We start from the raw sequence: 57671 nt of genomic DNA, 5'->3' as shown, positions 1-57671 counted from the left end.
CACAGCAGCAGGATTTGTGCGCAGAGGTTTAATCGATGCCGGATTTCGTATTGAAAAGGCCCCCGGATTTGGTCGGAAACGCGAAATGCTTCATGGCCAAATTGAACGCCAATCAACGTACTCAAGCATCCCCCCTTGGTTTTATCGCCATCGCGCCGAACAAATTGATGAAGTTGCGATTATCGGTGCGGGGCTTGCGGGGGCCAGCCTTAGCTATGCGTTAACCAAACGCGGCATAAAACATCACATCTATGAAAGTGAAAATGCAGCGGCAACCGCCGCATCAGGCAATCGTCAAGGAGCTATTTATCCGCTACTTAACGCAGAGCAATCAACTTTAAGTGAATTTTTTATCTCGGCGTTTACTTATCTGAATCAAATTATCCAAAGGCTACGTGCCAAAGGTCATTATATCGCATCCGAACAATGTGGCGTTTTACATCTAGGATATAACGAAAAATCAGCCAAAAAGCTGGCCAAAACGGCCCAAGCGCAATGGCCAGAAGCACTCATCAAACCGATTTCAGCGGAACAAGCAAGTAACATTGCCGGATTGCCACTTGAACACGCAGGATTATTTTACCCTCAAGGATTATGGGCAACTCCCGCTGACGTTGTTCAGGCGATGCTTTATGAGGCCGTCTCTTCTGGCTATGGAAATGTTCATTATCAACACCTCCTCACGCATTGGCAGCCCCTAGCTGATGGCAAAATAGAACTACATTTTGCTAATCAAAGCAGTAAAAAAGTTAGCCAACTGGTTGTGTGTAATGGCTACCAAATTACCCAAATACCTGCGTTTGAAAAGCTACCCATTACACCGGTTCGAGGCCAAGTTACTCATCTGAAAAGCACCGAGCCATTAAACAACTTACAAACCGTATTATGTTATGACGGCTATCTAACGCCAGCGCATCATCAAATCCACTGTATTGGAGCCACATACCAGCGCCTGCAGGTCGAACGACAACTTGCAAATGAAGATTCTCGACAAAACCTTCAGGCTCTGCAAGATTGCATTGACCAATCTTGGACTCATCAAATTGCAATCGATGAATCGCTAGGACGAGCGGCAGTGCGTGCAACAGTACGTGACCATCTGCCATTAATGGGCCCCGTTGCCAATATCGATGCGCTCATCAGAGAGTATCCACCGCTTAATACACACAAAAGCCGAGAATCAGCACCTCAACTGCCTCTACTTAAGAACGTTTACACGCTCTCTGGCCTAGGAGCACGAGGGGTTACCAGTGCGCCACTACTGGGTGAATTATTAGCCTGTGAATTGACTGGAGAAGCCGCCCCGGTCAGCCAAGCAATATTAGATGCATTACATCCTGCTCGGTTCTGGGTACGACGTCTGTTACGAGGACAACCCGCTACACGGAGTTAAAGGTGATAAATAGCTTCATAAACAAGCATTATCTCTGTAAAAATCGCATTTTCTTTTCAATGCCCGTAATTGACAGCTATGCTTGATAAATGAATAAGTTCGCCACAATAACGCTATTTTTAGTTTGGTAATTTAACCGTTCAAAACAAATGAGTCGTAAAGTGAAGACATAGAAACCATGACCATACCAATTTTAATTTGTGATGATTCAAAATTTGCACAAAAACAGATGGTAAGAGCATTACCCGAGAACTGGGATGTGCAAATTAGCTACGCAAGTGACGGGGTTGAAGGATTAGATGTCATCCGCAAGGGGTTAGGCAATATTGTCTTTCTTGATCTTAATATGCCCAATATGGATGGCTATGGCGTACTTGAAGCCATTCAAAGTGAAGACTTGCCCGCATTAGTGATCGTCGTCTCCGGGGATATTCAGCCTCAAGCATATACACGAGTGACCCAAATGGGGGCCCTGGATTTCATTAAAAAACCTTCGAGTCGTGAAGAGATCCGTGACATCTTATTACGTTATGGCGTTGCCACCGAAAAAGAACTCAGCCCCTCAGTTGAACTTCCTAAGGAACAACCCGAATTAAGTGATACACAGCCTAATGAAATCCACACACCCACTCCCCCATTGGTCAGTAAATCTTCTCGCAGCGAAGCAGACGACATTATTGATTATCGCGACCAATATCAGGAAATTGCCAACGTTGCGATGGGACGAGCAGGCGACCTGTTGGCTCGAATGCTTGGCGCGTTTGTGGTTTTGCCAATCCCAAACGTCAACATTCTTGCCATTAGTGAACTTCATATGGCGCTGACAGCGGTAGCTGAGGACGATTCAATTTCGGCTGTCTGTCAAGGGTATATCGGTGCAGGCATCAATGGTGAAGCCCTGCTCCTTTTTCATGACTCCAGTTTCGAAGATCTGGCGCGATTAATGCGGTATGAAGGTGATTTGGATGATGCAGGACAACTCGAAGTACTCATGGATGTCGCCAACATCCTTATTGGAGCTTGTCTTAAAGGCATTGCTGATCAGCTAGACATGAATTTTTCACAAGGTCACCCTGTCGTACTCGGTCAACATACCAACATTAATGAACTCATTGAAGCTAGTACTCGCCAGTGGAAAAGTAAAACGTTAGCTATCGAGATTAATTACGCGATTGAAAACCATAATATTAAGTGTGACTTATTGTTGCTGTTTACCGAAGATTCATTACCGACAATTAACAATAAACTCATTTATATTATTGAAGGGAGTGAAGCATGAGCCGAATTCAGGTTGATCTGAATGACTTTCACTGGATGATCGAGATGATCCAGACCATTGATGTTGGTTTGGTTGTACTAGATCAGAAATACAACATCCAGACCTGGAATACGTTTATGGAAGCACATAGTGGCTTGCGTCCCGACCAAACTCAGGGCAAAAATATTTTTAGCCTGTTCCCTGATCTCCCCGAAACTTGGCTCCGCAATAAAGTTGATGCTGTATTTATGCTCAATAATCGGGCCTTCACAACATGGGAGCAACGCCCACATGTCTTTAAATTCCGCAATTACCGTCCAATTACAGGCATGGCGGATTACATGTACCAAAATATTACGATTATTCCACTGAAGTCGTTAAATGGTGAAATTACCCATGTCAGCTTAATTATTTATGATGTGACGGATGTTGCCATCAATAAAATGCAGCTTGAAAAAGCCAACACTGAATTATCGCAGGTGAGTCGCACTGATGGCCTCACTCAACTCAATAATCGACGCTACTGGGAAGAACGAGCCCAAGAGGAATACAACCGTAACATTCGAACGAAACAGCCCTGCTCTATGGTGATGTTTGATATCGACCATTTTAAACGAATCAATGACAATTATGGTCACTTAGCTGGAGACCAAGTCATTCGCCAAACCGCTAAATTACTCAAAGAAACCATGCGTAACACTGATATTGCTGGGCGTTATGGTGGCGAAGAATTTGTTGTTATTCTAATTGATACAACACAAGAAAATGCTATGACTTTCTGTGAACGCATACGCCGGATGATTGAGCAATCGGTAGTGAAATGGGAAAACGAAACCATCCAATATACGATAAGTTTAGGTGTCAGCGAGCTAAATGCTTCCTTTGCTAACCATCAACAATGGCTCGAACACGCTGACAATGCTCTTTATCATAGTAAGGAAAATGGTCGTAACCAAACAACGATGGCGAAAAAAACAGAACCAAGCAAAGAAAACTAGTAAGCTAGCATTCCACGCGCCACCACATTCATAATCGCATTGGGTTGCTGATCATTATTGCTCAATACATCCATGCAACGTTGTCCACGAGCAAAAAAGCGCGCTTATGATAGCTCACCACTTGGCGCTGAAAAGCTCGTCAATCAACAGGCTTCACACCGAGATTCTCGACACTTGCGACTCATAACATAATGATCAATACACATAGATAACTCTCTAGGGACTGGTGACCTTTGGTGGTTGAATTTTGTTCAAATTAAACGCATTTTGAACGCGGCGCCCCCTACGTCGCTTAATGAGTTAAGCAAGCAGGGGGCAACAAAGTTCAGGATGCGTTTAAATGAACCCCAAGGGCAGTATCTGAGAGGAATTTATCCAGCGTTAAACGTTCTTTGTGGAGAATAACTACACGGCACAACGTTTGCCTTGCCTAAATCCCTCTCAGATTTCTGCAAAACTAATCACCAAAGGTCAACAGTCCCTAGCAAAGACCTTTAATTATGCCGCAATGATAGCGATAACCTTTTGGTTAACATGAAAAAAAGAAACATCGCTTGACTGGTTAAAAAATGACTCCGGCGGGCATGATTATGGTATCATCATGCCTCGTTTATGATGGGGTTAATGGAAGTTGTTGATGAAGCAGTGGTGCAATCATCTAAGCCTATGGACTTGGATGATTTTAGGGATAGGACTCTTTGGGAGTTTGATTCCACGAGCTCAAGCACAACCGCTCACAATCAATCCGCAGCAATCGCAACAATCCCTAGATAGCCATTTTGCGATTTTCAAAGACCCCAGTGCGAAACTCTCACTCCATGATGTAATGGCGCAACCACAGCGTTTTAAACCCTCATCTGGACGTAATTCACTGCATATAGGTTATACCCAAGATACCATATGGTTAAAAATCATATTACAAAGCCGACAATCACTTGAGCATGTATTGATGTTTCAATACCCTTATTTGGATCGCATCGATCTATATGAAGTGGTCAATCATCATCTGGTCAAACATCAATATAGCGGATTTTCGGTCCCACCCGCTCAGCGGGCATTGGATGACATTCACCCGGCTTTTTTATTAAACATTCCGGCGAATCAACCCGTTACTCTGTATTTAAAAGCTCAAGCAACTGGGAGCATGACTTTGGATGCATCGATGTATAGCATTGATGAATTTCATCGTGTCAGTAATCAAACACTGTTCTTTCAGCTTGTATTCATGGGAATGGCCATTGCACTCGCGCTTTATAACTTCTTTCTTGGCACTGTATTACGTCAACGGGTTTTTCTGCTGTATTGCGGTTTTATCAGCTGTTTTGCCATTGCAACGATGACCGCCACCGGCGTTGGAGGCCTGTATGCTTGGCCCTTGTTAGGGCCAGTGATCAATTATGTGGTACCTTGCGGATATAGTATCGCCGTGGTCTGGGCCGTTATTTTTGCACGCTATTTCCTATCACTTACCAACACAGCCCCCCGAGTTGACAAGGTCCACCAAGTGATGATCGTCATCACCGCCATTATGGCAGGTTCAACTTTATTTTTACCTGCTCAATTTGGGGTGAAGATCATGTCATTATTAGGTTGTAGCATGGCCGCTTTTTTAGCCTTTTGTGGCTTCGTTGGTATCCATAACAAGGTTCCTGCGGCGCGTTATTATTTGCTCGCATGGGCCTGCCTACTGCTCGGTTCAGTACTGGTATCGCTACGCAACACCGGGCTCATCGCTTCCAATTTTATCACCGTGTATGGGATGGAAATTGGCTCCGCCATGGAAATGCTCTTACTATCCTTTGCGCTGGCGGCGCGCTTTAATGAGCTAAAACGACAAAAAGAATTTGCCCAAAACAAATTGCTGAAAGCCTTAACAGCGCAAGAGAAATTACTCGAACAGCGGGTCAGTGAACGAACTCATGAACTCAAATTAGCCAAAGAATCCCTCGAATCGATGGCCAGTCATGACTCACTCACACAAATTTTTAATCGCCTCGGTTTATCCAATAGTTATCAACGATTAAAACAGGAGATGCCCGAAGAGACGACTCAAGCCATCTTTTTGATTGACCTAGATGGTTTTAAACCCGTCAATGATCAATATGGTCACGCCGCAGGAGATGTACTCCTGCAAACGATAGCTAAACGACTCAAATCCATCTGTCGTCCAACCGATATTGTGGCCCGACTCGGTGGGGATGAATTTGTGGTCCTTTGTTTAAACATCGATAAGCAAGACATTTTGTTAGAGTTTGCCAAACGATTGCTACGCCAAATCATCGCTCCGATTCATTTAGACTGCAATATTGAAACCAAAGTGGGTGCCAGCATTGGGGTCTGTTTAAGTTCCTTTAAACAGCACTCTTTTGAACAACAACTACATTTAGCCGATCAGGCGATGTACCATATTAAAACTTACCGCAACGTCGATATCGCGCAAAAAATTGCCATTGATGATCAGTTAACACATCGCTTTTTGACGCTCAATCATTTATCCAGAACCCCCGCCGACTTAATCACGGGTTAACCGCAACATCATAGAGATCCCAAAAGTACCAAAATCTATCTATACTAATCATTAATACACTAACTATAAAAGTATATCTATAAACAATATTTGCAATAAAAGACATTGTTTTATATAAAAATAATAATTTTTATATCATTAAAAATGGTTAGAGATGAAAGTATTATTAAAATATGCTAGCATTATTGAGTAATAATTGAATTATGTTTTATGGTTTTGAAGCGGTAGCGTTGCGAAACCATGAAACACTATTTGCTGTTTTTAACCCAAAAATAGTCACAGAAAGGAGCTATTCATGGCGACGATATCATCGCCCGAAACAGACCCATCCCTTTGTAAGCTACCGAGTTTTCCGTTAGCGATTACGCCTATCATCCTGACTCTAATGCTATTAGGATTGCAAATTTTCTACTTCGGTGATTTTACACCGCATATCCCATTAGCATTAGGGTTAGCCATTACATCTCTGGTAGGCCTGAAACAGGGTTTAAAATGGAAAGATATTGAACAAGGGATGCTGCACGTTGTCTCACTGGCACTGCCGTCAATCGCCGTACTAATTTGCGTTGGCATGCTCATCGGCACTTGGATTGCCAGCGGCACCGTACCAACCTTAATCTATTATGGGCTAACCATGCTGTCCCCTCATATCTTTTTAGCAGCAGCCATGTTGCTTTGTTCAGTCGTTTCCTTGGCGCTGGGAACATCTTGGGGAACAGTTGGTACCGTTGGTTTAGCACTGATGGGGATTGGTTCGGGATTTAATATCCCAATGTATTGGACGGCTGGTGCCGTAGTATCAGGGGCCTTCTTTGGCGATAAAATGTCACCGTTGTCAGATACGACTAACTTATCTCCGGCAGTAACTGGCACGGATGTTTTTTCGCATATTCGAAATATGATCCCAACGACCTTGCCGGCCATGATCATTGCATTTTTGATCTACCTCGTGGCTGGGTTTGTCATGATCCATTCAGGTCAGAGTTCTTTTGATAATATCGCCAGTGTCACCCAGTCACTCGAGAGCCACTTTAACTTATCAGTTTGGTTGCTACTCCCGGCTCTATTAGTCATTGCATTAGCAGTCAAACGCATGCCTCCCATTCCATCTCTGTTTGCCGGGGTATTAGCTGGCGGCGCAACGGCGATGATAGCCCAAGGTGCGGGCCTGCACGATGTATTTACTTTTGCCAGCAGTGGCTACAACATTCACACCAATGTCGATGCAGTCAACAGTCTGCTCAACCGTGGTGGGATTCAATCGATGATGTGGACGGTCTCTCTGATTTTAATCGCCTTAAGTTTTGGGGGGGCATTAGAAAAAACACGTTGCTTAGAAGCTATTATTAGAGCAATTGTAAATCGCGTTAGTAAATTTGCCCAGCTGCAAACGGCTGCAGCTTGCGCGTCAATGGCAACCAATTTAGTCGCAGGTGACCCTTACTTGTCGATTGCTCTGCCAGGACGAATGTTTGCACCAGCTTATCGTGGAATCAAATACTCTACACTAAACCTAGCGCGGGCACTTGAAGAAGGAGGGACGCTGATTTCACCATTAGTCCCTTGGAATGCCGGTGGCGCATTTGTCATCTCGGCCTTAGGATTGGGAATATCTCAGGGGAACTTTGAAAACTTGCTATATATTCCACTGGCCTTTGCTTGCTGGCTATCGCCCCTGACAGGGATCTTATTTGCAAACTTAGGGATCTTTTCCCCCAAAGCGACCAAAAAAGAGCGTCAGGAATGGCGAGATAAAAACGAGCTGATTGCTGCCATTGAAGGCATTGATTAACATTTAAACCCGCGGAGCTTGCCGCGGGTTTCCTAGCAAGGGCTGTTGACCTTTCAGGGTTGAATTTTGTTTAATTTGAACAAAATTCAACCACCAAAGGTCAACAGTCCCTAGTTATCTTTGGCAATTGACGAGGTAAAAAGCTGTTTGACGAAAGCATCAATCAGGCTTTGATCATTTAAATTCCTTGTCAGTAGATGAAACCAGCAAAAACCAAATGACATTTTTAACACCAATTCAATATCGGTCATTGCACTAATATCACCTCTAGCTATTCCTTGTTGCAAAATCTCCCGAGGTAATTTAAAACGCCGCGCCATAAAATCGCTCAACATGAAATCAAGATCACTTTGATTGAGCTGCGACTCGGCAATAAAACAACAAAATGCCTCGCCACAAACCGTATTATTCCAAAGTGACCAAAGTTCATGAAGTAACTGAGAAAACTGTTGTTGAGTTGAACCAGTTGGATTCATTGTCAGCGTTTGGGAGCTCTCTATTTCATACAATTCAGCCACCAAGCGAGCCTTATTAGGCCACCAGCGGTAGATCGTTTGTTTGCTCGCTTTCGCTTTTTGAGCGACTTCTTCAATGGTAAATCCTTGATAACCTTTTTCGCTTAAAACATCTTTCGTCGCAGCCATAATGGCGCGGTGTGAACTCTTGCTTCGGGTACGTGGCATCGCTTGATTCCATGACATTTTATTGAAAATTTAATCAATAGCGTTGACTAGGGTGAAATATACTCCTAATATAAAACGGCACGTATCGTACTAATATAAGTTATTCATGTCAAATCCAAAGGACAGATACTATGCACACATCCACAGGGATTGTTAGTTATGGAATCAGCCTGCCGCTATTGAAGTCACCTCTGAGGCGGACATTCCAGCACTCGCAGTGATCGGATATGGCGAAATGATGCCTCGGCATATTGCGATGGTACGACTAACGGATGAGATAGTAATCAAAAGTGAAATTGTTGATGTGATTGACCCTCATCAACTGCAAATAGGCCAACCGGTTGAACTGGTTATTCGCAAACAGGTCCGTGAAAGTAACCTCGCTTGGCAATACAGCTACAAATTTCGCCCCAAACAACAGCAAGCCTAGCTCTGTTTGCAAAGCAACAGATGATCACGCTTTCGAGTGTGATCTTTTTAATAATAAAAATAATGGTGAAATACTATGAAAAAGGTTTTGATTCTATTCGCTATCATTTTTGTTGTGTTAACTGGCGGCTATACCTGGCAAACCCACCGCCCTATAGAAACCGATGATGCTTATGTACGGGGAAATATCACCACCATCTCCCCTAAAGTTTCTGGACAGGTCATTAAAATCTATGTCGATGACAACCAGCAGGTAAAAAAAGGGCAGTTACTGGTACAAATTGATGACCAAGACTACCAAAAACAATACGCACAAGCACAGCATAGCTGGCAAAGCGCTAACGCCAAACTTCGCCAACTCCAATCTAGCTATCGCTATCAACAAACGGTCATTGCCCAAGTACGAGCAACACTTGCTTCAAAACTAGCCAACCTAGATAAAGCGCAACATGACTATCAGCGTTATTTCTCACTGAAAAACTCGGGTGCAGTGTCTCTTGAACAGTTCGATAGCGCCCAAAATAGCTACAAGTCACAACACGCTCTGGTAAAAGCAGAACAATCTAATTTAGCGGGACAAAAAATCCAATTAAAGATCCTCAAAGAACAACTTGCTGGCGCCCAAGCTAACCAACAACAACTCGCCGATGCAGTGGCGCTGGCCAAATTAAAACTTTCTTATACCGCGATTAAAGCCCCTATCGATGGTGTGATTGGCAATCGCTCTGTTCAAACCGGCAGCTACGCATCGATAGGTTCGGCGCTGTTTAGTATCGTTCCATTATCAAATTTGTGGGTTGTTGCCAATTTTAAAGAAAATCAGATCAATCAACTACATCCCCATCAGAGCGTTAAAATATTAGTCGATAGCTTTAACAACACACCGATTATCGGCCATATTGATAGTATTTCGCCTGGCACCAACGCTAGTTTTAGTGCCATTCCAACAAGTAATGGGAGTGGGAACTTTGTAAAAGTTGTACAGCGAATTCCCATTAAAATCGATTTACCCTCGAGCTTATCGCTCAGGCTGGTTCCGGGAATGTCTGCAACAGTCAGAGCAATAACACCATGAATCACTCAGTTAAAAACGGGCGCCACTATTATCGAGCTTGGTTACTCATCAGCCTATTTTTTGCGATCGGTGCTGATGCCTTATGGTGTGCTAGTTTGACCATGCTCAACAATGATCTACAAGGAACATTGCACCTTACCAAAGACCAGCTTGGGCAATTAGAGGTTATCTATACCGCTGGGAAACTATTTGGCTGGTTAGCTATTGGCGCCATTTTACGATTAATCAATCGTAGCCGTTGCTATCGCTCGCTATTAGTGATCTACGCTTTGGCAAGTTTAGCGATGATGGTTACCAATGCTCAGACAATTTTTGGATTACGATTAGTCCAAGGTGTATGTGCCGGAGCGCTACTGAGCTTAGCTCAAGCACAGCTATTTCAGCAGTATCCACGGCGGATTCAACCTATGTTACAGATGGGGTTTGCAATTGTAGCTGTGGCTAGCACAATTAATTTGCAAACTTATTTACAAGCGCTTTTTGTAGAGGCGAATGCATGGCGTGAATTGTTTATTTTCCCCTCAAGCTTTGCCTTGATTGCACTGCTGATTTATCCAGCTCGAACGCATGCCAACCCAAGCTCAGAGCTTAGCAAACAATTCATTAGATTCATCCCTCGCTATAGCCTGTTGGCCGCAGCTATTTATTCACTCAGCTATCTTGTGCAACGCGGTGAACGTTGGGATTGGCTCAACAACTATTGGTTACGCTGGGATATTATCGCAATCTTCACCTTCGCCTTTTCGTTTGCACTGATAGAATACTTTTCCAAAGTAAAATTATTGCGCTGGAAAATCTTCGCCACAACACCATTCGCATTTGGTGTTTTTGTTAGTTTAGTGGCTGGGTTTGCACTATTTGGAAGCACCTATCTGATTGGCATTTACACATTATCAGTGATGCAGATGTCATTTATAGCAGCAGGCAAGGCCATTGTACCGGGTTGTCTCAGTTTTATTCTCTGCCTTTATCTAGCCGCTTATTTTATCCAATATCGGCACATGAATCCGATTATCGCAGTTCCTTTAGGAATTGGGCTCATTATCTTTGCCGTATATCTACACAGCTTGCAGAATAATCAAAGCGGTTGGCTTGATCTGTTATACCCCGTTCTAGTGCGAGGAGCTGGCATGGGGTTTTTACTCATGGCTCTGACGATGATTACCTTTAGCGCTATCAAAAATGCACCGATGGTAGATGCGATAGGTGTTTTTAGCGCTTGCCGACAATTGGGGGGACTCATTGGTATCGCTGTTATCGAAAGTTACGCCAGTCAGTTTAAAATTCAGGCTCAATCAGTGATCAACGGCTATTTAACTAGCGGTTCAGCCCATTTAGAACAACTGCAAACAACGATTGTCACAGCGATACAATCAGCTCATCCCAGCTTCATACAGGCACAGCAATTAAATCAATATCTTTTGAATCAGGCAATTCAAGTTCGAGCATTAACTATCACCTATAACAATGCATTTATGATTATTGCGATGATGTTTGTATTTGCCGTGCCAATGATTATTAGCGTGAAAATAGCTTTGGCTAAATTGATAAAAACTTGAGTGAATGAGCCTCTTTTAAGAGGCTCTTCATCATTAAAGCAGTTTTAACAGTGCATTGGCACATTCAACCGAGGAACTTGGGTTTTGTCCGGTCACTAACAATCCATCGGTCAGGACATAACTGCTCCAGTCATCACCTTTGGAATAATTGCCCCCATTAGCCTTAAGTTCATCTTCGACCAAAAACGGCACAATATCAGTTAGCCCAACCGCGTCTTCTTCACTATTACTAAAACCAGTGACCTTTTTACCTTTAACCAAGGCTGTCCCATCGCTGTTTTTAACATGGCGTAAAACTCCCGGCGCATGACAAACGGCCGCAACCGGGCGATGATCGGCCAGAGTCTGTTCGATGAGCTTAATTGAATCAGCATTTTCAGATAGGTCCCACAATGGTCCATGACCACCAGGATAAAACACCGCATCAAATTCAGAGCCATCGACATCCGCCAAGGCGACAGTATTCGCTAGCACTTGCTGCGCTTGCAAGTCATCCTTAAAGCGCTGTGTAAATTCAGTTTGTGCTTCTGGATCATCACTCTTCGGGTCCAATGGTGGCTGGCCACCAGCAACAGAGGCAACCGTCAATTGCGCGCCCGCATCTAAAAATGTGTAATAAGGTGCTGCAAATTCTTCCAACCAAAAACCCGTTTTGTGGCCTGTATCACCGAGTTTATCGTGTGAGGTTAAAACCATTAATATTTTCATTTCTCTCTCCCTTTTCAAGATTGAGTTAGTAAACCATTGGCCTTAACCGACCATTGACAGTCATTCTAGTATAAAATAGACCGGTCGTCTACAGATGGTGGCATTTAAACGCGCAACGTTCCTTTTAGCTATGCTGTTTGATGCCATAACCCAAGCAACTGACCAACCAACGTAACAGGCCATACACGACAGCACTGACCACTAGCGTCGGTAAGGTCGCCCCCCAATCAGGGTAATAACTGGTCATAACATGATAGGTCACCACACCTAAAAACCAAGCGACCAACGCTGCACAGACCTGAAGTTTTCCAGGAGAACGCAATTGTTTAGATGAAAAATAATCAACCATTAATAGCGCAAATAACGGGGTAAACACTGACCCAATCCACAACAAGAAATCGAGATAGGCAGCCGTTGGAACACACCAGGCAACAATCGTTGAAATCACTCCAAACAACATCGCCAGATAAGAGATAGGCCAACGCACCACTATACTTGCCGATACGGCAGAAGAGTGAATCGGTGCAAAAGCATTCTCCGTTTCATCAAACAGCACCATCAACAAAGGAAGCCCACTAAACGCAACCCCAAGAGATAACATCAGTTGGGTACTAGATGAGCCGGCTGGCAACACCACTTGATAAGCAACACCTAAAGCCATTATCCAGACCGTCCCGACCAGATACCCCAGTGCGGTACCATGAAAAGTATGCCCGGAACTCTTACCGAAACGGCTATAATCGCCCACCAGCGGTAACCAGCTGACAGCCATAGAAATCACAATATCCAACCCCAACGCTTTGGGCATTGAATGATCGCCGGCTTGCTGCCAAAAATGAGCCAGTGAGTAATGGCTAAACCAGTAATAAGTGAGTCCGGCACAGCCGGTGATCACAATCCAAATCCCCACCCGACGCAAAAAAACGCGAACCCAAGAAAGCGGTCCCTTAATCGCCTGCCAGGTTGCCAGAACCCCCAACAATAACGTCCAAACGAGCGGGATAGTTAACCACGTCGAACCAGGCCACCACTGCTCAATCAATTGAATCGCGGCATTGCGCATCAGCACAATTTCAAAAGCCCCCCAACCAATGAGCTGGATAAAGTTCATGCACGCCGGAATGTATGCACCTTTCAATCCCAAAGTCTGCTGCATCAACGCCATTGATGAAAGCCCATGACGCTGACTAAACCAACCCACTGTGGCAATCAGTGCCGAACCGATAACAGTCCCAACCACGATCATCATAATAGACTGTGCCAGTCCTAAACCGGGTCCTAATAATGCGCCGGTTTGTAATACCGCCAGACCGATCCCCAAGGAGGTCCACAACGCGAAAAAATCACCGAATGCCCAGCTTTGACGCTCACTAGAAACGGGCTTAACACCCGTATATTTTTCTGTCGCTTGCATAACTTACAGTATCTTTTTTAATTGAAAGAGTTGAGAGGGATTCAGCATGGCATCCTGCGCATCGATTAACTGTAATTCGCGCTCACCAGACTGAGCCGTTTGTTTTAATAATGCATAAACAGAAGCCGCGACGAACTGCAAAGCTTGTTCTGGCGCGGCTCCTTTAAGCAACTGAGCTAAAAATAGAGCACTCGTAGCGTCTCCGGCACCACTTAAGATTTCTTTAAAATCAAGTTTCGGGGTCACCACTAGATAACAACCATCTTCGTTATCCAACAACATTCCAATCTCGTCCTCAGCTAGTTCTTTGACATCCAAAGATGTCAACAATACCTGCTTAGGACCTCTTTTACGCACCATCTGCGCTGCTTTAATCGCATCATTGAGCGAACTAATATGATGATCGGCTAAAAAACTCAGTTCAAACTGGTTAGGCGTAATCATATCTGCATGCCTAATCGCGTTATCGCGGATCCATTCAGGCAAACCATCCTGAACATAAAAGCCACAGCCCACATCCCCCATAACCGGGTCACAGCAATACAATGCATTCGGCTGGCGAGCACGAATCCGCGCCAACGCATCCAGAACAACTTCCCCGGTATTTTGGTCTCCCAAATATCCCGATAGCAGGGCACTCATATTGTCCAGCGCTCCACACTGCTCAACCCCATCAAGCACCGTGCGTAAATGCGTGGGAGGAAATACATCACCTTTAAATTGCTCGTATCCAGTGTGGTTGGAAAACTGCACGGTATGAATCGCGGTAACTTCAAATCCTTGGCGTTGCAGTGGGAAAACAGCAGCACAATTTCCCACATGTCCAAAGGCGACATGGCTTTGTATAGATAGCAGATGATAAGGCATAAAATTTGATTATTACTTCAACATAGAAGCATTATGCTACGAGTGACTTGCTCACGAAAACCCCATTTCTAATAAAAAATAAATATAAAAAATAAGCAATCTGCCTAATACACTAGCGAATACACAACGTTTGTGTACTTGTGTGTATTTTTGTACTTTGTTGTATTTGAGTAAAAACTCGGCATGATACAGTTTATTGCCAGTAAAAAACTATTATTCAGGGGGTAACCATGGCCACGCGATCCACCATTATGGACACCAACAGTTTTCGAGCTGAACATGCAGCAGGGTTGGACCGTCATACTCGCGAATTAACCGACAAACGCTCGAAAGTACTCGGAGAGTCCTATCGGTTGTTCTATCGTAAACCGGTCCACTTAGTGAAAGGCCAAGGCCAATATCTATGGGATGCCGCCGGAGACAAATATCTAGACGTATACAACAATGTTGCCAGCATTGGCCACTGCCATCCTGCAGTTATTAACGCTGTAAATGAACAGATGCATCAGCTTAATACGCACACCCGTTACCTGCATGAGCGTATTTTGGATTACTCTGAAGACATCCTCTCCACCATGCCCACCGCAATTGATCGCGCCATGTACATGTGTACCGGGTCCGAAGCCAATGATCTAGCCATGCGAGTTGCACGCTCATACAGCTCAGGAACAGGCATTATTGTAACTCAAGAAGCCTACCATGGTACCAGCGCCCTAACCTCTGGCGCATCGCCAGCACTAGGCACAGGTCAGACATTGGATGCTACCACACGTCTTTTGCCGTCTCCGGATCATTACCGACTCAGCGATGTCGATTTAGGCCACTGGTTTGCCCAACAGATGCAAGCGCAGATCGATGACATGGCCGCTCATGGGATTAAATTTGCCGGGTTTTTAGCCGACTCCATCTTTTCATCTGATGGTGTGTTACCCGGTACTGCCGGATTTATGCAAGAGGCGATTGATGTCGTCCATCAAAATGGGGGGATTTTCATCGCCGATGAAGTTCAACCTGGCTTTGCCCGCACCGGCGAAGCATTCTGGGGATTTGCCCGCCATGCTTTAGTGCCCGATATCGTCACAGTGGGGAAACCCATGGGTAATGGCATCCCTGTTTCTGGATTATTTGCTAAAAGCGATGTGCTTGCCTCATTTAGCGACCACATCCCATACTTTAACACCTTCGGAGGCAACCCCGTCGCGATGGCCGCAGCCCAAGCTGTACTGACAGTGATTCGTGATGAAAACTTGCAAGAGCACAGCCTAACCGTCGGTCGCAAACTCTTAACAGAGCTACAAACATTAATGGATAAACACGAGTGCGTCGGTGATGTTCGCGGTGCCGGGCTATTTATCGGCTTTGAACTAGTTAAAGATCGCGCCAGTAAAGAAGCTGACCAACAACTAGCGCTGGATGTGATTGAACGGCTCAGAGAAAAACATGTTTTAACCTCAGTAGCAGGCCCTTATGGTAACGTCCTCAAACTGCGTCCGCCACTGGCATTCCAAGAACAAGATATTGACTGGTTGGTGGGTGCGTTAGATGAATCACTCACTGAGCTCACCGCTTAAGTCAAACTGACTAATTGGCAAGGGAAAAGGGGCCGAAGCTCTAATACCGAACAGTTAAGACAAAATGGATCAGTTGACCACTCCTTTTAAGGCGGCAAAATCCGGTATCAGTTTTCTGATATCGGTTTTTTATATGAATACACGACTTAATTTCATTTTTTCACAATGAATCATGGGAGCAATAAAGGGTTAGTTTCCCTATTTTAAGTGGGTTGACCGACTTTCAAATCCACTGGTTATTCTCTCATCCTGAGACTACCATCCCAAGGAACACCGATCTTCCCGTTAGGGGGCGTTTTAAAACCACCATAAAGAGCCTGATCTGCCGCAGTTTTCCTAAATTCTTCACCAGAATCATAACATCCAGTTCCTGTTTTCAAACCTTTCAGCAGATCCACTTCTGAAGCAGGGGTATTCATATCGTCTTTCCATTTTTGTATCAATTTCTTAAACATATTATTCCCTTCTATGATTCATTTTTTGGCATATCAGATTTAGTGCGACTACCTTCTGGGCTGATGGGCATCGTTTGATGAATATTTGTACTACCTTTCAGTTTAATCCCATGTTGGGAATGATCAACACTCGGAGTTACCTTCGCTATTTGATGTTTAAGATCTCGATGGCTCATGGCACGCACATCCGCTGGATGATAAGAAGCGCCGTCGGGTCAAAGTTAGTCCCTTCGCTCTGCATCATTTTTCCAAGTCCAAAATAGAAATCTTTTTCAAAATGAGCAGCTAAAAAGAAAGCCATCTGCTTATCCAGATGGCTTTCACTTATTGATGATTTTTTCAGTCATAGTTTTGCCAAAAGCCCAACAACTTTAAAAGTACATTACCGCGATTCATCAAAGCGAATGAACCGCCACTATTGCGGCGGCAGAACTAAACCAAAATCACTTTATTTGCCCGCTAACATCGCATCTTCCGGAGCATGCTGACGCTGCGCACCGGTCAGGCGGAAATAGACATAACCGACGATTAGCATTCCGACAAAAATCCCCGCCAGCATCAGGTTAAACCAGATCATTGCAACCAATGCCAAAACTGAGATCAGCAGCGCAATCGCTGGAACCACCGGATAGCCTGGCGCACGGAAACTGCGCGGTAAATTCGGTTCACTGCGACGCAATTTAAACAGACTCAACATACTCATGATATACATCACAATGGCACCAAAAACAGCCATGGTAATCATAGCCGCGGTGAGGCTCATTCCTTCCAAGTTAACGAAACTATCACTGAAGATGGCGATGATACCAATGATGCCACCGGTGATAATGGCTCGGTGCGGCGTTTTAAACACAGATAATTTTGCCAGGCTTTCCGGCAAATACCCGGCCCGGGCCAGCGCAAAAAATTGCCGAGAGTAACCAAGAATAATGCCGTGAAAACTCGCGATTAAGCCAAACAGACCGATCCAAACCAGCATATGCATCCAACCCGAATGGGCCCCAACCACTATTTTCATCGCCTGCGGCAGCGGATCATTAATTCCTGAGAGCTGTTGCCAGTTGCCAGCACCTCCGGCTAACATCATGACCCCAATTGCTAACACGACCAACGTCAAAATGCCGGAAATATAAGCTTTCGGAATGGTGCGTTTTGGATCTTTGGCCTCTTCGGCTGCCATAGCCGCCCCTTCAATGGCGAGAAAAAACCAGATAGCAAATGGAATCGCCGCAAAAATTCCAGCAAGAGAATGTGAACTAAACTGATTACTACCAGCCCAACCATTGATAACAAAATGGCTAAAACTAAATCCCGGCGCCACAACCCCCATAAAGACTAATAACTCGATGACCGCCAACAGGGTGACCAATAACTCAAAGGTTGCAGCTAACTTCACCCCAAGGATATTCAAAGTCATAAACACTAAGTAGGCGCCAACTGCAGCATAACGCGGGTCTAAATGCGGGAACTGAACATTTAAATAAGCACCAATCGCCATTGCAATCGCGGGTGGCGCAAACACAAACTCAATTAAGGTGGCCATCCCTGCAATCAACCCCCCTGTTTCACCAAAAGCGCGACGGCTGTATGCAAAAGGACCACCGGCATGAGGTATCGCAGTGGTTAACTCCGTAAAGCTAAAAATAAAACAGGTATACATCACGGCGATTAGGGCAGTCGTGATCAAAAAGCCCAATGTCCCCGCAACCCCCCAGCCATAACTCCAGCCAAAATATTCCCCCGAAATCACCAGCCCCACTGCAATTCCCCATAAATGCAGTGTGCCCAGCGTCGGTTTAAGTTTTTCTGTCATGCGAAATCTCCATTGATCGACCGAAACAATTCAAATAGCGAATGATCGACGCTTTTTTGAACGTCCCTTTGATAATCAATGATTCAACAAAAGAAAACTTGACCAAAACCAACGCAGTTTGCCACCTAAAGTCAATTTAGCCGCTCAGTTGACTCAATGGAGCATCCCCCAGAGCTGACTGCAATCAAAGGTCAAGCAAAACACAGTAGAAAATTAGAAGCTTTCACTATCGACTAAGAGATGGAGTTTCCAAATGTCCACGCAACAATACGATACCTTAACCGATCAGCAGATTCTGGCATTGGCTTCAACGCTATTAAAGCGCTATGCAGCCCCCTATCAGGGCGATATCAACTTATTATGTCGCTCAGAAAATGCCACTTTAAAAATAACGAGTGCAAATCACCGCTATGCGCTGCGGATTCATCGCCCTGACTACCACAGCTTGAATGCGATTCAAAGTGAACTGTTATGGCTGGATGCCTTAAATGCCAGTGGTATCGAAGTCCCCCAAGCAATCGCAAATAAAGATGGCGAACGAGTTCAGAAAATAACCCTCGCCGATGGCGAACCTCGTTATGCGGTAATGTTCGACTGGATCGAAGGTGATATGCCCACCAGCGAAGTTGACCCTAAAGCTTTTTTTGCGCTGGGAGCTATCAACGCTAAACTCCATCAACATGCGCGAAGCTGGCGACGCCCAGAAAATTTTGAGCGCATCATCTGGAACCATCAAACCATGGTCAGCCAGCATGCTCATTGGGGGCGCTGGCAAAATGCGCCGCATCTAAACGCTGACGATCACCCGATCATCGAACAAGCACTACAAAAAGTCGCACAGCAGATGACCTCATATGGCATGAGTGATGATCGCTACGGCTTAATCCATGCAGATCTACGCTTAACCAATATTCTCTTATTCGATGGTCAAACCCGTGTGATTGATTTTGATGACTGTGGCATGGGTTGGTATATGCACGATTTAGCCGCAGCCATCAGCTTTAATGAACATCTAGCTAATGCACCGCTATGGGTGGATCAATGGCTCAATGGTTACGAAACACACGCGCATTGTGAGGCGGCCGATATTGACATTTTACCAGCCATGATCATTCAGCGCCGAATCCAAATGTTAGCTTGGACAGGCACCCATGCGCAAACCCAGATGACGTTAAGCCTTGGCGATCAATGGGCGAATGAATCGGTACGTTTATGCCGCCAATATTTGGAAACTGACGGGCTGCCGATTGGTCAGTAACATGCACAAACTTCGCACAGCAGCGCAAAAACAGTGCGTGCGGCAGCGCTTACACGCGCCATAAATAAGCTAACTTATTGAAATATAATAAATAAGACATTGGTGTAAAAATTGCTTCATAAATCTTTATGTTCACTCTGACATAGGAGTTTATGATGACTGACCAAATGTTGATTACCCGTCCGCTCATTGGCGCTGCGCTGCGTGAAAATATTTGTGTAAATCAAGGTGTACTGGCCGCTGCGGCCAGTGGTCTGGATCAGTTCATCAGCCAATATGGTGCAGATGTGGACCGAGTTTTAGGTCGCAGCGGCATTAATCCCGAAATTCTCACCTCACCAACGCAATCGCTGCAATTAGTCAACTACTGCAAAGTGCTTGAAGAAGCAGCCAAAGAGAGTCAATTTGATAACTTCGGTCTTTACTATGGCCGTCAATTTCAACCGCAATCGTTAGGGCTCATTGGTTACATTGGTTTGTGTTCAGCCAACCTCGCCCATGCCTTAACCAATGTCGCCAATGCGTTTCATTGGCACCAACATGATACTTTTGTACAGTTTGTCGAACAGGGCGAATGCTATCGCTTTGATTATCAGGTTCGCCACGGTGCCATAGTCTGTCGTCGCCAAGATGCTGAGCTGACAATGGGTATGATCTTCAATCTGATTCGCCAGTGTGCAGGGAAAAATTGGGCACCGCGCGAAGTTCACTTTGAACATCCTCGTCCAGAACTTTGGCATGAACACTGTAAAGTTTTTGATGCACCGGTTTACTTTGAACAGCCATTCAACTCGCTGTTAATTCCCAAAAGCGATCTGAAACGAGCGATGCCAGGGCATGACCCGATTTTACTGAGTGTGATGACTGACGCTCTCAAACGTCTCAACATGCAACCTCCCGCTCAAGATGTGATCAACCAAACCCGTGCGCACATTCAAAGTGCCCTGCTCGACGGTGAACCCGACCTGGACACCATTGCAGAGCAATTGAATTTATCTCGGTGGTCCTTGCAACGGCGCCTTCGTCAGGAAAATTTAAGCTTTAGTGGTCTCGTGGATAAGGTTCGCCAAGAAGTGGCCACTCATTATCTACATCAAAAACAAATGCCAATCTCGGAGATGGGATTGATGCTGGGGTATTCTGAAACAAGTGCATTTTCTCGAGCCTTCCGGCGCTGGTTCGGGATGAGTCCTCGTCAATACCGACAAAACCAAAACCAGCCACATTAACAACCAACAAACCCGTGCGTTCGAACCAGATTTATGCTCTGATAACAACAGCAATTAGTGACTCCTGTGAAACATGCTGCAACAAACGCGACTTTTAAAAATTCAATCACTGCTTGGCCAGTATCGACAACTCAGCAACGACCAGTTAATGGATGCGCTGAATGTTTCCCGTGAAACAATTCGCCGCGATATTATCAAACTGACTCATCAAGGATTAGCACAGCGGGTTCATGGTGGCATTCTCGCTCTGGATACTCCTGCAGAACCCCCTTTAATTATTCGTCAAGGCGCCCGCACCCAAGAAAAAATTCATATTGCTAAACAGTGCGCACAGCTCATCGCCCCAGAACAGACTATTTTTATTGACGCTGGCAGCACGACCTCTCACCTCGCCGAACAGCTTAAAGCACCGATGAATCTGACCATCATCACCAATAGCCTGCAGGTGGCGCTGACACTTAATCATGGTCAAAATCCAACCCACAATGAAGTCATCTTACTGGGGGGGAATATGCTTGCAGGGGCAAACGAAACACGTGGTGGCGAGACGATCAACGCCATTTATCGCTATCAGGCTGATGTGGCGGTTGTGTCACCAGTGGGCATTCATGCCAGCGGAATCAGCAGTTACTATCAGTGGGAAAGTGCCATCGCAGAAGCGATGTTTGCCCAATCGAAACAACACATTGTGCTGGCCGATCATAGTAAAGTTGGCAAAGTCAGCCGCTTTATTTACGCGCCACTGACAGCCGTGGATAAATTAGTGACCAATCAGAATGTTAATAATACGGTGTTCTTAGAACAAATAGCACAGCAAGGGGTCGATGTTTACTGTACTTAACACTTAACCAGCCGGCTTGATCGCTGGGGTTAGGTTGCTAAATCAAAGCATCGTTGATTAATCGTGTTATCACAACAAGGGCTGTGCTAGACTCGCGGCGCTTTTTTTAATCACCATAGGTATCGTTATGCCATTGCTGCATTTTGGATTGGCTCTGGTCGTCATTTTTGCGCTAGCTATTGCGGTTAGCTTTGAACGCAGCCAAATTCGCCCTCGTTATATTATTCAACTACTGGTCATCGAGATTGCACTTGCCTGGGGAATGCTCCATTCTCAAAGCGGCATTGCAATTGTGCATTCCATCGCTGAAGCATTTGATAAATTGATGTTTTTTGCCGGGAAAGGCACAGATTTTGTGTTTAATGGGATGCGCCCCAAAGGGATGGCATACGTCTTCTTAAACGTTCTCTGCCCAATCATCTTTATCTCAGCACTAATCGGTATTTTGCAGCATTTTAGAATTCTGCCGTGGCTGATTCGGATCATTGGTACCGTGTTGTCTAAAGTCAATGGCATGGGGAAACTCGAGTCATTTAATGCCATTAGCTCACTCACCTTAGGCCAGTCAGAAAACTTTATCGCCTATAAAACGATTCTTTCCCAACAATCGCCGCGACGGATGTACACGATGGCGGCAACGGCGATGTCGACCGTTTCGATGTCGATTCTGGGTGCCTACATGCAAATGATTCAACCTCGGTATGTCGTGGTTGCCATCATTTTAAATGTGTTCTCAACGTTTATTATTTTATCGCTGATCAACCCTTACAAGCCAGGTGCAGAACCCGAAGTAAAACTTGAACAGCTCCATGAAAAACAGAGCTTCTTTGAAATGCTCGGAGAATACATTCTGGCAGGCTTTAAAGTCGCGATGATCGTGGCAGCAATGCTCATTGGCTTTATTGCCTTGATCGCGTTACTCAATGCGATTTTTTCAGCCATCTTTGGCCTGTCATTTCAGCAACTACTGGGCTATGTTTTCTATCCACTGGCGTGGGTCATCGGCATTCCATCTGCTGATGCACTGCAAGCCGGCTCCATTATGGCCACCAAATTAATCGCCAATGAATTTGTCGCCATGCAGACATTGCAAAAAATTGCGATGAATTTCACCCCCAGAGGATTGGGGATCTTGTCAGTCTTTCTGGTTTCATTTGCCAACTTTGCCTCTATTGGCATTGTCGCCGGGGCTATTAAAGCGGTCAGCGAAAAACAGGGCAATGTGGTCTCACGCTTTGGTTTTCGTCTCGTCTATGGCGCGACTTTAGTCAGCCTGCTGTCAGCAGCTGTCGTTGGCCTCGTGATCTAAACCAAGTGCCAGCGCACTATATGATATGCTGACTCCGCTACATGATATGCTGACTCCGCTACGTAATAGCGGAGTCAGCCCTCGGGCCAAACTGAAGTCGTTCAGGCCCGTTACAACCAAAAAATCCGATAGCCGTCTTTGCTATCGGATCTTACCTTTTTAGCTAAAACCGCAGTACATCGTTGATGTTTTGGGTTATTCGCAATCAACCACTGAATTGTTTTTCGGCCTAAAAAGACACGCAAGGGGTGCTATCGACACGCATCACCGATTCTTGCTGAAACTGATGCATATAGAGCTGGCGCAATTTTTCAATTTTGGCATTGCTGGCTTTATCCCGGCGCGGATAAATCAACACCAATGCCCGGCTATGTTCTCTGGCAATTTTACCATTAGCGCCCAACCACTGTCCCTGTCCACGAAACACCGTTAACCCATCACGAAATCGTGGGGTCACTTCGCTGTTTACAAAATGCTGCCACTGCGCTTGCGTAATATTCGGACCATCAGCTCGACTCATACCAAAATACAAAGTGGTTTGGGACATGAGATCACCCTGCTCACAAACTGATTGAGCTTGATGATGAGATGTACTGTGCTGTGCACACCCAGCTAACGTGATTAGAGATAAGCATAAAAAGCCAATTTTGAGCGAACGGGAAACCAACAATTTCATCAAAAACTCCGTATCTATGGGGGAACCCAATACTACTAAAAATCGGCGCAAAATGAAGATAAATCAGGAAGTCACTCTTTAATTATAAATACCATTCTATCTGGCTCTGACGCTAAGCATTACTTTGCGTCTGTCATCACAAAATGTTAATTGAATTTTACGGTATATTAATATATGTTAAATTAGAGTTATCTAATATAACAGGTGATCCCATGCTCAATGTTCATTCCATTTTCGACTCGAATACGAATACCATCACGCATATTGCTTACTGTTCACAAACTAACGCTTGCGTGATTATTGATCCGGTATTGGATCTCGATCCGCTCAACTGGCATACCCAAACAAACAGTGCCCAAGAAGTCGTTCATTATGTCCATGAACATCAGTTAAAGGTTCAAGGAATTTTAGAAACTCACGTACATGCCGATCATCTAACCGCAGCGCCCTATTTAAAAGAGCAGTTGGGTGGACAAACTTACATCGGCAATCAGATCACACAGGTCCAGCGCGTGTTTAAAGGACTGTTTAACGCCGAACCGGAATTTGCTACAGATGGACATCAATTCGACCATCTGCTTGCCGATGGCGATACCTTTAATCTCGGCCAATTGACCGGCCATGTGATTCACACCCCCGGACACACCCCCGCTTGCGTCAGCTACCATATTGATGATGCGGTCTTCGTGGGCGACACCCTGTTTATGCCAGATTACGGAACCGCTCGTTGTGATTTTCCCGGTGGGGATTCAGCAACACTGTATCACTCAATCCAAAAACTCTACGCCCTACCCGATGAGACTCGCATGTTCCTCTGTCACGATTACCTCCCCGAAGGGCGCACAGATTATCAATGGCAAACCACTGTCGGTCAGCAAAAAGCCGAAAACATTCATATTCGACCAGAGACAACCGAAGAAGAGTTTGTTCAGTTTAGAAACTCGCGGGATGCCACATTAGCGCTGCCTAAATTAATTGTGCCGTCAGTCCAAATTAATATGCGCGCCGGAGCCTTCCCCCCTGCAGAGCAAAACGGCACACACTATATCAAGTTTCCACTCAACCGGTTGTAATTAGATGCTCACATTTTTGGCATGGCCAGCAGCGGTCGTCACCGGGCTCAGTTTAGGATTACTGGGCTCAGGCGGCTCTATCATTATTATTCCAGTATTACTTTACCTGTGCGGCTTAGGCGAAAAAGAAGCGATCGGCAGCGCATTGCTGATCGTCGGATGCATCAGTAGCATCGGGGCCATTGCCTATATTCGAAAAAAACTTGTGTATTGGGATGCCTTGCTCTGGTTTGGACTTCCGGGAATGGCAGGCACTTATGTCGGAGCCTGGCTGGCCACCTGGATGAGTGGATTACTCCAACTGAGTTTATTTGCGCTCATTATGCTCATTGCCTCTATCTTTATGCTAAGAAAACCCGCGCTCCCCCAACAGAGCACCGATACACTGCAACCCAAACGCCCTTGGTATCAGCTCATTCTAGGTGGCTTCAGCGTTGGGATAATTACCGGAACAGTCGGCGTCGGAGGTGGCTTTCTGATTGTCCCAGCACTGTTATTTTTAGCACGATTTAAGATGCAAAATGCCGTTGCCACCAGCATGGTGATCATTACCTGCAATGCCTTGACTGGCTTTTACAAGTACACCGAAGTCTTTCACCAACACGGCCTCCACTTCAACTGGACATTGATCACCATCATCACCATATTAGGTATTATCGGAAGCTTATTCGGATCAAAATTAGCCATGAAAATTCCACAACAAAAGTTGCGGCAGATTTTCGGCATATTTCTCATCGTGATGGGCGCTTATATGCTTATTCGCTCCATCTTACAAATGCATTTACTGGGATAAGAGAACCATTATGGAAATTCATCAAATCACGAAGCAACTCTCTGTCTGCCCACAGCTGACAGTGGATGAAATAAAGACAATCCATCAATTAGGATACCAAACGATCATCTGCAACCGACCCGATGGTGAACAACCCGAGCAACCTAAGGCAGAAGACTTAAAACAAGCGGCCGAAGAATTAGGGATGACATTTATTTTTCAGCCGATCGTGAACGGTCAGATCGAATTCAGTGATGGAACTGAATTTTTATCCTATCTCGAGTCAAGCAACACGCCTATTCTAGCCTATTGCCGAACCGGAACACGTTCGACGATTCTCTGGGCGCTATCGCAGCACAACCGCTTATCGGCTGAACAAATACGTCAGCAAACACTGGCCGCCGGCTACAAAATTGACGAAAGCTATATCACTGGCCCAAATCAAGCCAATTAATCCTAAAACCACCATGGCCCTGTTGCGTCGTTATATTAACAAGGAACAGTCATGGTGAAATCGTTCGGTGCGGATGATGAGTAAATTAATTGTAAAGGGCCAATCCTATCAATTGATTTTTCACTCAAAAAAGACAAACATAATACTCCTTTGAATTTCGTATTATTTTGATATCAATATGAGCACAAAAATAAAATGGTTTAGCAGTTTAATCGCCATATTGATTATTCTATCTTGTTACTTTAGTCACATAACTGACTTTAGTCTGGATGATCAGAGTCATACATCTCAGGTGTCATTCTCTTCCGGAACAAATAAGCTCAGCGGCACACTGATCGTTCCCAAGGGGGTTACATCGCCACCCATTGCTCTGATTGTCCATGGTGATGGTCCTCAGGACCGCTTTTCTAACTCCGACTATCTGCCATTTATAAATCAGCTTCTGGAAGCAGGGATTGGGGTCTACAGCTGGGACAAGCCCGGAATAGGCAAGAGCAGCGGTCACTGGTTATCCCAATCGATGTCAGATCGCGCCCAAGAAGTCTTAGCGGCACTTAAAAAAATTAGAAGCTTACCTAATATTAATCCGCAAAAAGTGGGTTTGTTGGGCTTTTCACAAGCCGGATGGGTGATTCCACTCGTTGCCGATCAAAGCAAACCGGCTTTTTCAGTCATCATTGGCGGGGCCGTCAATTGGCGACATCAGGGTGCCTACTATACTCGCCGGCGACTGCAACAACAGGGATTACCCAAAGCAACGATCAACCAACGAGTACAGCAAGAACTGCAAGCCGACGATCACATTTTTAATAACCCAGCCACAGCGAACCCCAATCAGCGACCGGATATGACGCCGGAACGTTTCTACTTTGCATTAAAAAATTATCATGAAGACGCCTCATCGGCACTGAAAAGCATGAAAGGACCGCTCCTGGCCCTGTGGGGAAAAGCCGATCGCAATGTTGATCCGATTTGGAATGCCAATCGCTATCGGGCCCTATTGGCAAATCGAGCCAATACTGAGATAAAGATCATTCCCAAAGCGACACATGGCCTATTAAATGCCAATCTATTCAACTACCAACTCCCCAGTGACTGGCCTGTATACAAAGAAGGATTATTCATATACTTGGGTCGAAAGTCATATGTCCCTGGGGTGTGGACATTCATCTCGAACTGGATTAAAAAAGCAACCCGCACGAGCAACAAACAAAGTCATGCACCGACCAGCCAATAACACGCTTATGCGAGATTAATGAGCAATCAGCGAAGTAGATCAGACGAACCTTTGACGCAATCATCGAGGTGCATCGTTTGAAGCATTTGGCATAAATTCTCAAGACGTGGCGAACGTCGACCCGCTCGCACCGCTAGCCAGATCGAGGCCCTTAATGGCACTTGCATATCCAGTGGCCGATAGCTAACGCCTACAGCCGCAATGCGTTTGAGTGACTGAGGCACAATCGAAACGCCCAGACCGGCGGCCACTAAACTCATCATAGTGGTCAAACGCGGTGCTTCTTGGATAATTTCGGGGCTAAATCCAGCCTGATAGCAAGCCGTCAGAATGCTGTCATATAATCCCGGCCCCGATGGACGCCGATATAAAACAAAAGGCTCATGGGCTAATGCACTAAGCGCTATCGGACTATCCTGATGTGCTAACGGATGGTGGGCAGGCAATGCCACCAGCATCGATTCTTGGCTCACAGCAAACAGCTTCAACCGCTCACGATGACTCGTCGAAACACTACGAATAAAGGCTGCATCAAGCTGCTCAGTTAACAAACCTTGAACTAACTCACCACTTCCCGCTTCTTCCAGCCGCATCTGTACATTTTCAAATTGTTCTCGATAGTGATTTAACAACGCCATCACTGGCTCAGCCAACGCGGCTGAACTGGTAAATCCCACGGCCAACTCACCACTTAGCCCTGAAGCGGCATGTTGCACGATACTGGGAAGTCTTTCCACCTTAGCTAAAATAATTTGTGCTTGTTCATACAAGGCAAGCCCGGCAGCAGTCGCCTCAACACCACGCGGCAAGCGCGTTAATAAAGGCGTATCCAAGACCTGTTCCAGGCTTTGCAAGAGCCGTGATAAAGAAGGTTGCTGCATGCACAACTGCTCAGCGGCGCGACTCATATTCCCAGCATCGACGATCGTCACAAACGCGTGGAGATGGCGTAGTTTGAGTTGATTCATAACATTTTTGTTATAGATATGGCCATAAGAATGCATTAGTCAATATAGCACCTTTTGCGCGATGATATCACCACAACGATAAAAGAGAGCAAGTCTTATGAGCACACCGGCATTAGAGCCAATCAACATCACCAAATCCCTCAACTGCCGAGCTCTATTCTGCGGTTTTATGATGCTGGGAATGATGGGCTTCGGCGGAGTATTACCGCTTGCCCATCGCATGTTGGTTGAACGACGGCAATGGTTAACCGATGCCCAATTCACTGAACTATTAGGACTTTGTCAATTCTTACCCGGTGGTAATATCATCAATTTATCCGTCGCTGTCGGGGCGAAGTTTCGGGGGATCCGCGGTGCCATCAGTGCATTATTCGGGTTATTACTGGTACCGACTATCGTCGTTATCGGATTAAGTTATATCTATCAGCATGCTCAAGACAACCTGACCGTCCAGCATCTTTTTCTTGGCTTGATGGCAGCAGCAACCGGGCTCTTAATCACCACCGCGTTAAAAATGATCAAACCCTTTCTCGGCAATCCCCGCGCACTCTTTAGTATCACCCTAACCATTCTATTTATGATATTCATCCACTTACCACTACTGGCAATATTAGTCAGCCTAGTGAGCCTGAATGTATGGATGCAACGAGGAGACTATCGATGACACTGATGATGAGCTTTGCGTTAATCTTTGCCCAACTCTCATTAATGGCATTTGGTGGCGGCAACACCATTTTACCGGAGATGCAACACCAAGTCGTACAGGTACATCATTGGCTTAATGCGCAGCAGTTTTCCACCTTGTTTGCCATGGCTCAGGCGGCTCCCGGCCCAAATATGATGATCGTCCCTTTGATTGGTTGGCAAATCGCTGGAGTTAAAGGACTAATCGTCACTTCTGCAGCAAAATTTATCCCATCCTCGTGTTTAACCCTACTAACGCAACATTTCTGGCAGCGCTTTGAACATGCCACTTGGCGAATACGCATCCAACAAGCCCTCAAGCCAGTGACCATCGGGCTGGTTTTTGCAAGTGCTTTTTTAATCGCTAAACCCAACGCGGGTCACTGGCAACTGATGATGATCATGATGCTCGTCACGGCGCTAAGCTATCGCTATAAAATCCACCCGCTGTGGTTACTCGCCAGTGGTGCAATTGCGGGAATATGGGGCTTGTCATAACCCCAAAAGCGATAGTAGTTAATATCTTTTCTAAAGAAGAAATGGCCGTTTTCCATACTTTAGTTGCAGGATACGTTCCTCAATTCTCTTCAATATTTCCAGTGAAGGTGCTTTGCAGGGCCATGAATGAAAGGTCCACAGCGTGAGTGCAAACATCGCGAACATCTATCTGCATAAAAGTGGTATCTTAATGATTAACCCTATTTTTTAAGTGTTCATTCATTCAATTTTGCTAAACGATGGAGTGTCATTGCAACATGAGCAAATCGGTTCACTATACCCTAGGTCAAATTAGTGACTACGAATTAAAACAGCTAAGGGTATTTAAAACTGTGGTTGAATGTGGTGGTTTTTCCGCATCGGAAACCCAACTTAATATTGGCCGTTCTACGATTAGTTTGCATATATCCAACTTAGAATCACGGCTCAATTTAACCTTGTGTCGACGGGGACGCAGTGGTTTCGCCTTGACCGATGAAGGGACTATCATCTATCAGATGACGCAGAAGTTACTCGATTCATTGGAAGATTTTCGCAATACGGTGAACAACTTAAATAGCAGCCTAACCGGCCGCCTGAGGCTATTACTCTCCGATGGCATTAGTCTTGATCCTCGCTGCCAATTCAGCGAAATAATCGACCACTACTGCAGCCAAGCTCCCGAGGTCAAATTACTCACTGACATGGCCCCAATGGCTGAAATTGAGCGAAAAATTCTCAATGACGATGCGGATATCGGCTTTATTCCCTATCATCGTGAGCTTGAAGGGCTCAATTATCTGCAGCTTTATCATGATCGCTGTTATCTCTATTGCGCCGCTAACCACCCCCTTGCGAAGCACCCAGCCACCATTACTGATGAAGATATTCAGCAAGCCGCAGCAACCCATGCGGGCTTAAAGCCACACCAACAGGTCAATGAACAACTGTTGGATCTGAATCTGGCCGCAACCGCGTATTTTTATGATATCCGCTTAAGTTTGATTTTATCCGGCCACTATATCGGCTTTTTGCCAGAGCGTTATGCCCAGCACTTAGTGCAAAATGGGCAACTCGTCGCGCTCAAACCCGAGCAGCGTTTTTATAACCTGGGCGTGGCCGCAATCAGTCGCAAAACTGCTCAGCCACATAAACCCCGCGAACTGTTTTGGCAATTACTCCAACAACAGAAATATTGCGAATAGCAACTGAGTTTACAGGGTGCGAAACACACCCCGTAATCATCAGAATTTAAGCATGCGCTTCTATAGTCGTTTCATCAAGCTCAGGTGGGCTATTGCGAAATCCGCGAGTGATAAAGGCCAGATAAGTCACACCAATCAGCGCCCAAGCAACCCCCAACTCGATGGCATGGCTATCTAAGCTGGTCAACAGCCAAAAATCACATACTGCACCGACAGCTGGGAATAATAAATAGCGGATCACATTGCTAAATCCACGACGTTTAGCATGAATAAAGTAGTGAAAAATCACCGACACATTGACCAACGTAAAAGCAATAAAAGCCCCAAAATTGATAAAGGAGGTTGATGTCGAGACATTCATCGTCAATGCTAACAAACCGATGACAGCTACCAACAAGATATTAGCCACAGGGGTTTGATATTTTGGATGCAATTGCCCGAAAATCGACTCGGGTAACACACCATCACGCCCCATCGCATAGAGCAGACGTGAAGCGCTTGCCTGAGCGGAAATACCAGAGCAAAACTGAGCGATGATCAACCCAGCCAAGAAAATGGCACTAAATAGGGCGCCACCAATCTGTTTTGCTATTTCAAAAGCAGCTGAATCAACATCTTTAAAATGTAAATCCGGATGCACCAAGGTGGTGACATAAGAGGCCAGAACAAAGATGCCGCCGCCAATACAGGTCACTAAAATAATTGCCCGAGGAATAGTTTTGGTCGGATTTTTGCTCTCTTCCGTCATCGTCGTGATGGCATCAAAACCCAAAAAGGAGTAACAGCCAATCGCCGCGCCTGACAAGATGGCCGAACCGGCATGCCCATAGTGATTCACCAAAGGTTGCAGTGACAAAAGCGTTCCTAACCCTTGCCCGTGTTCTACACCGCGTACCGCCAAAATAATAAACAAAGCAACCACAAGCAACTGAAAGCCCATCAACAACATGTTGACGCGCATGCTGTATTTGATCCCCACAATATTTAAGAAGGTCGTAATGACAATAAAAGCTAACACCCATGCCCAACTCGGGATCTCTGGAAAAGCAGCATTTAAATAGGCACTCCCAATCAGCCAAATTGCCATCGGGATAAACAGATAATCAAGCAAGGTGCCCCAACCGACCATAAACCCTAAATGGCCATTGAGTGCTTTACGTGTGTATGTATAAGCGGAACCCGAAACCGGAAAAGCTTTCACCATCTGGCCATAACTAAGCGCCGTAAACAACATGGCAATCAGCGCAATAAGATACGCGCTAGCGCTCATCCCCTCAGTGGTTTGTGCCACCAAGCCGTAAATACCGAAAACGATCATCGGAGCCATGTAGGCTAGACCAAATAACACCAGATGAGGAAGCGTTAATACGCGTCTTAAAGTGGTTGAATTTTCCATAACGAATATCCCAGTTTTGGTTGTTGATGTTGTGTGATTTGTTATTCATTTTTGACATCTATTTTTATAATGGATTGTTATTATTAGGTTTTTTATATTTTCATGGTTCTTAGTGAGGATGCCACATAGACACGCCTGCTCTCAAAACGCATCTACATGGGAATATTCAAACAATAGCCATCCTCAAGCCATCGTCTAAATCGTCGCTAGGCGAGTGAAGCCATCACATCCGAGAGAATATCCATCGCTTCGTCTAAAATTTCGACTGGCGCAGTAAGTGCCGGCAACAAGCGAATCACATTGCCTCGCGTACCACATGACAACAAGATCAGCCCTTTTTTCGCCGATTCAGCCACAATCGCTTTGGTTAATTCGGGGTTAGGTCGTTGCGCATCACCGTCATGCACCAGTTCAAAGGCAACCATTGCCCCTAAATGGCGGACATCCCCAATCAGCGCTGGATGACGTTGTTGCAAGTTGTTTAAGCGCCCCGTGAGTTGTTCACCGATACTCAAAGCTCGCTCACATAATTGTTCTTCGTCGATGACTTCCAGCACCGCTAAAGCGGCTGCACAGGCAATCGGAGAACCACCATAAGTACCGCCTAATCCGCCCGGTTGTGGCGAGTCCATAATTTCCGCTTTACCCACCACACCAGAGAGAGGGAATCCGCCGCCCAGACCTTTAGCAATCGTCATTAAATCAGGTTCAACTTCGGCATATTCACAAGCGAACAATTTACCGGTACGAGCAAAACCAGATTGAATTTCATCAATGATCAATACAATGCCGTGCTGATCGCATAACTGACGCAGTGCTTTTAAAAAGCTGGCAGGGGCACGATAAAAACCACCTTCACCTTGCACAGGTTCAACCACAATGGCTGCCACACGCTCAGGTTCAATATCCACTTTAAAGCGCGTTTCAATGGCCTCGATGGCTTGATGCTCGCTAATGCCCAAATAAGCATTTGGATAGGGGACGTGATAAATCTCTGCTGGGAATGGTCCGAACCCTTTTTTATAAGGATTCACTTTGCCGGTCAGTGCCATCGCCATCGCGGTGCGCCCATGAAACCCACCATCAAAGGCAATCACGCCACTGCGTTTGGTATAATGGCGAGCAATTTTAATCGCATTTTCAATCGCTTCAGAACCCGAGGAAAACAGCGCCGTTTTTTTACGGCTGGGCCCAGGGGCTAATTGATTGAGCTTTTCAGCCAATTCAACGGCTGGCGCATAAGGCGTCACAGTCATACAAGTATGAGTGACATGTTCCAGCTGTTCTTTGACGGCTGCGAGCACTTTAGGGTGACGATGGCCGGTATTAAGCACCGCGATCCCTGCACCTAAATCAATATAGCGATTCCCTTCAGTATCCCAATATTGCGCGTTTTCAGCCCGATCAATAAAAATATCGAACGCATTGCTTTGGCCTGCGGCGAACGCCTGCTGCCGACGTTGTGCCAATTCCTGATTTGTCATTAATCGATACTCCAAATTATCAAGCGTTAATCAACGCTCATACATAAATATTTGATTTCACTGTATTCATCAATCCCGTGGCGAGAACCTTCACGCCCTATCCCCGATTCTTTAACCCCACCAAATGGCGCGACTTCATTAGAAATAAGCCCTTCATTGATCCCCACCATGCCATATTCAAGCGCTTCACTAACCCGCCAAATACGACTCATATCACGGGCATAAAAATAGGCGGCCAAACCAAAAGGCGTATGATTGGCAAGCTCAATCGCTTGCTGCTCACTGTCAAAACGCACCAACGGTGCCACAGGGCCAAAAATTTCATGATGAAAGATATCCATCTCAGCGCTTACCTCGGTTAAAACCGTTGGCTGATAGAACAAACTATCGGTTTGCGCTTGTCCGCCAAGACGCACTTGAGCTCCGGCACTGATGGCTTGCGCAACCAACAGCTCAACCTTATCGATTGCGGCTTGATTAATCAGAGGCCCCATGTTCACTCCAGGCTCAAGTCCATTGCCCAACTTGAAAGACTGCACGGCTTGCACCAGTTTTTCGCAAAACGCATCATATACACCCGATTGCACTAAAATTCGGTTGGCACAAACGCAGGTTTGGCCACTATTACGATATTTACTCGCCAATACGCCTTCGACCGCTTTATCTAAATCCGCATCATCAAACACGATAAAAGGTGCATTCCCGCCAAGTTCCATCGACGTGCGTTTGACTGTATCGGCGCACTGTTGCAGCAAAAATTTGCCCACAGGCGTTGAGCCGGTAAAACTGAGTTTTCGAACAATCGAACTACTCGTCAACGTCTCACCAATCACTTTGGAATCACGGCCAACAACAATATTAAGAACACCAGCTGGAATCCCTGCACGGTCAGCAAGTTGAGCTAACGCCAAGGCACACAGCGGTGTCTCTTCAGAAGGTTTAATCACCATGGTGCAACCTGCTGCAAGTGCCGGAGCTGCTTTACGGGTAATCATCGCAATGGGGAAGTTCCATGGCGTAATCGCTGCGACCACACCAATGGGCTGTCGAATAGTGAGCAGGCGCTGTTTAGAATTCGTTGCAGGGATCACTTCGCCATACTGGCGTTTGCCCTCTTCAGCAAACCATTCCACAAAGGATGCGCCATAGGCAACTTCACCTTGCGCCTCTGTCAGGGCTTTGCCCTGCTCTAAGGTCATCAATATGGCTAAATCCTGCTGGTTCGCCTGAATTAGCTCAAACCATTGGCGCAGATAGTTGGCACGCACCTTTGCGGTGAGCGCTCGCCATTCGTTCAAAGCTTCTTGCGCCGCACGAATGGCTTGTTCAGTCTCGATTTGAGCACAATCGGCGACCTCGGCTAACGATTCGCCGGTTGCAGGGTTGTATACTGTAAACTGCCGACCATCAGCCGCATCACACCACTTTCCATCAATAAATGATTGATGACAAAGTAACGAAGGATCCGATAACTGCATAAAAATCTCCTTAAGGATAAGTGACAACATCGCCTTAATCGATGAAGCGTTCCTTTGCGTTGTTACGCGGTCAATGTAAAACAAATGCAAAATATTATGTTAATTTGATGTTAGAGGCGCAGATAGCGGTGAAAAATCACGCACTATCAATGCATAGTTTGATGCCCACAAAACTTTATCGAAGAGAACAGCGACTCATTCTCACTGCATATAAATATAGTTATGAGTAAATATCTATTCATTGTATAATGCATTCAGTAGTTTGCTATGCATCATGATGCCATACGCACGAGCTGACCCTTTAGACAGATTAACTAACGCACAACTCACGATGACCTCTTTATCCATACGGTAGCCACCATGTTCCATTCTCGTTTTTTTCGCTCATTTTACAGCTTGAATTTTCGCCTTTGGGCAATCGGGGCGCTGATCTCCAATATTGGGACATGGATGCAACGGACCGCTCAAGATTGGCTCGTCCTCACGCAATTAACCCACCATGATGCAGCCGCTGTTGGCATTGTGATGGCTTGCCAATTTGGCCCACAATTATTATTACTCCCCGTCAGTGGTTTTTGTGCCGATTACTTTAACCGCCATAAGCTGATGATGGTCACCCAAGGTATTTTATGTGTGCTTGCCCTGATATTAGGCACACTGACCGTCACAGGCGTTATCACACTTTGGGAAGTATATCTTTTAGCATTTCTATTTGGCTGCACGGCAGCCATTGATGCACCAACACGCCAGACCTTCGTAGGCGAGCTGGTGGGTGATAGCTACCTGAGCAACGCAATTTCATTAAATTCAACCTCTTTTAATGCCGCCCGGATGATTGGACCGGCAGTAGCAGGGCTCATCATTGCCGCCGTAGGCACTGGTTGGGCATTTATCATCAATGCTGCATCATTCCTAGCTGTTTTAGCCTCGCTCAAATTGATGCGCCCAGCCTTGTTCTTCCCACTGACTCGGCCACTGCGTACCAAAGGGAGTCTAACCGCTGGATTTAGCTATGTTTGTCATCGTCGAGATCTGCGAACCATTTTGTTAATGACATTTATCATCGGCACCTTCGGTATGAATTTCCCATTGTATATTTCGACAATGGCGGCATCGGTATTTCATACTGGGGCGAAGGGCTACGGATTTTTATCCTCCTGCATGGCAATAGGAACCATCAGTGGCGCCATCCTCTGTGCGATTCAAGAAAAACCGCATATGCGTAACTTGCTCTTCAGTGCCTTGTTGTTTGGGATTGGCTGCACTTGGGCAGCCCTCGCTCCCAGCTATGGCTGGTTTGCCGTGATTTTGATCATCGTTGGACTAGCGGCTCTGATTTTTAATAACAACAACAATAGCTTGATGCAACTATCAACCGAACAATCAATGCGTGGACGAGTCATCGCCATTCGCATGGCCATTATGATGGGAGGCACACCTTTGGGAGCGCCGATTGCCGGCTGGGTGATCAACCATTTTGGCGCTCGCTGGGGATTAGCCATTGGCGCTGCATCCGGAATTTTTGCCGCTTTAATCGCCATCGGTTATTTTATTTTTGCTAACCCTTCCGACTCGTCATTTCAAGCCAGCAAATGAAATATCACGCAGTTGACGCTGAAATAACGGCGGTTCGTGTGCACGCCACAATAATTTGTTTTGACATCTCCTCAAACATATATGATATTTCATATATGTTTGAGGAGTCATAATGATAGAACCATTAAAATTATTTAAATTATTAGCCGATGACACGCGTCTTAAGATACTGTTGTTGCTGACTCAAAATAGCCAGTTATGTGTGTGCCATCTCACCGATGCCTTGCAGTTATCGCAACCCAAGGTCTCTCGGCATTTAGCGATGCTGCGTCAAGCCCAATTAGTGCAAGACGCACAACATGGCAAATGGCGCTACTATCAGCTTGCGCCGGACTTAGCTGAATGGGTCGTCACACTGTTACAACAAGCACTCCTCTCACAACCTAATTATTTATCAAAATGTAATCAACGACTTACGAACAGCTTAACGACTTGTGAGACCCCCTCATGAAAATTCTTTATATTTGCACCCATAACCGTTGCCGTAGCATTTTAAGCGAAGCCATCACCCACTATTACGGTGGTGATCTGCTAGAGGCGAAAAGTGCTGGAAGCCAGCCTGCTGGACGAGTCCATCCGTTATCGGTGAAATACCTGCAACAGGTTGGGATCCCCACTGACAACCTGCAAAGTCAGTCTTGGGATGATATGAGCTCATTTGCCCCAGATGTTGTGATTACCGTCTGTGATCATGCGGCCCAAGAAAGTTGCCCCGTCTGGTTTGGCAACGCTTTACAAGTGCACTGGGGACTCACTGATCCATCAAAGTTAGAGGGTGATGAAACAATCATAGAAGAAGCCTTTCTCCAGACCATTCAAACCATTCAAGAGCGAGTAACCGTACTAAAACAGATAGCCATGTTAAATCAAGCCAACTGGCAAGACGCCTTGCAACGCTGCGGCGCACGTATTAAATCTTAAAGGTTATCCGATGGGACGTTTTGAGAGATATTTATCACTGTGGGTGGCGCTGAGCATCATTGCCGGAATGCTTTTAGGAAATCTATTTTCCGGCCTGTTCAACTTTATCGCCACTGTTGAGTATGCTCACGTTAATTTAATAGTCGCGGTACTCATTTGGATCATGATCTACCCAATGATGGTACAGATTGATTTCAACGCCATTAAAGAAGTTAAACGTCGGCCGAAGGGGCTGTTATTAACGATTGCCATCAACTGGCTCATCAAACCATTTACCATGGCCCTATTGGGCAGCTTATTCTTCTATGTTCTATTTTCCAGATGGGTCGATCCTCACCAGGCCGCTAGCTATGTCGCAGGGATGATCTTATTAGGTGCGGCACCGTGCACCGCGATGGTATTTATCTGGAGTCAGATGACCAAGGGTGACCCTAACTACACCTTAGTACAAGTCGCAATAAACGATCTCATTATGGTTGTCGCATTTGCCCCGATCACGGCCCTATTGTTAGGCATTAGCGATATTGTGATACCTTGGCAAACCTTGCTGAGCTCTGTGATTCTCTATGTTGTATTGCCACTGGCAGCCGGCGCGGTTACCCGAGCGCGATTGCCTAAAGCGCGACTCAATCAGTTGTGCGCCAGACTCAAACCGTGGTCGATCATCGGATTACTCGCAACTGTAGTCATTTTGTTTGCCTTGCAGGCACAAACCATTATCAACAACCCACTGATTATTATCCTGATTGCAATCCCACTCCTCATTCAGACCTATGGTATTTTCGGGTTAGGTTACATCGGCGCAAAACTATTAAAGTTGCCGCATAAGATTGCAGCACCGGCCTGCTTGATTGGCACCTCAAACTTTTTTGAACTAGCAGTGGCTGTCGCTGTATCTTTATTTGGGCTGCATTCAGGAGCCGCTTTGGCCACCGTTGTAGGTGTATTAATTGAAGTCCCCGTGATGCTCTCTTTGGTAGGATTCCTCAATCGGAAAAATCACAGCTTGACCTAAGGCCTAAATACAAATGGAACTGCGATACAACTCACAACATCTCTTTCTTAAAGGATTAAATTAAAGTTGAAGGGTTGTTACTAGTAATTTAACTTCGAGTCTATCGAGCATGGCTCACCAATCACTGCTGCAAGCTCTGAGCCCGCGTTCTAGGGACACTAGAATGATCGCCCTTCTTTATGCGTTCCACGACGCATAACGTGACACAACTATATCTTTTATCGATGGAGGAATAGCCATGAAAGCTGTTGTTTATCACGGTCCAAATAAGATTAGTTATGATGAAGTGGCAAAACCAGAACTTGATCTACCAACCGATGCAATAGTCAAAGTATTAAAAACCACGATATGTGGAACTGATCTACATATCATAAAAGGCGATGTGCCAGAGGTCGAATCAGGGACAACTTTAGGGCATGAAGGGATTGGGATTGTTGAATCAGTAGGCAGCTCTGTTAGCCATTTTAAAGTCGGCGACAAAGTCATTATTTCCTGTATCACTTCGTGCGGAAGCTGTCGTTATTGTAAAAAAGGGCTACCCGCACATTGTGAAGATGGCGGCTGGATTTTAGGTCACTTAATTAACGGAACTCAAGCTGATTACGTCCGCATTCCTCATGCAGATAACAGCCTGTATCCAATTCCCGATGGGGTTGATGACGATTCGGCGATTATGCTCAGCGATATTCTGCCCACTGGCTTTGAAATTGGTGTATTAAATGGTCAAGTCAAACCTGGCGACCGCGTCGCGTTTGTAGGCGCAGGACCCGTTGGGATGGCGGCGATGATGACCAGTCAGTTTTATTCGCCATCGGAAATTATCATGATTGATGTCGATGATAATCGCCTTGAAGTCGCCCGCCAGTTTGGCGCAACAACAACCATTAACCCAGCAAAAGAAGATGTTCAGCAGCGCATCGATGAGCTGACTCAGGGGGATGGGGTTGAAGTTGCGGTTGAATGTGTTGGCGTACCAGCCACCTTTGATATTTGCCAGAAAATCGTTGGTAAAGGGGGGCATCTGGCCAATGTTGGCGTTCATGGTCAAAGTGTTGATCTGCAACTACAAGATCTATGGATTAAAAATATCCATCTCACCACCGGCTTGGTCAATGCCACCAGTACACCAATGTTGCTGAATGCCTTAACAGCGAAAAATAAAAGCATTGAGCCCGATGGATTAGTCACACACCATTTTGATGCGAATGAGTTTATGCATGCCTATGAGGTCTTTGGCAATGCTGCAAAAGAAAAAGCAATGAAAGTTGTGATTAGTTGCTCCTAACTCAACGAACCAGCCTGAAAAGGCTGGTTTTTTTATGTTCTATTTGACCGCATGTTCAAACCTATCTGAAGCTCTTAAAGAAACCTTATCGTCTATGACAATCTAAAGACATTCTCATATTTTGTGGCGAGTTAATAACTTAAAAACCATTATCGCCTTAGAAACAAAAATTCAATATGAGTCAATTCACATTTAGCTACCGCCTAATCTTTGAAACTATCTCCAATCTAATAAATAAAACCCTACGCGATAAAGGAGCAAATCATGCTGATGGCATTTTCGGGATTCATGATGTTGGCAACCATCATGTATTTTCTGTTTAAAGGACGGACTATACCAGTCGTTGTATTTATTACAGTACCAGTACTCGCCGCTTTTCTGGCTGGATTTTCAGTAACCGAAGTCGTTTCTTTTGTTGAATTTGGCATAAAAAAGACCAGTAAAATGGCAGTGTTATTTATCTTCTCAGTCACATTTTTTGGCATTATGTCTGATGCGGGTATGTTTGATGGTCTGGTGAATAAACTGGTGACCAAAGCGGGAACGAATGTGGTTGCGATAGCTATCGCAACAGCAATTATCGGTATTATCTCGCATCTTGACGGTGCAACAGTAACGACTGTACTGGTCACCGTACCGGCGATGCTGCCCGTGTATAAAAAGCTAAATATCCGGCCGCACTTACTCCTGCTAATTGTCGGTTGTGGTATGGGAGTCATGAACCTACTTCCATGGGGAGGGCCAGTGGCCCGCGCAGCCCTGGTATTGGGAATTGATCCAACCACCTTATGGCACACCATGATCCCCATTCAAATCATGGGTATTTTTGCAACCGTCGCGCTTGCTATCGTCATGGCAATTCGGGAGAAAAAATTCCACAATGCCGGTCGTGTTGATCTGGTGGTCAATGAAGTCAGTGGTGATGTCGAACTCAAAGAGCATGATGAAGCAGCTCTGAAACTAAAACGCTATAATCGCACCTGGATTAACCTGAGTATCACAGCCGCACTGCTGGTCATACTTCTGCTTGGTATCTTCCCGACTTATTTCACATTCATGCTTGGTGTCTGTGCAGCACTCATAGTGAACTATCCAAACGTCGACGAACAGAAACGTCGCATGAGAGCTCATGCTCCAGTGGCACTCGATGTCGCATCGGTTATGCTTGCCGCTGGCATTATGGTTGGTATTCTTGGCAAGAGCGGCATGCTTGAAGCAATGACGGTACCGCTACTACAAATCATTCCAAGTTCAATTGCTCATTTCCTATATGTCATTATGGGGGTCATCGCCTTTCCTCTGGGCACAATGCTCGGCACCGACTCATACTTCTACGGGCTTCTTCCATTAGCGATTAAAGTCGGCGAAAACTACGGCATTACCGGATTGACCATGACGATTGCGATGCTGATCGGTAAAAATCTGGCATTACTGATCAGCCCACTTGTTCCTGCAACCTACTTGGGTATAGGTCTGACTCATATCGAACTCAGAGATCATATTCGCTACAGCTTCTTTGGCTTGTGGGCGGTCGGTCTGATCATGTTTGCCTTTGCCTGGATGATAGGCATGTTCTAACACCATAAAAATAACAAGGCCCAATTAAATTTATCTATATAGGAACAACCCATGTTGGATAACTATTACGGAATGAAACGATCTCGTGAAGCCAAAGGCATTTTCCCTAAGCCTCTGAGTGCAACTGACACCAGCGAACTGGTTGATGAATTACAAAAAAGAATATTAATCCCCCCTTGCTCTTGAGTTAAAGACACTTCTGGCAACATGTGTGCCACCCGGTGTGGACGAAGCCGCAAAAGTTAAGGCTGATTTTCTTAGTAAACTGTACTGCTTTCTCATTTCAACCAGAGCAGCGCAGTTTTACATCATTAAATTACTTAAATTCATAAAAACCACATGAAACTTCTAGGTTAATTAATCCTTCCAAGCCAATAAGTATTTACTATTCGTCTCGCTAATTACGGCATATTCAGACAAACCAAAATAGATAACAATGATAAAAATGGATGGCGCTTTATTCAGTAAATTCAAATTTCGTACTCGCGTAGCATTAATGCTTTCCGTTTTTTTTGTCACTCTTATCGGTTTTCAAAGTGGTCTATTTCTCCATATTTTTGAACAAACCATCGTGGATATGGTCGGTTCAAAAGCATTGGTTCAAGCAAAAGAAATTGCGGCTGATCCATCTGTCATCGCCAGTTTGAATCATGCGGATAAAAAACAGCTCTCGGATATTTTCCGTCGTACAAACCAGTTAAGTGACGCCGATTATGTTGTTATTGCAGATCGGCAGGAATTACGTCTTTATCACCCGAATCCAAACTATATAGGGGAAAAAATAACCAGCGAAGATAACTATGACGCGCTGAAATTAGGTAAAAGTCACGTGTTTGTCAGCAAAGGGCAGTCTGGCCTTTCAATTCGGGGGAAAACTCCCGTAATAGCAGATAATCAAATTATTGGCGTCGTCTCAGTGGGCTATCTAGTTAATAGACTGAGCCATCGGATATTTGAGTACTCATTACCCATATTAAGTAGCATTGGTGTCGCCATAATCCTGACCATTATAGGAGCCTACTTTTTCTCTAATCACATTAAAAACCAAATGTTTAATATGGAGCCAGGGGAAATAGCCCAATCACTACAAATCAAAACGAGCATCATGCAAACCATGCACGAGGGAATCATCGCAACGAACAGTGACGGGAGCATTTTAAGTATCAATCGATCCGCATTGGAAATGCTCGGTATAACTCATGCGCCAGAGACCTTAACAGGAAGGTCTATTCAGGATTTTGTTACGCCAGCCAGCTTTTTTATACCTTGCCAAGAAAGCAAGCATGCAGCAGATGTCAATGATGAAATAATGACTTGTAATGGTGAAACCTTTATCGCTACACGAGTAAAAATGACCAATGAAACTGGCATATTTGGGACAGTTGTAAGCCTTCGTAAACGAGATAATATTACTACCCTCACCACTCAACTAGCTCAGGTGCAGCATTATCTAGATAATTTGCGTGTTATGCGTCATGAGCACAACAATCAACTATCAACGATCAGTGGACTTTTACAAATTGGTGAAAACCAAAAGGCACTGGAATTATTAGAAAGTACCAATAGTAAGCGTCAGGCTCTGGTTGATTTAGTGACTCAGATTTTTAGACCTAGGATTATCGCTGGTTTATTACTTGGAAAAATCTGTCGGGCAGAGGAGCTGGGGCTAACTTTGGATATTGACCCTATGTCGGCTCTGATCGGTGGCAACTGGCCTATTCAAGAAGATGAATTAAGCGCCCTGCTTGGCAATGTGCTGGATAATGCATTTGAGTCCAGTATTAAAAATCCCGACAGTAACAAAATTATCTCTTTGTTTATGAATGATAGTGCAGAAGAACTCATTGTCCAAGTCAGTGACAATGGCATTGGATTTAAAGGTCGTGACCCGGAAGACCTAATTACCAGAGGTGTGTCGTCCAAAAAAGCAGAAGGCCATGGCATCGGATTATATCTGGTCAGCAAGTACATAAAAAATGCTGGGGGTACGTTGCTAATGGAAGAAGCTGAACCTCAAGGAGCTGTATTTTCTATTTATATTCCTAAAATTAATCAAAAGGAGACATCGTATGAAGGTGTTTAATGTTTTAATTGTTGAGGATCAGTCAAACATCGCGGAATTTCATGCGGATTTTCTAAATAAAACCCAAAAATTTGTTGCTGTCGGCATTGCGAAAAATATAAGAGAAGCCAAAAGCATGATTGCTATCATCAAGCCAGATTTAGTCATACTGGATAACTATCTTCCTGACGGTAAGGGAATAGAACTGATGAAAGATATCAATGCCAAAGAGAACCCATCAGACATCATCTTCGTAACCGCCGCCAGTGATATGGATACCGTGAGTAAGGCTATTAGAGCGGGTGCTTTTGATTATCTACTTAAGCCAATTTCATACGATAGACTTGAGGATTCTTTAAACAGATATTTAAGCTATAAGAGCACATTGGAATCCACAGATTCGGTTAACCAGAAATATGTTGATTTAATGCTTAATTATCAGTCCAAAGCAGGGGAAACAGGAGAAAATTTACCCAAAGGCATTGATCAACTCACCCTCGATAAAATTAAAGCAATATTCAGTGATGACGAAGTTATTCATACGACTGACTCTTTATTACTCGAAGTTGGAATAAGTAAAACAACAGCAAGGCGCTATCTGGAATACTGTATTCTTTCTGGCTTTCTCCAAGCAGAAATTTGTCATGGGAAAATAGGTCGTCCTGAACGACGCTTTAGAAAAAAGACCGTGGCAAAATAAAAGGTTCATAACAAAATATGGAAGAATTAGGTTTATATCAGTCTGTTTTCATTGATAATAGGTAGCGACCCTATGACGCCCTGAATGGGCAGCTATACATCAGTCATCCGTGAAAAATCTTCTTCTTTTAGCAGCAATTAGTTAGTCTCAGATATTCCTTTAGCCGTATTTTCCCAGATCCGTTGTTTCCATCGGCATTCCACCTCTCGTTGCTATTGCTCTCACTTACACAAGATAACCTAAGCAACGATCCACGGATTTTAAACCGTTAGCCATTTTCCTATTTTTAGTTGTTTTCGCTAAGCGGCGGGAACAGATGACCGAGGCTCTTATAGGCTTCGAAACACAAAGAATGTTGAATCAACCATGCCTAGCTCAATCGGCCAGCTTTTATACACATAGTCCACATCCGAATAACAAGAACAGCTGGGATAAGGCCTCCCGAAAAAGGCAGGCCTTAGAAGTTATACTTTGAATCGACTAACAATTGCGATCAACTGATTGTTTACCCGTTCAATATCTTCGGCATCATTGAGAGCTTTTTGACCATTACTATCCAGCTCACTAACAATACTACTGATTTCATTCATATTACGACTAATTTCTTTAGTCACACCACTCTGCTCTTCAGCTGCCGTTGCAATCTGCGTACTGAGCCCATTGATTTGATTTACAAAATTGGTCAGAGCATCAAGACTTTCAGCAACCGCATCGGAACCTGAAGTGGCATCCTCACAACGCGCTTTGGTATCGTTCATCGAGTGCACAACCTGACGGCATCCTTGAACCAAACTCTCAATAGAGTTTTCAATCTCCTGAGTACTATCTTTCGTGCGACTTGCCAATGAGCGGACTTCATCTGCGACCACCGCAAAACCACGCCCTTGCTCTCCGGCGCGGGCTGCTTCTATCGCGGCATTTAAAGCCAATAAGTTAGTCTGTTCAGCGATTGCACCGATCACATTTAAAATCGAACTAATATTCTGGGTCTGATTATCCATCAATTGGACATCATTCGAAGCATTCTGCACATCAGTAATCAACGCAGACATGGTCTGCTGGGAATTATTCACAATGACTCGCGAATCATGGCTGGTTTGATTGGCCTGTTCGGTCAGCTCAGCTGTATTGGCTGCATCCGTTGCCATTGAATTTGCCGTAGCATCCATCTGCTCTACAGCCGTCGCGACCTGCTCAGTCTCACTCAAATGTTTCTGTAAAATGGTCTTATTTTGTTCAGCCTGTTTACGAAGACGAACCACATTACTCTGCAAATAGTCACTCGCATCTTTCACCTCGAGCATCATTTGCTGCAAACTTTCGATAAAGGTGTTGATCCCTGTAGAGATCTGGCCAATATCATCATTACTGTTAACTTTCAGCCGTTGCGTCAAATCACCATTGCCGCTAGAAAGTCCGGCGATCATCTCCCGCAAAGAAATAATCGGGCGATATAGCAACTGAATCAGCATAAAGGCAATAATAATACTCACCACTGTAGCTATCAGTGCAACAAGAATAGCCGTGTCGCGAGCAGAAGCTAATTCGGCAAATGCGATCGAACGATTCACGCCAACCGCGTAAAACCAATACTTATCACCCACTTTAATCCGATGTGAAAAGAGAATTTTATCAACACCATCGACCTGATAATCAACCACAGCATCTTGTTGATCTAACGCTTTAGTGATGGCGCCTTTAAACCAAGGAAAATCGAGTGCGTTTTGACCGGATTTAACATCTTGAGAAGATGAAGCCAACAATAATCCATCCGAATTGAATATAATAGCCACAGAACCTGGAAGATTTGCTGAGGGTTTCACTAAAGCATCCAGAAAAGAAAGCTCCATATCGGTGGAAATTGTGCCGCCATCGACCTTCTCTATAATACTCACCCAATATTTTCCATCAGTCCCTTTATAAGGATCGGTCACCAGCACACCCTTATGACGAAGAGCAGCTTGATACCAAGGTCGTGTCGTCACATCACCAGAATACTTATGATTCATCCAAGTGGGGGTTGACAGGTTCCAGTAACCATCACCATTTTCAAACGCGATCACGGCACTATTTAAATTCATCGCATTTGCTAAAAACTTCGTTTGCTCAATAGTATCCGCTGCACTATGAACGACGGAGCCCATCAACGGTTTATTCTTGAACTGTTTAGCCAACTTAGTGATCCCACCGACTTTCTCATTGAGCATGGTCTTAATGACATCACCACGGCCTCGGACATAGCTTTGCCCTTTATCCATGATAGCAGTGGTCAATATTGATTTTTGTTGTAAATAAGAGACATAACTCGATATAGATACCGAGATAGCAACCAGCAACAATATTGACAACAACATGACTTTCTTAAAGCCCAATTGCTTCATCTCTACTAATCCTTTATGAGAGTCACAGCTATATAAAGAATAGCCACAAATAAAGCGAGCGGTAGAAATTTATCGGCACTTTACGTTAATCGTAATACCTAGGGGCTGTTGACTTTTTTATTAGTTTTGCAGCAATCTGAGGTGGATTAAGACAAGGCAAACGTCTTGCCGTGTCGTTATTCTCCACAAAGGACGTTTAACGCTGGATAAATCCAGCCTCAAATGCTGCCCTGAGGAGACAGAGATGCTCATTTGAGCTTACCTTAGGGCATCAGCACATAGCCAGCCTATTGAAGACTGGGCATAGCTATAGTGACATTTAGACATGTTGGGATGTTCGCGGCACCTGATCGCAACTATCTCAAAGAATATAAGTAGCGATACAATCAGTTGAGTAGGATGATATTAGCCATCCCATCCAAACGTTCTTTGACCTTCTCCCACCCCGGCATGACTTGCCCCATAAGGCGATAAAATCTCTCACTGTGGTTAAACTCTGCTAAGTGGCATAGCTCGTGTAATACCACGTAATCAATACAATCTCTGGGTGCTTTAACCAGATAGGGATTCAACGTAATTCTGCCATTTGGAGAGCAACTGCCCCATTGGGTTTGCATGGTCTGAATACGCAATGGTGGCCGTTCTGCTAGCCATAAGGCATGTTCAAGGACGTCATCAAGACGTTTAGAGAAGGTTTCTTTAGCTCGTGTTTTATACCAATCGTTAAGAAGTTCTTTTACTTTCTCTGCACTTTTTCTGCGCACTGATACCTCAAGTTTTCCGCGCAGTAATTTGACTCCCTGGATACTATTTGGGGCTTCTATGACCTTAAGTAGATATTGTTTACCGAGATAATAGTGACTCTCACCACTGATGTACTTTCTTGGTGAGGTATACTCCAATTGCTTACGAAAATCCCGCAACTGCTCGTATATCCAACGTCCCCGTTTTTTAACGGCATTCAGTACAGCATCATTGTCAGCATCTATCGGTGCTGAGACGATCACGCGACAATCAGGATGTACCTTAATCAATACCTTGCTGTTTGCCTGCGGACGAATAACCCGCTCAAAAGCGATGAGTTCATCACCGTAGTGAAAGTTCATCAGATGACAGCTTTGTTTAATAGGAACATTCATAGTTACTCAATACTTTTAATTGCCGTTCAATCCGACGCGCGTAATCTGCACGACCATCTCAACGATTTTCTTGGCCTGATCCATTCCGCCACCAATTGCTTTGCACTCTTGGAACATTTTGGGCAGCAACTTCTTACGGATATCAGCTTCAATGTTTTGTGAGTTTATGGAGTTCTCTGCAACTGAAATATCAACGGCCTCATCAACTTCAAAGGCTAGTTTGACCCATTTGTCCTGGACTTGTTGATCCTGAACAGCAAAAGCTTCAGGTAATACCTTCTTGAGCACTCCAAAATAAGCCTGCGCATGATGATTTCCAGCGAAAACATCAGGAATTTCATTCAGGCGTCGGTCATGGACTTGTTCTTCAAATTCACGAAACAGCATGTATTGTTTCAAAGGGTGGTCAAACAACTTCTCAGCGTCTTCGATAGCTTGACGCAACAGTTTTGAGAAGGCTTCCTGAGCGTAAGGATCATCGCGTAAATCTTGTTCAATCATTCGCGTAACGCGAGTTTTGATGATATCAGTCTCGTTACGAGTTTTATCTTCGCTCCAGTCTTCAGGTTGCAGCTTCTGACCCATTTTTCCCACTTCGTACACGCCGCCAGGTTCTTTGACTTCGACACCGACAACATGCTTATCCAGTAGTTTTTTCACTTGTTCGGCATATTCGTCATAATCAATTTTTTCACCAGCATCTTGTTGGACTAATTGACGCAGACTAGAAAATTGCTTCACTGTTTCCTTATAGTGACGACGGTCATCATCGCTAAAGCTTTTATCTTCAAAGAAGGTTGCTGACTGCAAGGCAATTTTTAGACAGCTCGCGAAAGCGGTTAAGGCTTCATAGAAGTCTTCGCGAACTTTGAGGTTTACATCAACTAACTCGCCATTTTGATCTTCAACTTTGGGAACTAATACCTGACGTAATTGTTCAATATCATTCTTATTTTTTACGCCATCAAAAATGGCCCACAGCTGTTTGTATAGCTGTGGTAATCGCTTGTATTCAGTGCTCATTTGATTATAGAGACCAGCTATATCATTGATGTCATAACCACCTTGAGTACGGGCGGCGAGATCCTGATATTTCGCAATTGTGGTATCTAAGTCAGCAAGAATGCCGCGATAATCAATCAGCAAGCCAAATTTCTTCTTCGGATGTAATCTGTTAACCCGAGCGATGGCCTGAATCAAATTGTGTTCTGTTAATGGCTTATCAATGTAGAGCACTGCATTTTTGGGCTCATCAAAACCAGTCAGCAGCTTATCGACTACAACCAGCATTTTTAGCGGGTCATTTTCGTCAGCAAATCGCTCGATTATGTGCCCGGTATAGGTTTGTTCATCTTGACGACCCACATTCGCTTTCCACCACAATGTGACTTCTGGTGCGGCTGTGTCATCAACAGCGGTATTTCCTTCTCGGCTGTCAGGTGGACTCATCACGACCGCTGACTCAAACCTGTTTTCCTTCGGCCAAAGGGATTGGGCTTCATCAAGATATTTTTTGTACTTGATGGCTGAAGCTTTGCTGTCACAGGCCAATTGCCCCTTGAGACCATTGATAATGTTTTTATCGAAGTGTTCAGCAATATCATTAGCAATCAATTGAATGCGGTCATCAGCGCGATATAGCTCACCGCGTTTTGCATATTTGCGCTTCAGATCGGCTTTCTGTTCATCGGTCAGACTTGTTGTAATACGAGTGAAGCCGGCATCAATGGCTCTGTCATTGATGTCCAGATCAGGTATCCGTTCTTCATAAAGTAATGGCGTGACCATTTGGTCTTCTACAGCGCGTTGCATGGTGTAGGCATGGACTATCGGACCAAACTTATTGGTTGTTTTGTCGTCTTTTAATAACGGGGTGCCAGTAAAGGCGACAAACGCTGCATTCGGTAGTGCTTGCTTCATGCGGACATGATTCTCACCACCTTGACTGCGGTGACCCTCATCAATTAACACAATGATGTCCGAGCTGGTATTGATGCACTCTGGCCGTTTAGTGGCGGTATTAAATTTCTGAATCAAGGAGAAGATAATCCGCTCGGTTCCTTGGCCAATCTGTTGCGCCAGACGTTTGCCCGATGTCGCCATTGCAGCTGCTTTATCTTTTTTCCCCGCAAGCTCTCCGCCAGATGCAAAGGTCTGGCTCAACTGCTTTTCCAGGTCTACCCGGTCAGTGACCACCACAATCCGGCATTGCTTCAGGCTATCGTGCAAAATGAGCGCCTTACTTAAAAACACCATGGTGAACGATTTTCCGGAGCCGGTGGTATGCCAGATGACCCCACCTTCACGACCACCATGGAGATTGCGGGTATTGATTCTCTCAATGAGCCGCTTAATAGCAAACACTTGTTGATAACGGGCCACAATTTTGCCGACTTTCTTATCAAACAGGGTGAAATAACGCGTCATTTCCAATAAGCGGGATGGACTGAGCAAACTGATCAGTAATTTATCCTGACCGGTCACTGCTAAATTGCCTGTTGCAACAAGACTTCGATACCAATCCAAATCCTTATCCGAACGATGGCTAAACAAGCTCATAACTTGCGCTTCAGATAGTTTTTTATTCTTGATGGCATACATTTCAGCGTCTGAAATGTCCTCTTCTCGCCAAACCGCCCAAAATTTAGCGGGCGTGCCGCAGGTGCCATAGCGACCTTCATTGCCATTGATAGCAAGCAGCATCTGGCTATAGGCGAACAATAAGGGGATTTCATCATGGCGCTGGTTACGCAGGCTTTGCGAAATACCTTCGTCAATAGTTGGGCCCTTTTTTGCATTACCATCTGGGCGCTTAGCCTCTATCACAACCAGAGGAATACCGTTTACAAAGCAGACAATATCCGGTCTGCGCTTGTCTTGAAATGAAGAGCCGACTCCTCCAGAGCGGGTAACGGTAAATTCTTCGGTAAAGATAAAACTATTATTAGTAGGGATCTGCCAGTCAATCAGCGCAACCGTTGGATTGGCCTTTTTGCCATCCACAAACTCAGTGACAGAAATGCCATACAACAGATGGTTGTACAGGCGTTCGTTGCCGGTTAATAGCCCCTCATTCAACCCTGGGCTGCACACCTCTGCAATTAAGTTGTCGATAGACTTTTCTGACAATGGGTAGCTTTTTCCCGCAAACGTAAACCTGCGTTTTTGCAGTTCACTGCGAAGCACCTGGCGAAGAACAACCTCATCCGTTTTTCCACCACGAGCAGCTAATGCCTGTTCAGGCGCAAGAAAAGACCACCCTAAGTTGGTTAATAATGTCAGAGCCGGTAGCTTGGCACTGTACTCTTCTTGAAATTTGGGCGTGTACAGGGTCATTTTGTTGGCTTCCTTTTCTGGCTCAGGCGCTGCTCCAGCTTTTCCAATTCCTTGAGTTCTCTTTCATCTTCCGCCAGAGCTTCCAGTTTATTGCGCTGAAAGTTGAAAGCCTCATAATATTTGTGAGCGATTTTCTCCATCTGCTGGTGGCTGATGCGGCCGGCGCTGTTTAGCAGTGGTTGCTCGTTAAAGTCCATAAACTTATCGACGTATTCACGCCAATCTTGCAAGCGAAGGTGAGCTTTGTTTTTTGCCCGAAACTCGGCAAACTCGAAGAACATGCTGACCAAGCGATTCAGGTTTTCCAATTCATCTGCTTGTAGATAATTTTTAGCAATTACGACATCGGCTTTACGAACCTTATTGCCCGCAAAGCTGGTTAGGTTCATGTTGGGCTTGGATGCGTCTGCACGCTCAACAACCAATTCAGCAGCAGTATGACCTGTGACGGCAAAGAAAAGTTTGTTTTGAACCTCGGCAAACAATAATCCTGTTGCTTTCTCGTTTGTCCGGTAGTCTTCAGACAGCGCCAGTAAATCGCGGATTTTTTGATAGAAACGCTTCTCCGACGAACGGATGTCGCGAATGCGTTCAAGCAGCTCATCGAAATAGTCCCATCGAGGGTCTTTAAGGCGCTCGTCATCCATGGCGAAGCCTTTTACCAGATATTCGTCAAGGGTGCGGGTAGCCCATTGTCTAAACTGGGTGCCACGGGTAGAACGTACGCGGTAGCCTACGGCAATAATCATGGGTAACGAATAGTATTGAATACGACGTTTGACTTCTCGGCCGCCTTCATTTTGAACTGTCAAGTTTTCCTTGACGGTTGCATCTTGAGCAAGTTCACCTTCCTCCAAGATATTTTGTACGTGGAGACTAATGTTCTGTTTGCTGGTCTGGTACAGCTCTGCCATTTCTAACTGGGTGAGCCATACTTGCCCACCTAATTCGCGCAATACGAACTGCGATTGACCATCATCAGTGGTGTAGAGGATTAGATCGTTATTCATATCAACTTAACCCCTTACCAATATCAATACCTTGGGCTTTTAGCCATTGAAGCCCTTTTGCGGTTGTGAGGTAAGCCTGATTAGGATGATTAACCACTTCTGGATAAAGGTAATCAATTAAGCCCTCTTGCTCTCTGAGTACGTTCAAATGATTGTGTTTTAAAGGCGTTTCTTTACGTGCTAGCTGTGTTGCCAATTGCTCGGCTTTATAAGGGTGTAAAGCACATAGCCAAACAATGATTGGCCAGAGTTTGTCCTTACGTGCTTTTGAAGTGAGTTGTTCAATCCTTTGGGTGAGTTCATTCGGGACAGAGAACTCACTCGTATTTGGAATCAGGTCACTTGTATTTTGGGTAAGGTCACTCGTATTTGGAATAAGGTCACTCGTATTTGACGTCTCAGTCGCTGCATCATTAGCTGGAAACAGCGATAACTGATCATCATTTTGCAATGGCTGCGCTAACTGGTAATACGTTGCAGGACCTGCGCCGCCTTGCTCCAGTAAACGATATTGATAGTGCAATTTGCGCAGCAGTTGACTCGCCGATAATGTATCTAAACCCGAGATGGCACGCAAGCCGGCATTATCAACTGCACCCGTTTCCTTTGCGAGCAGTAGAGCTTTGGCTTCATGATCGGTTAAATGTAACTCGGCAAACTGCTGTAACCAGCTGAGTTGCTCTTCACCTAGCAGCTGATGAAGCAAATAGGTACCAACAAATTCATTTTCAATTACTTTACTGATAAATACCGGCGCGGTTAATCCCGCTTGCTCCAGCAACCGACGCATGGTTTTAATACCAGAACCTTTAGTTTCGGCAAAGCTTAAATCGTAAAGCACGGCGGCAATAACGGGATTACGTAGCTTTGACCCCATATCGCCCAGCGCGATCTCTGGTTTCAGAGAATAACCTGCATTGCGAATTTCAATGCGGTTACTGTAGCGCACGACCAGAATGGGTTGATTGACCTGATAATCTCTGTGCATCACGGCATTCACGACCGCCTCACGGATCACCTTATGGGGCAATAGCGGCTCATCATTACGCTGTGTACTGCCGTCTTTTAGTCGAAAATGACGAGGTAGATCATCACTAATCGTGGCTTCAAGTTTTGGAATCAGCCGCAGTAGTGATTCACGAATATCCAACGTAATCGCAAAACGCTGCTCTGGGTCTTCTACCCATTGGGTGCCATTAATTCGCACATAATCAACGCGTACAGCAGGTAACAGACGGCGTAGTGCCAATGGCTTACCCATCAACAGCAACCCTGCAATATTAGGTACCCATTTGTCGCCTTGTTTCTTGACCAGATTCAGCGCATAAAGCATTTCATGATCAGACGCTTGTAACTCTTCAGCATATGGGCGTACTTTGGCACGTAATGTACGGTATAAAGCAATGGCAGAAGGATCTAAGTCATCCCATTCAGCATCGGGCAATATGACCTGCTCATAATTCATGCCGCTTTTGGCTAATAACAACGGTTCCAGCTCGTGCTGGCTACATTCGTAATCCCCATTCAGCCCGCGTCGCCACACCCCTGTTTTACGCTTATTTTTGCTATCGAATTTCCCTTTGAAGGTACAAGGCTTAGCGGCAGGCTCCAGTTCTGGCACAAATAAGCGAATCACTTTTTTGCCTTCCAGCTGGGCAACTTCACCCTGCACCGGAATCGGTGCTTCAAACTGCTCCCGGCAGTTACTCTGGATGCTATTTAATAATCTATCGGCATCGGTCACCCCACAAACGTGAAAGGTTTCATCAGAGGTTTTTGGCTCATCAATCCCCAATAGCAAATAGCCACCACCCAGCCCGGGTTCATTGGCAAAGGCACAGATGGTTTGCATCACCGACTTGCCAATGTCACTGGCACGTTTGGCTTCTATACGTGGTTGTTCGTCCAGTTGACGCAGTTGCTCCAGTAATTTCGCAGGGGTAAATTCATCCATATCAGGCCGCTTCCTCGACTTTCACCCGCCGCTTACCCGTCAATAACTGTTGCATTAGCGCTTTTTTCTCCTGTTTTAAGGCATTGAGCTTTTGTTGTAGGCCAGTGATTTCCTGATCGGCCGTGGCGAGTACGGTGGCGATTTTTTGTTGTTCTTCAAAACTGGGGATAGGCACTTTTAATGAAAAGAAATCCGAAGGCTTTACGTTGAGCAAACCATGAGCGCGACCACCTTCGTGCGCAATTTGAGACAACCCCTGGTTCAGAAGACCCGATTCGAAGTAGTGTTCCCAAAAATCGCTATCGGCGTGATCAGAATCTGATAGTTCAAAGCAAATATAGAGCGTTGTTACAACACCATCTGGGTAGCGATTCAGGCGTTTGATTGCACCCATTGGATAGCCGTTTGAATAGCTTTTGTTGTAGGCGAACTGCCCCTGCTTTAGCAAGAAGTAGCCATCAAGAGTTTCAGAAGCAACAGTTTTTTTGAAAAAGTCTTCCTGCCGAATCAAGCCATGTTGCCCTGATATGGTAACTACGTTTGTGCTTTGACCATTATTTTTTGTCGTTACACGTTCGAATAGCTTTGAAAGCTTAGATACCTTCCACTCCCTACTAAACCTAACCCCATTCTTATCCAGCAGGCGTTTTTTGCCAGTGAGCAGTTGTTGCATCAGGGCTTTTTTCTGCTGCTTACCTGTGGCGAGTAGTTGTTCTGTGGTGGTGATGGCCTTATCCCAGGTGGAGAGAATTTGGGCGATTTTCTTTTGTTCAGTAAGAGGAGGAACGGGAACTCTAATTGCTTTTACCAATGTACCACTCAAGTTACTTTGCCCGGCAGAATTACTCATTGCTCGGATATTTTCATACTGGCTTAAGAGAAAGTTAAAGTGAAAAGTAGGTTCCTGATCATTTTTGAATATGATTGCAGAACAATTCTGATTTGTTGTTGCCTCAAATTTCAGTAATGCAACTTGTCCTCTTGTTTTCCCTTGCCCAATCATTGCCAATAAGACTGCTCCAGCAGGTACAATCTTGGCCGAAGAATTCTTTAAACCTAATTCGCTAATATACTCCTGAGTGTCTTCAGGAGTTAAAACGCAATTTTGGACTTCAGTGGTTCTTATCCATGGCACTGTTCCGTTCAGCCAGTATTCTGGCTTTTTACGACTAGGCGTCCCCCCTGATGTTACCTGGGCAATATCGGCTAGGGGCTTTACATCCCAACCTTCAGGCACCATAACTCAACTCCTCCAGATACTTGGCCAGCTCAGTCTGTTGGGCTGTTGTTCGTTTCGTTTCTGCGTAATTATTCATGGCTTGTTTCCCCATCACTGAGGGTGTCTGGATTTCTCAGTGATTTTTTATCTGCAGAGGCTAAACGACGCTCAACTTTTTTTACATCCTCTGCTGGTGGTAACTGTTCAGGACGTATTCCTCGGCTTAACAAGGTTTGGCGGACCGCATCGTTATTCGTGATATGCTCGTTAGATATTTGTTGCTCGCGAGTCATTTGTTGTGTCCGGGCATTGTGGATAGTGATCTCAGTGGCAAAGTCTTTCGCTTTAAGAATAATCGTAGGTGCAAAGTCGGCCAGTGGGCGATTATCTGGCACAAGCCATTGCGCTTTCATGGCTTGCGTACTCTTTCCAAACAGAGCACTATCGCCTTTGCTACGGATTAAAGCAAAGTTTTGATTCCCACCCGTCTGTTCAAAAATAACGCTGGAGAGTTCTTTTTCCGTGGCTGAGAGTTTGTGCCGCGCAACAACTCGTTCGGCTGCCAATAAACGTTGTTCGATTAGCTCCGCTTTACGGGTTTGCATGGCAAAGTAAGTTTGAGCAAAGGCGATTTCTCGCTTACGTGAATCACCATTCTGAGCGATCAAATAGCAGGCGTAGCGGGTGAGCATCACATCATCGATTTCCCGTTGACTGCCAGAACCAAGCTCGACCATTTTCCCAACGTCGGCAAAATGGTCGACAATGGCATGACCACTAATTTCGCAGGCCGTTTTGGCTTTTGAGATCACGCTGACAAAGTTATCCCATTTACCATAACCCAGCAGATGTTGCAGATCGCGTGCTAGCCAAAATTCGACACCATTTTCGGTTTGCTGCGCATGGCCTTCAAAGGTGGTTGTAAGCGATTGAATGTGCTGTTGTTCCATGTGAAACCTTCTTATTCTGCGTTGCTTAAATAACCCAATTCAGCCAAATAAGATGTCATTTCATCTTCCAGACTAGCTAGCTGTGCTTTGAGCTGTTCGCGTTCTGCTCGCACGGCCATCAGGTCGATCTCTTCCTCTTCCTCAAAGGTATCGACATAACGTGGAATATTGAGGTTGTAGTCGTTATCTTGGATCTCTTTCAGGCTAGCCAAATAAGCATACTTATCGACGTTTTCTCCCGCTTGGTAGGTGGCGACGATCCTAGCAATATTAGCTTCGCTGAGCTGGTTCTGATTTTTACCCGGTTTAAACTCGCGTGAGGCATCAATAAACAGCACGTTGTCATCGATCTTCTCTTTTTTGAAAATCAGAATGGCGGCTGGAATCCCGGTCCCGTAAAACAGCTTCTCTGGCAGGCCTATTACTGCATCCAGTAAATTTTCTTCAATCAACTGTTTGCGGATTTTACCTTCTGCGGCACCGCGAAACAGCACGCCATGGGGAACAACGACCCCCATACGACCCGTCTTCGGCTTAAGTGTCTCAATCATATGCAGAATGAAGGCATAGTCACCTTTGGTTTTTGGCGGTATACCACGGTAAAAACGGCTGAACTTGTCGTTTGCCGCGTCTTCATGACCCCATTTATCCAAAGAAAACGGCGGGTTAGCGGTTACGATATCAAACAGCATTAAATCACCGTTTTTATCCAGCAACTTAGGATTACGAATGGTGTCTCCCCATTCGATTTTGTGGTTGTCTTCGCCGTGTAGGAACATATTCATCTTGGCTAGTGACCAAGTAGAACCAATTGCCTCCTGTCCGTAGAGCGCATAATTTTTACTGTCAAAGTTGCTGCGGACTTTACTGCCACACTTCATCAACAGTGATGCAGAACCACACGCCGGATCGCAAATGCTGTCGCCTGGTTGTGGCTCAAGCAGTTCAGCAATCAAGTCACTGACTTCTGGCGGCGTATAAAACTCGCCGGCTTTTTGGCCGCCACTGGCGGCAAAGTTTTTGATTAAGTACTCGTAGGCGTTACCAATTACATCCAGTGTCCCGACGCAGCTTGGACTGAGGTTGAGTTCTGGTTTGGCGAAGTCTTCCAGCAGATAACGCAGGATGTTGTTTTTCTGTTTCTCTTCACCTAAGCGGTCGGTGTTGAAAGAGATATCCTGGAACACACTTTTTCCTGCATCGTTGAGTTTGGTGCCATTGGCTTCTTCAATGGCATGCAATGCCTGATCAATGCGCTCGCCATTGCCAGGTTCATGGCGATGCTCGTACAAAGCATAGAAGCTGGCATTTTTTGGCAGCACAAAACGCTCGTTCTTCATCATCTCTTCGATGAGCTCTGGTTCATCACCGTACTGTGTTTTGTAACCATCGTAATGATCCTGCCAGACATCAGAGATGTACTTCAGAAACAACATTGTCAG

At 45.2% G+C, this 57671-nt stretch carries 51 protein-coding genes and 1 pseudogene (2 of these 52 cut by a window edge); 31 read left to right on the top strand and 21 right to left on the bottom strand.

Translation table 11 applies throughout. From position 1 onward, the window contains the following. From mnmC to nhaC, 5 genes are all read left to right on the top strand, one after another. Window positions 1-1393, top strand: the 3' portion of a protein-coding gene (mnmC, locus tag EV690_RS12125) for a bifunctional tRNA (5-methylaminomethyl-2-thiouridine)(34)-methyltransferase MnmD/FAD-dependent 5-carboxymethylaminomethyl-2-thiouridine(34) oxidoreductase MnmC (protein ID WP_165872750.1). Its footprint begins 620 nt before the window's first position; 1393 of the gene's 2013 nt are visible here — the last part of the coding sequence; its start codon lies off the left edge, out of view; it ends in the stop codon at window positions 1391-1393. 178 nt (window positions 1394-1571) lie between these two features. Then, complete coding sequence (locus EV690_RS12120; RefSeq protein WP_131913278.1) at window positions 1572-2672, top strand: response regulator; 1101 nt, start codon at window positions 1572-1574, stop codon at window positions 2670-2672. Beyond that, the gene (locus EV690_RS12115) at window positions 2669-3649 is read left to right on the top strand and encodes a sensor domain-containing diguanylate cyclase (RefSeq protein WP_131913277.1); all 981 of its coding nucleotides are present in this window, start codon (window positions 2669-2671) and stop codon (window positions 3647-3649) included. The genes EV690_RS12120 and EV690_RS12115 overlap by 4 nt, the downstream gene beginning before the upstream one ends. A gap of 637 nt (window positions 3650-4286) precedes the next feature. Then, window positions 4287-6176 (top strand): sensor domain-containing diguanylate cyclase, encoded by a 1890-nt coding sequence (locus EV690_RS12110; RefSeq protein ID WP_131913276.1) that lies wholly within the window; start codon window positions 4287-4289, stop codon window positions 6174-6176. A 295-nt stretch (window positions 6177-6471) separates the two neighbouring features. Continuing rightward, entirely contained in the window at window positions 6472-7968 is a 1497-nt protein-coding gene (nhaC, locus tag EV690_RS12105; RefSeq protein WP_131913275.1) for a Na+/H+ antiporter NhaC, read from the top strand. Window positions 7969-8078: 110 nt separating this feature from the next. Here the strand turns inward: nhaC and EV690_RS12100 are convergent, their stop codons facing one another. Next, window positions 8079-8651 carry a TetR/AcrR family transcriptional regulator gene (locus EV690_RS12100; RefSeq protein ID WP_165872749.1) on the bottom strand — a complete coding sequence of 191 codons (573 nt, stop codon included), beginning with the start codon at window positions 8649-8651 and terminating at the stop codon, window positions 8079-8081. Window positions 8652-8886: 235 nt separating this feature from the next. On the opposite strand from EV690_RS12100, the gene EV690_RS12095 reads away from it, so the two are divergent. The 3 genes from EV690_RS12095 (at window position 8887) to EV690_RS12085 (ending at window position 11714) form a co-directional block, all read left to right on the top strand. Beyond that, on the top strand, window positions 8887-9081 hold the full coding sequence (locus tag EV690_RS12095; protein ID WP_131913273.1) for a PhlB family protein: 195 nt from the start codon (window positions 8887-8889) through the stop codon (window positions 9079-9081). Window positions 9082-9156: 75 nt separating this feature from the next. After that, window positions 9157-10155 (top strand): HlyD family secretion protein, encoded by a 999-nt coding sequence (locus tag EV690_RS12090; protein ID WP_131913272.1) that lies wholly within the window; start codon window positions 9157-9159, stop codon window positions 10153-10155. Further along, complete coding sequence (locus EV690_RS12085) at window positions 10152-11714, top strand: MFS transporter (RefSeq protein WP_131913271.1); 1563 nt, start codon at window positions 10152-10154, stop codon at window positions 11712-11714. Before EV690_RS12090 ends, EV690_RS12085 begins: the two co-directional genes overlap by 4 nt. Before the next feature lie 33 nt (window positions 11715-11747). Here the strand turns inward: EV690_RS12085 and EV690_RS12080 are convergent, their stop codons facing one another. The 3 genes from EV690_RS12080 to pdxY form a co-directional block, all read right to left on the bottom strand. Then, complete coding sequence (locus EV690_RS12080; RefSeq protein WP_131913270.1) at window positions 11748-12422, bottom strand: type 1 glutamine amidotransferase domain-containing protein; 675 nt, start codon at window positions 12420-12422, stop codon at window positions 11748-11750. A 124-nt stretch (window positions 12423-12546) separates the two neighbouring features. Then, the gene (locus EV690_RS12075; protein ID WP_131913269.1) at window positions 12547-13836 is read right to left on the bottom strand and encodes a cytosine permease; all 1290 of its coding nucleotides are present in this window, start codon (window positions 13834-13836) and stop codon (window positions 12547-12549) included. 3 nt (window positions 13837-13839) lie between these two features. Further along, complete coding sequence (gene pdxY, locus EV690_RS12070; RefSeq protein ID WP_131913268.1) at window positions 13840-14703, bottom strand: pyridoxal kinase PdxY; 864 nt, start codon at window positions 14701-14703, stop codon at window positions 13840-13842. Between the two features lie 230 nt (window positions 14704-14933). On the opposite strand from pdxY, the gene EV690_RS12065 reads away from it, so the two are divergent. Then, window positions 14934-16274, top strand: coding sequence for an aspartate aminotransferase family protein (locus tag EV690_RS12065; RefSeq protein WP_131913267.1), 1341 nt, complete (start codon window positions 14934-14936; stop codon window positions 16272-16274). Window positions 16275-16510: 236 nt separating this feature from the next. Here the strand turns inward: EV690_RS12065 and EV690_RS12060 are convergent, their stop codons facing one another. The 4 genes from EV690_RS12060 to eat form a co-directional block, all read right to left on the bottom strand. Beyond that, a complete protein-coding gene (locus EV690_RS12060) occupies window positions 16511-16729 on the bottom strand; it encodes a hypothetical protein (RefSeq protein WP_131913266.1) in 219 nt (72 codons plus the stop codon). A gap of 11 nt (window positions 16730-16740) precedes the next feature. Continuing rightward, entirely contained in the window at window positions 16741-16905 is a 165-nt protein-coding gene (locus EV690_RS18265; protein ID WP_165872748.1) for a hypothetical protein, read from the bottom strand. After that, a complete protein-coding gene (locus EV690_RS18575; RefSeq protein ID WP_263433841.1) occupies window positions 16902-17030 on the bottom strand; it encodes a hypothetical protein in 129 nt (42 codons plus the stop codon). Before EV690_RS18575 ends, EV690_RS18265 begins: the two co-directional genes overlap by 4 nt. Window positions 17031-17177: 147 nt before the next feature. Then, a complete protein-coding gene (gene eat / locus EV690_RS12055; RefSeq protein WP_131913265.1) occupies window positions 17178-18542 on the bottom strand; it encodes an ethanolamine permease in 1365 nt (454 codons plus the stop codon). Between the two features lie 253 nt (window positions 18543-18795). Here eat and EV690_RS12050 point away from each other — a divergent pair, with 253 nt between their 5' ends. The 4 genes from EV690_RS12050 to EV690_RS12035 all read left to right on the top strand — a co-directional run bounded on the left by EV690_RS12050 (window position 18796) and on the right by EV690_RS12035 (window position 23179). Further along, window positions 18796-19800, top strand: a complete 1005-nt coding sequence (locus EV690_RS12050) for a phosphotransferase enzyme family protein (protein WP_131913264.1) — start codon at window positions 18796-18798, stop codon at window positions 19798-19800. 167 nt (window positions 19801-19967) lie between these two features. Next, the gene (gene qhpR / locus EV690_RS12045) at window positions 19968-21029 is read left to right on the top strand and encodes an AraC-like transcriptional regulator QhpR (RefSeq protein WP_224055073.1); all 1062 of its coding nucleotides are present in this window, start codon (window positions 19968-19970) and stop codon (window positions 21027-21029) included. 73 nt (window positions 21030-21102) lie between these two features. Beyond that, window positions 21103-21870, top strand: a complete 768-nt coding sequence (locus EV690_RS12040; protein ID WP_131913262.1) for a DeoR/GlpR family DNA-binding transcription regulator — start codon at window positions 21103-21105, stop codon at window positions 21868-21870. Between the two features lie 127 nt (window positions 21871-21997). Further along, window positions 21998-23179 carry a NupC/NupG family nucleoside CNT transporter gene (locus EV690_RS12035; protein WP_131913261.1) on the top strand — a complete coding sequence of 394 codons (1182 nt, stop codon included), beginning with the start codon at window positions 21998-22000 and terminating at the stop codon, window positions 23177-23179. Window positions 23180-23408: 229 nt separating this feature from the next. Here the strand turns inward: EV690_RS12035 and EV690_RS12030 are convergent, their stop codons facing one another. Next, window positions 23409-23855: a DUF3574 domain-containing protein gene (locus EV690_RS12030; protein ID WP_131913260.1), complete on the bottom strand. Its 447-nt coding sequence runs from the start codon at window positions 23853-23855 to the stop codon at window positions 23409-23411. A 212-nt stretch (window positions 23856-24067) separates the two neighbouring features. Between EV690_RS12030 and EV690_RS12025 the strand changes: the two genes are divergently transcribed. The 4 genes from EV690_RS12025 to EV690_RS12010 all read left to right on the top strand — a co-directional run bounded on the left by EV690_RS12025 (window position 24068) and on the right by EV690_RS12010 (window position 27391). Next, window positions 24068-24928, top strand: coding sequence for an MBL fold metallo-hydrolase (locus tag EV690_RS12025; RefSeq protein WP_131913259.1), 861 nt, complete (start codon window positions 24068-24070; stop codon window positions 24926-24928). 4 nt (window positions 24929-24932) lie between these two features. Beyond that, entirely contained in the window at window positions 24933-25721 is a 789-nt protein-coding gene (locus tag EV690_RS12020) for a sulfite exporter TauE/SafE family protein (RefSeq protein WP_131913258.1), read from the top strand. Window positions 25722-25731: 10 nt separating this feature from the next. Next, a complete protein-coding gene (locus tag EV690_RS12015; protein ID WP_131913257.1) occupies window positions 25732-26154 on the top strand; it encodes a protein tyrosine phosphatase family protein in 423 nt (140 codons plus the stop codon). 178 nt (window positions 26155-26332) lie between these two features. After that, window positions 26333-27391, top strand: a complete 1059-nt coding sequence (locus tag EV690_RS12010; protein ID WP_131913256.1) for an alpha/beta hydrolase family protein — start codon at window positions 26333-26335, stop codon at window positions 27389-27391. Window positions 27392-27417: 26 nt separating this feature from the next. On the opposite strand, the gene EV690_RS12005 is transcribed toward EV690_RS12010, so the two are convergent. Next, a complete protein-coding gene (locus EV690_RS12005) occupies window positions 27418-28359 on the bottom strand; it encodes a LysR family transcriptional regulator (RefSeq protein WP_131913508.1) in 942 nt (313 codons plus the stop codon). 97 nt (window positions 28360-28456) lie between these two features. Here EV690_RS12005 and EV690_RS12000 point away from each other — a divergent pair, with 97 nt between their 5' ends. From EV690_RS12000 to EV690_RS11990, 3 genes are all read left to right on the top strand, one after another. Beyond that, entirely contained in the window at window positions 28457-29023 is a 567-nt protein-coding gene (locus EV690_RS12000; RefSeq protein ID WP_131913255.1) for a chromate transporter, read from the top strand. Continuing rightward, window positions 29020-29541 (top strand): chromate transporter, encoded by a 522-nt coding sequence (locus EV690_RS11995; protein ID WP_131913254.1) that lies wholly within the window; start codon window positions 29020-29022, stop codon window positions 29539-29541. The genes EV690_RS12000 and EV690_RS11995 overlap by 4 nt, the downstream gene beginning before the upstream one ends. 257 nt (window positions 29542-29798) lie before the next feature. Next, window positions 29799-30725 (top strand): LysR family transcriptional regulator, encoded by a 927-nt coding sequence (locus tag EV690_RS11990; protein WP_131913253.1) that lies wholly within the window; start codon window positions 29799-29801, stop codon window positions 30723-30725. Between the two features lie 46 nt (window positions 30726-30771). On the opposite strand, the gene EV690_RS11985 is transcribed toward EV690_RS11990, so the two are convergent. The 3 genes from EV690_RS11985 to EV690_RS11975 form a co-directional block, all read right to left on the bottom strand. Beyond that, complete coding sequence (locus tag EV690_RS11985) at window positions 30772-32121, bottom strand: APC family permease (RefSeq protein ID WP_131913252.1); 1350 nt, start codon at window positions 32119-32121, stop codon at window positions 30772-30774. Between the two features lie 206 nt (window positions 32122-32327). Beyond that, on the bottom strand, window positions 32328-33605 hold the full coding sequence (gene gabT / locus EV690_RS11980) for a 4-aminobutyrate--2-oxoglutarate transaminase (protein ID WP_131913251.1): 1278 nt from the start codon (window positions 33603-33605) through the stop codon (window positions 32328-32330). Window positions 33606-33631: 26 nt separating this feature from the next. Continuing rightward, entirely contained in the window at window positions 33632-35083 is a 1452-nt protein-coding gene (locus EV690_RS11975) for an NAD-dependent succinate-semialdehyde dehydrogenase (RefSeq protein ID WP_131913250.1), read from the bottom strand. Between the two features lie 360 nt (window positions 35084-35443). On the opposite strand from EV690_RS11975, the gene EV690_RS11970 reads away from it, so the two are divergent. From EV690_RS11970 to EV690_RS11930, 10 genes are all read left to right on the top strand, one after another. After that, window positions 35444-36679 carry an MFS transporter gene (locus EV690_RS11970; RefSeq protein WP_131913249.1) on the top strand — a complete coding sequence of 412 codons (1236 nt, stop codon included), beginning with the start codon at window positions 35444-35446 and terminating at the stop codon, window positions 36677-36679. 112 nt (window positions 36680-36791) lie between these two features. Then, the gene (locus EV690_RS11965; RefSeq protein ID WP_131913248.1) at window positions 36792-37130 is read left to right on the top strand and encodes a metalloregulator ArsR/SmtB family transcription factor; all 339 of its coding nucleotides are present in this window, start codon (window positions 36792-36794) and stop codon (window positions 37128-37130) included. Next, window positions 37127-37600: an arsenate reductase ArsC gene (locus tag EV690_RS11960; protein WP_131913247.1), complete on the top strand. Its 474-nt coding sequence runs from the start codon at window positions 37127-37129 to the stop codon at window positions 37598-37600. Before EV690_RS11965 ends, EV690_RS11960 begins: the two co-directional genes overlap by 4 nt. 10 nt (window positions 37601-37610) lie before the next feature. Continuing rightward, window positions 37611-38615 carry an ACR3 family arsenite efflux transporter gene (gene arsB / locus EV690_RS11955; RefSeq protein WP_131913246.1) on the top strand — a complete coding sequence of 335 codons (1005 nt, stop codon included), beginning with the start codon at window positions 37611-37613 and terminating at the stop codon, window positions 38613-38615. A gap of 238 nt (window positions 38616-38853) precedes the next feature. Then, a complete protein-coding gene (locus EV690_RS11950) occupies window positions 38854-39900 on the top strand; it encodes a zinc-dependent alcohol dehydrogenase family protein (protein WP_131913245.1) in 1047 nt (348 codons plus the stop codon). A gap of 264 nt (window positions 39901-40164) precedes the next feature. After that, complete coding sequence (locus EV690_RS11945; RefSeq protein ID WP_131913244.1) at window positions 40165-41478, top strand: CitMHS family transporter; 1314 nt, start codon at window positions 40165-40167, stop codon at window positions 41476-41478. A gap of 51 nt (window positions 41479-41529) precedes the next feature. Further along, window positions 41530-41664, top strand: coding sequence for a hypothetical protein (locus EV690_RS18570; protein ID WP_263433842.1), 135 nt, complete (start codon window positions 41530-41532; stop codon window positions 41662-41664). Between the two features lie 13 nt (window positions 41665-41677). Beyond that, window positions 41678-41821 carry a hypothetical protein gene (locus EV690_RS18750; RefSeq protein ID WP_131913507.1) on the top strand — a complete coding sequence of 48 codons (144 nt, stop codon included), beginning with the start codon at window positions 41678-41680 and terminating at the stop codon, window positions 41819-41821. A gap of 93 nt (window positions 41822-41914) precedes the next feature. After that, window positions 41915-43561, top strand: coding sequence for an ATP-binding protein (locus EV690_RS11935; protein WP_131913243.1), 1647 nt, complete (start codon window positions 41915-41917; stop codon window positions 43559-43561). Continuing rightward, window positions 43548-44240, top strand: coding sequence for a response regulator (locus EV690_RS11930; protein ID WP_131913242.1), 693 nt, complete (start codon window positions 43548-43550; stop codon window positions 44238-44240). The genes EV690_RS11935 and EV690_RS11930 overlap by 14 nt, the downstream gene beginning before the upstream one ends. A gap of 464 nt (window positions 44241-44704) precedes the next feature. Here the strand turns inward: EV690_RS11930 and EV690_RS11925 are convergent, their stop codons facing one another. Further along, the gene (locus tag EV690_RS11925) at window positions 44705-46621 is read right to left on the bottom strand and encodes a methyl-accepting chemotaxis protein (protein WP_131913241.1); all 1917 of its coding nucleotides are present in this window, start codon (window positions 46619-46621) and stop codon (window positions 44705-44707) included. Between the two features lie 269 nt (window positions 46622-46890). Between EV690_RS11925 and EV690_RS18645 the strand changes: the two are divergent. Continuing rightward, a pseudogene (locus tag EV690_RS18645) lies at window positions 46891-47015 on the top strand (recombinase family protein); the annotation flags it as partial. Here EV690_RS18645 and EV690_RS11915 read toward each other — a convergent pair. The 7 genes from EV690_RS11915 to EV690_RS11885 form a co-directional block, all read right to left on the bottom strand. Next, window positions 47008-47760, bottom strand: coding sequence for a M48 family metallopeptidase (locus EV690_RS11915; RefSeq protein ID WP_224054952.1), 753 nt, complete (start codon window positions 47758-47760; stop codon window positions 47008-47010). The pseudogene EV690_RS18645 and the gene EV690_RS11915 sit on opposite strands and share 8 nt — an antisense overlap. Window positions 47761-47775: 15 nt before the next feature. Beyond that, complete coding sequence (locus EV690_RS11910; protein WP_131913240.1) at window positions 47776-51096, bottom strand: type I restriction endonuclease subunit R; 3321 nt, start codon at window positions 51094-51096, stop codon at window positions 47776-47778. Next, window positions 51093-52106, bottom strand: a complete 1014-nt coding sequence (locus EV690_RS11905) for a virulence RhuM family protein (protein WP_131913239.1) — start codon at window positions 52104-52106, stop codon at window positions 51093-51095. Before EV690_RS11905 ends, EV690_RS11910 begins: the two co-directional genes overlap by 4 nt. A 1-nt stretch (window position 52107) precedes the next feature. Continuing rightward, entirely contained in the window at window positions 52108-54060 is a 1953-nt protein-coding gene (locus EV690_RS11900; RefSeq protein WP_131913238.1) for an ATP-binding protein, read from the bottom strand. Between the two features lies 1 nt (window position 54061). Continuing rightward, the gene (locus EV690_RS11895; RefSeq protein ID WP_131913237.1) at window positions 54062-55300 is read right to left on the bottom strand and encodes a restriction endonuclease subunit S; all 1239 of its coding nucleotides are present in this window, start codon (window positions 55298-55300) and stop codon (window positions 54062-54064) included. Window positions 55301-55368: 68 nt separating this feature from the next. Continuing rightward, complete coding sequence (dinD, locus tag EV690_RS11890) at window positions 55369-56229, bottom strand: DNA damage-inducible protein D (protein WP_131913236.1); 861 nt, start codon at window positions 56227-56229, stop codon at window positions 55369-55371. A gap of 11 nt (window positions 56230-56240) precedes the next feature. Continuing rightward, window positions 56241-57671, bottom strand: partial view of a type I restriction-modification system subunit M gene (locus EV690_RS11885; protein WP_131913235.1) — the 3' portion only. Its footprint extends 120 nt past the window's final position; 1431 of the gene's 1551 nt are visible here — the last part of the coding sequence; the start codon falls outside the window, past its right edge; it ends in the stop codon at window positions 56241-56243.

This window comes from Celerinatantimonas diazotrophica (assembly GCF_004339545.1).
Classification (GTDB): domain Bacteria; phylum Pseudomonadota; class Gammaproteobacteria; order Enterobacterales; family Celerinatantimonadaceae; genus Celerinatantimonas; species Celerinatantimonas diazotrophica.
This window is presented reverse-complemented; position numbering and strand designations above follow the sequence as displayed.

What these genes read in the sequence shown, in the direction of transcription:
- EV690_RS12120 (WP_131913278.1), top strand. Translation starts at nt 1,572, where the DNA reads ATGACCATACCAATTTTAATTTGTGATGATTCAAAATTTGCACAAAAA.
- EV690_RS12115 (WP_131913277.1), top strand. Translation starts at nt 2,669, where the DNA reads ATGAGCCGAATTCAGGTTGATCTGAATGACTTTCACTGGATGATCGAG.
- EV690_RS12110 (WP_131913276.1), top strand. Translation starts at nt 4,287, where the DNA reads ATGAAGCAGTGGTGCAATCATCTAAGCCTATGGACTTGGATGATTTTA.
- nhaC (WP_131913275.1), top strand. Translation starts at nt 6,472, where the DNA reads ATGGCGACGATATCATCGCCCGAAACAGACCCATCCCTTTGTAAGCTA.
- EV690_RS12100 (WP_165872749.1), bottom strand. Translation starts at nt 8,651, where the DNA reads ATGCCACGTACCCGAAGCAAGAGTTCACACCGCGCCATTATGGCTGCG.
- EV690_RS12095 (WP_131913273.1), top strand. Translation starts at nt 8,887, where the DNA reads ATGATGCCTCGGCATATTGCGATGGTACGACTAACGGATGAGATAGTA.
- EV690_RS12090 (WP_131913272.1), top strand. Translation starts at nt 9,157, where the DNA reads ATGAAAAAGGTTTTGATTCTATTCGCTATCATTTTTGTTGTGTTAACT.
- EV690_RS12085 (WP_131913271.1), top strand. Translation starts at nt 10,152, where the DNA reads ATGAATCACTCAGTTAAAAACGGGCGCCACTATTATCGAGCTTGGTTA.
- EV690_RS12080 (WP_131913270.1), bottom strand. Translation starts at nt 12,422, where the DNA reads ATGAAAATATTAATGGTTTTAACCTCACACGATAAACTCGGTGATACA.
- EV690_RS12075 (WP_131913269.1), bottom strand. Translation starts at nt 13,836, where the DNA reads ATGCAAGCGACAGAAAAATATACGGGTGTTAAGCCCGTTTCTAGTGAG.
- pdxY (WP_131913268.1), bottom strand. Translation starts at nt 14,703, where the DNA reads ATGCCTTATCATCTGCTATCTATACAAAGCCATGTCGCCTTTGGACAT.
- EV690_RS12065 (WP_131913267.1), top strand. Translation starts at nt 14,934, where the DNA reads ATGGCCACGCGATCCACCATTATGGACACCAACAGTTTTCGAGCTGAA.
- EV690_RS12060 (WP_131913266.1), bottom strand. Translation starts at nt 16,729, where the DNA reads ATGTTTAAGAAATTGATACAAAAATGGAAAGACGATATGAATACCCCT.
- EV690_RS18265 (WP_165872748.1), bottom strand. Translation starts at nt 16,905, where the DNA reads ATGAGCCATCGAGATCTTAAACATCAAATAGCGAAGGTAACTCCGAGT.
- EV690_RS18575 (WP_263433841.1), bottom strand. Translation starts at nt 17,030, where the DNA reads ATGGCTTTCTTTTTAGCTGCTCATTTTGAAAAAGATTTCTATTTTGGA.
- eat (WP_131913265.1), bottom strand. Translation starts at nt 18,542, where the DNA reads ATGACAGAAAAACTTAAACCGACGCTGGGCACACTGCATTTATGGGGA.
- EV690_RS12050 (WP_131913264.1), top strand. Translation starts at nt 18,796, where the DNA reads ATGTCCACGCAACAATACGATACCTTAACCGATCAGCAGATTCTGGCA.
- qhpR (WP_224055073.1), top strand. Translation starts at nt 19,968, where the DNA reads ATGTTGATTACCCGTCCGCTCATTGGCGCTGCGCTGCGTGAAAATATT.
- EV690_RS12040 (WP_131913262.1), top strand. Translation starts at nt 21,103, where the DNA reads ATGCTGCAACAAACGCGACTTTTAAAAATTCAATCACTGCTTGGCCAG.
- EV690_RS12035 (WP_131913261.1), top strand. Translation starts at nt 21,998, where the DNA reads ATGCCATTGCTGCATTTTGGATTGGCTCTGGTCGTCATTTTTGCGCTA.
- EV690_RS12030 (WP_131913260.1), bottom strand. Translation starts at nt 23,855, where the DNA reads ATGAAATTGTTGGTTTCCCGTTCGCTCAAAATTGGCTTTTTATGCTTA.
- EV690_RS12025 (WP_131913259.1), top strand. Translation starts at nt 24,068, where the DNA reads ATGCTCAATGTTCATTCCATTTTCGACTCGAATACGAATACCATCACG.
- EV690_RS12020 (WP_131913258.1), top strand. Translation starts at nt 24,933, where the DNA reads ATGCTCACATTTTTGGCATGGCCAGCAGCGGTCGTCACCGGGCTCAGT.
- EV690_RS12015 (WP_131913257.1), top strand. Translation starts at nt 25,732, where the DNA reads ATGGAAATTCATCAAATCACGAAGCAACTCTCTGTCTGCCCACAGCTG.
- EV690_RS12010 (WP_131913256.1), top strand. Translation starts at nt 26,333, where the DNA reads ATGAGCACAAAAATAAAATGGTTTAGCAGTTTAATCGCCATATTGATT.
- EV690_RS12005 (WP_131913508.1), bottom strand. Translation starts at nt 28,359, where the DNA reads ATGAATCAACTCAAACTACGCCATCTCCACGCGTTTGTGACGATCGTC.
- EV690_RS12000 (WP_131913255.1), top strand. Translation starts at nt 28,457, where the DNA reads ATGAGCACACCGGCATTAGAGCCAATCAACATCACCAAATCCCTCAAC.
- EV690_RS11995 (WP_131913254.1), top strand. Translation starts at nt 29,020, where the DNA reads ATGACACTGATGATGAGCTTTGCGTTAATCTTTGCCCAACTCTCATTA.
- EV690_RS11990 (WP_131913253.1), top strand. Translation starts at nt 29,799, where the DNA reads ATGAGCAAATCGGTTCACTATACCCTAGGTCAAATTAGTGACTACGAA.
- EV690_RS11985 (WP_131913252.1), bottom strand. Translation starts at nt 32,121, where the DNA reads ATGGAAAATTCAACCACTTTAAGACGCGTATTAACGCTTCCTCATCTG.
- gabT (WP_131913251.1), bottom strand. Translation starts at nt 33,605, where the DNA reads ATGACAAATCAGGAATTGGCACAACGTCGGCAGCAGGCGTTCGCCGCA.
- EV690_RS11975 (WP_131913250.1), bottom strand. Translation starts at nt 35,083, where the DNA reads ATGCAGTTATCGGATCCTTCGTTACTTTGTCATCAATCATTTATTGAT.
- EV690_RS11970 (WP_131913249.1), top strand. Translation starts at nt 35,444, where the DNA reads ATGTTCCATTCTCGTTTTTTTCGCTCATTTTACAGCTTGAATTTTCGC.
- EV690_RS11965 (WP_131913248.1), top strand. Translation starts at nt 36,792, where the DNA reads ATGATAGAACCATTAAAATTATTTAAATTATTAGCCGATGACACGCGT.
- EV690_RS11960 (WP_131913247.1), top strand. Translation starts at nt 37,127, where the DNA reads ATGAAAATTCTTTATATTTGCACCCATAACCGTTGCCGTAGCATTTTA.
- arsB (WP_131913246.1), top strand. Translation starts at nt 37,611, where the DNA reads ATGGGACGTTTTGAGAGATATTTATCACTGTGGGTGGCGCTGAGCATC.
- EV690_RS11950 (WP_131913245.1), top strand. Translation starts at nt 38,854, where the DNA reads ATGAAAGCTGTTGTTTATCACGGTCCAAATAAGATTAGTTATGATGAA.
- EV690_RS11945 (WP_131913244.1), top strand. Translation starts at nt 40,165, where the DNA reads ATGCTGATGGCATTTTCGGGATTCATGATGTTGGCAACCATCATGTAT.
- EV690_RS18570 (WP_263433842.1), top strand. Translation starts at nt 41,530, where the DNA reads ATGTTGGATAACTATTACGGAATGAAACGATCTCGTGAAGCCAAAGGC.
- EV690_RS11935 (WP_131913243.1), top strand. Translation starts at nt 41,915, where the DNA reads ATGATAAAAATGGATGGCGCTTTATTCAGTAAATTCAAATTTCGTACT.
- EV690_RS11930 (WP_131913242.1), top strand. Translation starts at nt 43,548, where the DNA reads ATGAAGGTGTTTAATGTTTTAATTGTTGAGGATCAGTCAAACATCGCG.
- EV690_RS11925 (WP_131913241.1), bottom strand. Translation starts at nt 46,621, where the DNA reads ATGAAGCAATTGGGCTTTAAGAAAGTCATGTTGTTGTCAATATTGTTG.
- EV690_RS11915 (WP_224054952.1), bottom strand. Translation starts at nt 47,760, where the DNA reads ATGAATGTTCCTATTAAACAAAGCTGTCATCTGATGAACTTTCACTAC.
- EV690_RS11910 (WP_131913240.1), bottom strand. Translation starts at nt 51,096, where the DNA reads ATGACCCTGTACACGCCCAAATTTCAAGAAGAGTACAGTGCCAAGCTA.
- EV690_RS11905 (WP_131913239.1), bottom strand. Translation starts at nt 52,106, where the DNA reads ATGAATAACGATCTAATCCTCTACACCACTGATGATGGTCAATCGCAG.
- EV690_RS11900 (WP_131913238.1), bottom strand. Translation starts at nt 54,060, where the DNA reads ATGGATGAATTTACCCCTGCGAAATTACTGGAGCAACTGCGTCAACTG.
- EV690_RS11895 (WP_131913237.1), bottom strand. Translation starts at nt 55,300, where the DNA reads ATGGTGCCTGAAGGTTGGGATGTAAAGCCCCTAGCCGATATTGCCCAG.
- dinD (WP_131913236.1), bottom strand. Translation starts at nt 56,229, where the DNA reads ATGGAACAACAGCACATTCAATCGCTTACAACCACCTTTGAAGGCCAT.